Origin of the sequence: Leifsonia sp. Root227 (assembly GCF_001428745.1) — a bacterium.
Taxonomy (GTDB): Bacteria; Actinomycetota; Actinomycetes; order Actinomycetales; family Microbacteriaceae; genus Leifsonia.
In genome coordinates, this window is record NZ_LMIO01000002.1 from 629,768 (window position 1) to 684,856 (window position 55,089).

Sequence of the window (55,089 nt, forward strand, 5' to 3'; positions counted from 1 at the left end):
AGGCGCTGTACGGCGGTGAGCACGTCGTCGTTCATGAACGACTTGATCGCGTTCGCCCCGCCCTTGCTGTCCGCGGCGCGGCTGCCCTCCGGTGCCTCTGCACCCGGCAGGTACTTGCCGGTCAGCACGCCCTGCGCCACAGGCGACCAGACGATCTGCGAGATGCCGAGCTCGGCGGAGGTGGGGACGACCTGGCCCTCGATGACCCGCCACAGCATGGAGTACTGCGGCTGGTTGGAGATGAGCTGGACGTTCAGCTCCTTCGCCAGCGCTGCGCCGGCGCGGAGCTGCTCGGCGTTCCACTCCGAGACGCCGATGTAGAGCGCCTTGCCGGCGCGGACGACGTCGGCGAACGCCTGCATGGTCTCCTCGAGCGGGGTCTCCGAGTCGTAGCGGTGTGCCTGGTAGAGGTCGACGTAGTCGGTGCCGAGGCGCTGGAGCGACCCGTCGATCGACTCGAAGATGTGCTTGCGGGAGAGGCCGACGTCGTTGTGACCCTTGGGGCCTGTCGGCCAGTAGACCTTGGTGAAGATCTCCAGCGACGCGCGCCGTTCGTTCTTCAGGGCGTCGCCGAGCACCTTCTCCGCTGCCGTGTTGGCGTACGCGTCCGCCGTGTCGAAGGTGGTGATGCCCGCATCCAGTGCTGCGCGCACGCTCTGCAGCGCGATGTCGTTCTCCACCTGGGAGCCGTGGGTGAGCCAGTTGCCGTAGATGATCTCGGAGATCTTGAGTCCGCTGTTGCCGAGGTACCTGAATTCCATAGTGTTCACGCTACCCGACCGGCGATCCTGCGCCGCTGTCAGGGGAGCGTGGCAAGCTGGTGGAGTGGGACGAGCGGACGGCAGCGACAGGCGGGTGACCACCGAGCCAATCGACGACTCGTCCGCCACCATCCTGCACGTCGACATGGATGCGTTCTTCGCCTCCGTCGAGTTGCTCGACCGGCCGGATGCGCGCGGCAAACCCGCCATCGTCGGTCAGCCAGGCCCTCGCTCCGTCGTGACGAGCGCCACGTACGAGGCCCGCAAGTTCGGGGTGCGGTCGGCGATGCCGATGTCGCAGGCCATCCGGCTGTGCCCGCAGGCGATCATCCTGCCTCCGCACATGCACAAGTACAAGGAGTACTCGGAGAAGGTCATGGCGATCTTCTCCGAGGTGACTCCGCTGGTCGAGGCGCTGAGCATCGACGAGGCGTTCCTCGACGTCGCGGGAGCCAGGCGGCTACTCGGTTCGCCGAAACGCATCGCGGAGCTGGTGAGAGCGCGCGTGTTCGAGGAGACGGGCCTCACCTGCTCGGTGGGGGCAGCGCCGACCAAGTTCATGGCCAAGCTCGCCTCCGGTCGAGCCAAGCCGGACGGGGTGCTGGTCATCCCGGAGTCCGCGATCATCGACTACCTTCGGCCTCTCCCCGTCGGTGCGCTCTGGGGCGTCGGCGCGAGCACCCAGCAGGCGCTCGAACGACTCGGGATGCGCACCGTCGCCGACCTCGCGGACGCACCGCTCTCCGTGCTGCAGAAGGCGGTGGGCGACGCGTCCGGCAGCAAGCTGCACGAGCTCGCGAACGGCAGAGACCCGCGCTCGGTCGTGACGGAGACGCGCGAGAAGAGCGTCGGGCACGAGATGACCTTCGAGACGGACGTCTCCGATCAGGACCGGCTGCGCCGCGAACTGCTGCGACTGTCCAACCAGGTGGGGGAGCGCCTTCGCAAGAACGGCCTCGAGGGGCGCACGGTCGCCCTGAAGCTCCGGTTCTCCGACTTCCGCACGGTGACGCGGTCGCGCACCCTCGGCGAGGCGACCAATGTCGGACGGCGCATCTTCGAGGAGGTGTGGCAGATCTACGAAGGGCTCGACCTCGGTCGCACGCCCATCCGGCTGATCGGCGTGCGGGCGGAGCAGCTGCTCGAAGCGGGAGGGGACAGCCTCGCCCTCTGGGACCCTGACGACGAGTGGCGGGAGACGGAGCGCACCCTCGACGCGGTCAGCGCGCGCTTCGGCCGCGGGATGATCGGGCCGGCGTCGCTGGTGAAGCGGCAGCGCGACGCGGAGGCGGCGACCGACGACGGGCGCAACCCTCGCTGGCTGAGCGACTGAACGCCGGAGCGACTGAACGCCCGGACGCCGGAGCGACTGAACGCCCGAGCGGACGAACGCCGCTGCGCTGAGCGTGACTCAGCGCACGCCGACGAGAATGCCGCGGTGGTCGCTGCCGTTGTCGGCGAGCACGTCGCTCGTCACATTCGTGAGGCCGCGGACGAGCACGTGATCGAGCCGGGCGACGGGGAACTCCGCCGGCCAGGTGAACCCGAAGCCGAGCGTGTTGTCCGGCGCCTCGGTGAGGGTGGAGAGCAGCGGCTGGAACTTCCGATCCGTGCTGGCCGTGTTGAAGTCGCCCACCACGATCAGCTTCGCCGAGTCATCCGCCTTCACCGTCTCGGCGAGCTGGGCGAGCATCGTGTCCCTCGACTGGTACGCCCCTGGACGCACCGACGCGATGTGCACCGCGTACACCCGCGTCGGCGTCCCAGGAGTGTCGAGGTCGACGCGCACCGCCCTGTCCCAGCCGAGGCCGAGGTCCAATCGCTGCTCGTCACTGATCGGGTACTTGCTCCACAGTCCGACGGTGCCGACGATCGCGCTGTGCGGATACCCGGGATCGAGCACCGCGGACACCGTCTCGCGCGCCGTGGCGTCGAGCTCCTGCAGCGCGATCACGTCCGGGGCGCGGTCGGCGAGGTCTTTGGCGATGCTGCCCGCCGCGCTGTTCTGGGCGTGGATGTTCTCGCTCGCGACCGTGAGCGACGGCGCGCCCGCGTGCATCCCAGGGAGGAACGCCGGCAGGAACAGCGTGCCCCAGACGGCGGCGGCCGCGGCGACGCAGAGCGTCCCGAACACCGACAGCCGAACCAAGGCGGCGACGCCGAGCACCAGGATGAAGACTCCCAGCCAGGGCAGGAAGGTCTCGACGAGCGACGCGGAGCCCCCGATGTTCGGCAGCAGATCGTGCCAGAGCAGCAGGGCCCCGGTCATCAGGGCGAGCAGGCCGACGACGATGCCGCGCGGGCCACGGCTGGAACGGATCATCGACACTCGGACGATTATTCACGGTCGACTCCTGAGAACCCGCCGCAAACGCTGGACGCAGCCTGGGGACTGCCCTGGTGAGGCTGGGAGGGGAAGGGTACGGTGGCTGCATGACGAACATCTCCCTGAAGCTCGCGGAAACGATCAGCTCAAACGGCATCAAGTCGGTCTACGGCGAGCCCGTGGAGATCGACGGGACCACCATCGTGCCCGTCGCCGCCGTGCAGTACGGCTTCGGCGCCGGATCGGCGGGTGAGGGCGAGGACGCAGACGCGCCAGGCGGCGCAGGTGGTGGAGGCGTGAGCATCCCGTTCGGCGCATACATCAACGACGAGACCGGCGTGCACTTCCGGCCGAACATCATCACGCTGCTCGCCGTGGCCATCCCGTTCGTGTGGGTGGCGGGTCACGCGTGGGCGCGCATCATCAAGGCCCTTAAGAAGTAGCAGCGTCGGCAGAGTGCCAGACGCACTAGACTGAACGCGAACACGGGAGTCCGGTGAGCCGGGCTGAGAGGAAACTTCTCAAGTTTCGACCGTTGAACCTGATCTGGATCATGCCAACGCAGGGAGACATTCTCGAATCCCGTGCCTCTTTCCACGAATGAAAGGGCACGAACAGTGCACGCAACCATCTCTCCGAGCACCACCACCGATCGCAGGGCTCGCGTCCTCCGCTGGCGGGTCGTCGACATCGTCGTCGCCAGTGTCGTCGCCGTCGCCGCGGGCGTCGTCTTCTGGGTGTGGGGTCAGCTCGACAACCCCATCTCCGGTCCGGTGAGCGCCGTGCTCCCCGGTTTCCAGGGCATCCTGAACGGCCCGTGGCTGTTCGCGGGCGTCCTCGGCGCGCTCATCGTCCGCAAGCCGGGCGCTGCCGTGTACACCGAGCTGGTGGCTGCGACCGTCTCCGCCCTGATCGGCACGCAGTGGGGCTTCGCCACGCTCATCTCCGGGCTGGTGCAGGGGCTCGGCGTCGAGATCGTCTTCGCCGCGTTCCTCTACGCCAACTGGCGGCTCCCCGTCGCGCTGCTGGCCGGGGCTGGCGCCGGCATCGCCGAGTCGATCCTCGACCTCCTCTACTGGTACCCGGGCTCCAAACTCGGCTTCGTCGTCACATACACGATCACGACCACCATCTCGGGCATCGTCGTCGCCGGACTGCTGTCCTGGCTGCTCGTCCGCGCCATCGCCAAGACAGGCGCGCTCAGCCGGTTCGCGTCCGGACGCGAGGCGACAGGCAGGGTCTGATCATCGGACGCGCCATCGACGATGGTCGGCACGGACCGTCAGCCCCGGCCGCCGTTCGGGTCGACGACTGGGGCTGGCGCTACTCCGGGCGGAACGCCTGGGCCGTCCGCGGGCTGAGCCTGAGCATCCAGTCGGGCGAGCGCGTCCTGCTGCTCGGTGCCTCCGGCGCCGGCAAGAGCACGGTGCTCGCCGGACTGGCCGGTGTGCTCGGCGGCGACGACGACGGAGAGGCGACGGGCTCGCTGACCGTCGGCGGCCGACGCCCGGTGGATGCGCGCGGCGCGAGCGGCCTGCTGCTGCAGGACCCTGACTCGCAGGTGATCCTCGCGCGGGTCGGCGACGATGTGGCGTTCGCCTGCGAGAACCTCGCCGTGCCCCGCGAGCAGATCTGGCCGCGGGTGCTGGACGCCCTCGACGCCGTCCGGTTGCGGGTACCGCTCGACCACCCCACCTGGCAGCTCTCCGGCGGGCAGAAGCAGCGGTTGGCGCTCGCTGGGCTGCTGGCGATGCGTCCAGGGCTGCTGCTGCTCGACGAGCCGACAGCGAACCTCGACCCGGAGGGGGTGATCGAGGTGCGCGAGGCCGTCGCGTCGGTGATCGCGGCCACGGGGGCGACGTTGATCGTGGTGGAGCATCGCGTCTCCGTCTGGCGCGGGCTGGTCGACAGGGTGATCGTGCTCGCCGCCGACGGCGGCGTCCTCGCGGACGGACCCCCGGATGCCGTGCTCGCCGACGCCTCGAACGAGCTGCGCCGAGCGGGCGTCTGGCTCCCGGACGAGCCGGTTCCCGTCGCGAGCGAGGTGGCCGTCGGCGCTCCTCTGCTGACAGCAGAGGCGCTGGCGTTCGGCCGCGGCCCTGCCATCGCCCGCCGCGCGAAGCGGGGGAGCAGGCGGGCCGGTCGCTCCCAGGCACAGGATGCTGCCGCGCTGCCCGACCGGGTGGATGCGCGCATCCACGAGGGCTCTGCGCTCGCGCTGGTCGGTCGCAACGGCGCAGGCAAGTCGACGCTCGCGCTCACGCTCGGCGGGCTGCTTGCACCGCTCGGCGGCGTCCTCCGCGCCGAGCAGGCTCTCGCGGGCGACGCCGCAGCAGAGCCGTCCGCGTGGCGCTCCAGGGATCTGCTCACGCGCGTCGGGAGTGTGTTCCAGAATCCGGAGCACCAGTTCGTCGCCTCGACGGTCAGGGACGAGCTCGCCATCGGGTTGCGCGCGATGCACGAGCGGGACGACGCGATCAGCGCTCGGGTGGATGAGCTGCTCGACCGGCTGGCGCTCGCTCCGTTCGCCGACGCGAACCCGTTCACCCTCTCCGGCGGCCAGAAGCGCCGTCTCTCCGTCGCGACGGCGCTGGCCACCAGGCCGACGCTGCTCGTGCTCGACGAACCGACCTTCGGGCAGGACGCCAACACCTGGGCGGGGCTGGTCGAGATGATCGCGGAGCTGCGTGCGGAAGGGCACGCCGTCGTCGCCGCGACGCACGACGAGGAGTTCGTCACCGCCATCGGCGCAGGGCGCTTGCTGCTCGGCGCGTCGTCGGAGGTGGCGGCATGAGCATCATCGCCCCGGTGCGGCAGGGTCCGCTCGCCGCCCTCAATCCTGTCGCCAAGCTCGGTGCCGCCCTGATCGTGACAGTGGTGCTGCTGCTGTCGATCGACATCGTCTCGGCCGCCGTGGCGCTCGGCATCGAGCTGGTGCTGCTGTGCTTCTCGCGCATCCCGTGGCGGGTGCTGGTCGTGCGCACAGCGCCGATCTGGATCGCCGCTCCGCTCGCCGGGATCACGACGGTGCTGTACGGGCGCACCAGCGGCGTCGTCTACGTGCAGTGGATGTTCGTGGAGGTCAGCGACGGCTCCATCCAGCTCGCCGTCGCCACCACCCTCCGCATCCTGGCCATCGGTCTGCCCGCTGTGCTGCTGTTCATCACGATCGACCCGACCGACCTCGCGGACGGGCTCGCCCAGGTGCTGCGCCTGCCTGCGCGGTTCGTGCTCGGCGGGCTCGCCGGGCTGCGACTGGTCGGCCTGTTCGCCGATGACTGGAGGGCACTCACGCTGGCCCGCAGAGCGCGCGGCATCTCGGAGAGCGGTGCGCTGCGCAGGATGCTCGGTCAGGCGTTCGCCCTGTTCGTGCTGTCCATCCGGCGCGGCACGAAACTCGCCACAGCGATGGAGGCCCGCGGGTTCGGCTCCTCCCGCACGCGCACGTGGGCGCGCCAGAGCGTGTTCAGGGGCAGGGACTGGGCGACGCTCGTGGTCGCGGCGACGGTGGCCGTCACGGCGGCGGGCGCGGCCATCGCAGCAGGGACGTGGCATGTCTTCGGCGCGTGAGGGGGAGCTGCGGCTGCGCGACGCCGTGCAGCGGGCGATCCGGGATGCGGCGGCCAGGCAGGCCGCGCCTGTCGTCCTCATCGACGGTCCGAGTGGGGCGGGCAAGAGCTCGCTCGCCGACGTGCTGGTCGCCGACTGGCCGGGAGACGCGACGCCGCGACTGGTGCGGATGGACGACCTCTACTCCGGCTGGGGAGGGCTGGATGCTGGAAGCGTCGCGGTCGGGCGGGACCTGCTGCGGCCGCTCCGTGCATCCGGTGCAGGACGCTGGCGGCAGTGGGACTGGACGGCCGATGCTCCGGCCGGGTGGCACACCGTCGACGGGCGTGCGCCGCTGATCGTCGAGGGATGCGGCACGCTGGCCATGGCCAATGTCGCGCTGGCCGACCTCGCGCTGTGGCTCGACGCCGACGACGCCCTCCGCAAGGAGCGCGCGCTCGCCCGCGACGGGCTCTCCTTCGCCACGCACTGGGATCAGTGGCAGCACGACTTCGAGCGCTACGTCGAGCGCGAACGGCCGAGGGACAACGCCTCACTGGTGCTCGACGTGACCGACTGGCCGCTCGACACAGCCCGACAGCGCGCTCTGAGGGCTAACGTTGGTACATGACCGCTGCAGAACAGACTGAGACCGAATACATCGTCGAGTACGTCGACGGCCCGCTGGCAGGCACGACGGAGCGGCGCCTCCTGATCGGCGGCAAGGTCGACGAGCGGATCGGCGCTGTCGCGGCGATCGAGGGCCTCGAGTCGCTGTTCTGGTACGTCGCGGGCGCCGAGCGCACGGTCGGCGGCGAGAAGTACGTCTCGTACTCCTTCGACGCCCCGGACAGCGACCCCGTCGAGACCGAGAAAGAGGAAGAGTCCCTCTAAGCCGCGCCGCGGATCCCGCTCGACGCTTGACGCTGGGCGGCTGCGGGGTCTACGCCCAGCCGAGCTCGTGCAGGCGGTCGTCGTCGATGCCGTAGAAGTGCGCGATCTCGTGCACCAGCGTCACGTGGATCTCGTCACGGAGCTCGTCGATGCTCTCGCTGATCGAGAGCAGTGGCTCGCGGTAGAGGATGATGCGGTCCGGCATCTCGCCGAAGCCGTAGCTGTCGCGCTCGGTGAGCGCCACGCCGTCGTAGAGGCCGAGCAGGTCGAGCGAGCCGTCCTCTGGCCGGTCCTCAACCACGAACACCACGTTGTCGAGCCCGTCGACCATCTCGTCCGGCAGTTCGTCGAGTTCGTCGGTGACCAGCGCCTCGAACGCGTCGGTGTCCAGGTGGATGGGCACGGTCACCAGGCCTGTGTCGTCGCGGCGTGCAGGTCGAGCAGCTCGGTGGTGCGCTCACTCGGGCCGCGGCCGAAGCCGCACTCGGTCGCGACGCCGAAGCGCGGCTGAACCGCGGTCGCAGCGGCGATCCTGCGCTCGGCGCCCTCGACGCCGTCCTCGTGGTGCAGCAGCCCGAGGTAGAGCTCCGTCTCCTCAGGAACGTCGAAGGCGGCGAGCGGCGCGAAGAACGCGTCGTCGTCCCGCTCGATCGGCACGGGAAGGTGGAACCAGCTGATCGGGCGGGGCGCGGCGGCGAGGACGCCGGAGACCACGTCGGCCAGGTGGCCTGCGTCTGTCGGCTGCACGAAGTGCGCCTCCTCCACGTCTCCGTAGCAGAGGTGGTAGCCCACCTCGACGTCGGACGGCACAGCGGCCGCCTGTCGCACGGCACGCTCGACAACGCCGCCGAGCACATCGTCGAACCACGGGACGATGGCGTGGTGCGACCGGATGTTCGCGGACTCCAGCAGGGCGAACTCGACGGCCGTGTCCCACTGGATGGCGAGGCTGTCGTGCGGGATGCCGTCCACGATCCGCTGCAGCTCGCCGAACAGGGCGCGCTCGTATGCCGGCTCGAACGCGGCGCGGTGCTCGGCCACGACGAACGCGCCGACGATGGCGGCGGGGGTGGGAAGGGACACCTGGAAACGGGTGCCCTCCGCGATCTCGCCGGCCGCGCGCATCCTGTCGAAGGTGGCGTACGACTCCAGAGCGGCGTCCGCGTAGCCGAGGCTCGGGAAGACGAGGTCGTCGGCGGACACTCCGTCGTCTATCACGAACGGGCGGCCGTCGAAGACGCCGCGGATGTAGAACGGTTCGACCGGGATGCGGGAGAGCCCCGTCATCGTGTCGAAGCGTTTCGTCTGGAACTGGATCCAGTAGAACCGTTCGCCGACCTCGCCATCCGGGATGCGGCGCATCCGGTCGCCGAGGTGGGTGCTGACGGTGCGGAAGACGCTCTCCGCGTCCGGCAGGTTGACGCTGCCGACGAGGTGGGCTCCCTGGATCGCTTGGGTGTTCACCCGCGCGAGTCTACCGGGAGCCCTCCTCGTTGCCGATCAGTACCAGTTGACGGACTGGGAGTGCGACCACGCGCTGCACGGCGTTCCGTACGAGCGGGAGATGTAGTCGAGCCCCCAGGCGATCTGGGTGGCGGCGTTGGACTGCCAGTCGGAACCGGCCGAGGCCATCTTGCTGCCGGGGAGCGCCTGCGGGATGCCCGTGGCGCCGCTGCCGGCGTTGTACGCCTGGTAGTTCCAGCCCGATTCCTTCTGCCACAGGTTGCTGAGGCAGCTGAACTGGTCGTCGCCCCAGCCGTGCTGGGCGAGCTGGGAGCGCGCGACGGACTTGGCGCCGTCGGGGGTGTTCGCGTTGGCGAGTGCTGCCGCCGCGGCCGCTGCGGCCTGACGGTCGGCCTCCGCTGCTGCCGCCGCGAGGGCGTCGGAGGCGGCCTTCGTGCTGTCGATGGTGCTGCGCAGCTTCGAGTCGTCGAGCTTCTGGTAGCTGTCGAGTCCGGCGATGGCGGTCTTCGCGGCGGTCGGGTCCGCTTTGGCTGCGTATGCGGCGACGGTGCGGCTGGCGCCGACGATCGTGGTCTTCGCCTCGTCTTCGAGGCGGTTGCGCACGATGCTCTCGTAGACGCCGAGCTGTTCGTGGTGCATCCCCGTCGATTCGGAGAGTTCGCGGGTCTGCTTCTCGCTCTGCTGCTGGGCGAGCGTCGGGGCGAAGAGCGACGCCGTCATGAGAGCGGCGGTCACCCCGGTGACGATGTGGGTGAGCGAGATCGAGGATTTCTTGAGGGTGAAGAGCATCTGGTTCCTGTGTTCGGGCTTCCCCGACCGCATCCGGGCGCACCTGGGCGCCGGATGCACGGGCCGCGATCTCGGGAGGTCACGGCCCTGGGCGGGCTGACGACCGCGCGTGCACGTGCGTGATCCACCGGTGACCGTGAGGTCCGATGGCGTGCGGCGTGCAGCGCGGGTGTGCCGCACGAAACGAAGGCGGGCATCCGAAACGATGGGGGCGGATGCGCAGCAGGCGTGCGACACGACGGCGTACAGTGCCGTCGACCCGACTACGTTAGGCGCTCAGTCTGGACGATTCAGGCACGGAGCCTGGCAAAGTCGTGTGTGCGGAGGTGCCGGTCAGCGGCCGGCGGGGCCGGACGCGGCCTCCTCCGCCGCCTCCGCGCGGTGCGCTTGCTCGGCCGCCTCGTCCGCCGCATCCATGCGCTTGTCGGTGACCCAGAGCATCCCGAGCAGCAGGCAGACGACCACGACGCCCATCGTGAGGAACACCGCAGGGAGTCCGAAGAACTGCGCGATCACGCCGCCGAGGGCGGCACCGAGCGGCATGGTTCCCCAGGCGACGAGGCGGTATGCGCTGTTGAGCCTGCCGAGCAGGCGGTGCGGGGTGATGCGCTGCCGCAGCGAGACGGTGATCACGTTCCAGATCGACACGGTGATTCCGCCGAGGAAGAACGCGGCGCCGATGATCACCGGGTTCGTCGTGAACGCAGGGGTGGCGACCGTGAGCACGCTGCCGAGGATGGTGAGCGCGAGTGCTTTGGCGCGCCCGAGCCACCGTTCAGCACCCTCCGCGGCGAACGAGCCGAGGACACTGCCGAGGGCGGAGGCGGTGAGCAGGAGGCCGTAGCCGGGGTCGGTGAGCTTCATCGCGGAGTTCGGGCCGACAGCGTAGAGCACCAGGACGGTGAAGGTGGCGCTCGACGCCAGGTTGAACATGCCGACCATGATCGCCAGGACGCGCAGGACCGTGTTGCTCCAGAGGAACCGCAGCCCTTCTGCGATGTCGGCGCGGATGGTCGTGGCTCCGGTGTGGCCGGTGCTGAACCGCCCGCGGACCAGCAGGAGCATCCCGATGGCGAGCACCCAGAGCAGGACGGGCGCACCGAACGCCACGGCGATGCCGGACGCGACCAGGAAGCCGCCGAGGGGAGGGCCGACGAACTGATTGGTGGTGAGCTCGGCCGCGTAGAGGCGGCCGTTGGCGCGGGAGAGCGCATCCCGGTTGACGAGCTGGGGGAGGATCGACTGCGAGGAGGTGTCGTAGATCGTCTCTGCGACGCCGACGAACAGGGCGATGGCGTAGAGCATCCAGATGGACCCCGCCCCGATGATCGCGACCACGACGAGCACGGACAGCAGGGCAGCGCGGGCCGTGTTCGCCCAGAGCATCAGGCGGCGGCGGTCGAATCGGTCGGCGAGCGCGCCTGCGGTGAGCGCGAAGAGCAGCCAGGGCAGGGTGAACGCGAAGCCGAGCCCGGCGATGAGCGCCGGTGACTCCGTGTAGCGGATCGCGACGAGCGGGAGGGCGACCTTCATGACGCCGTCGGCCAGGTTGGAGAGGGCGGACGAAGTCCACAGCTTCCAATACGGAGCGCCGAGCCGGATGGTCATGAATGTACGATCGCACATCGATTGAGAAAACTCAATCGATTCGAGAAAGCTGGATTCAGCGATAGACTGCGGGCATGAGCGAGAGCGAGACCGTACCCGGCGTGCACCCCGTCGACGCCAAGCGCCGCCCGGCGACCGCCAAGGAGGCGAAGGCGTTCGCGCATCCCCTCCGGGTGCGGATGGTGCGCCTCTGCGGGCAGTACGAACTCACGAACAAGCAGCTCGCCGACCGGCTGGGCGTCGACCCAGGCACCGCGCATTACCACGTGCGCCAGTTGGTGGATGCAGGTTTCCTCGAGCCGGCGCCGGTGCGCACGGGGGAGAGCGGGGCGCTGGAGAAGCCGTACCGCTCCACCGGCCGCAGCTGGTGGCTGTCGGATGCGCTCGACGTGTCGGACACGAGCGAGGGCTTCGCGCCCGTCGAGGCGTTCCAGCAGGAGCTCGCGGAGGCCGGCCCATCGTCGATCGCGACCTACGCGCGCTTCTCCCTGCACCTGTCTCCGGAGGACGTGGCGGAGTTGGACCGCCGCATCGTCGCGGTGATCGACGACTACGTCGAGACCGACGACGAGCGACGCGACCTGCCGGTGCACGGCGGGATGTTCCTGCTGCACCGCTCCGCGGACTGAGCGCGCGACGGCGGCCCTGGATGCGCATCCAGGGCCGCCGTCGTCCGTTCGCCCTCCGTCAGCTCCAGGGCGACGGCGCCGGGGGCGCGACCACCGGAGGCCGGTCGTCGCAGGTGATCGTGTTCGGCAGTTCCCACGGCGCCAGCCACGGGCCGGTGGTGCCGCCGCCGTCGTTGCCGCCGAGGTCCGCGATCGAGAACTCCGACCCTGCGGGGGTGAAGTTGAACGACCCGCAGTTGTTCACTCCGACGGCGCCGACGTTTCGCGCATCCACGTTCTGGAACGACGCGCTGCCTGCGCTGCGCGCGCTGAGCACGGAGGTTCCCGTGCCGTCGACGCGGATGTCGCGGAAGTGCACATTCGTGATCGAGTACTGGTCTTTGACGGGGAAGTCGGTGACCAGCATGATCGCGTTGTACGTGTTGTCGAGGAAGTTGTCCCCGACCACCTGGATGTCCGCGTCGATATTGCGTTCGAGCGCGTAGAACCAGATGGCGCCGAGCCCGATGTTCCAGTTGAGCTCAAACGTGCCGGCGCGCACCGTCGTGTTGTTCGTGATCCAGAGGTGTCCGGTGAACGGCTCTGCCCCGAAGCGCGAGCCGACCTGGATCGCGCTTCCCTCGCGGAGCGGGTCGGCGACGAGGTTGTTCGAGACCGTGTTGTCCGCGCCGCCGTAGATCGCGATCCCGTTGGCGAGGGTCGGGGTCTGGACGGTGTTGTGGTCGAACGTGTCGCCCGTGTCCGCCGTCTTCTCCGACCACATGGCGAGCCCGTCGTCCCCGGTGTTGCGGATGAGGTTGTTGCGCACCGTGGATGCGGTCACGCCGGTGTGGAAGTTGATCCCGTCGGCGATCTGGTCGGCGATCACGGAGTTCGTGATGCTGAGGTTGTGCATCGGGCCGTCGAGCCAGATGCCGACCTTGGTGTGGTGCAGGTAGAGACCGTCGATCGTGGAGTCGCTGAGCGCGCCGCCGATGGCGTTTACCTGGTCGATATCGATGCGTTCGCGCACGTCGCCCTGCACGGTGAACCCGGACAGGTGCACGTTCGTCGAGCCGCCGGCCGACGCATCCTTGCCGTAGAAGCCGACGCCGGTGTGGGTGGAGCCGTCCGGCGCGGGCGTGGCGAGGGCGACCTCGTGGCCCGTGATGATCGTGTACCAGCTGCCTGCGCCCTCGATGGTGACGTTGTCCACGATGATGTGCCTGTTCACCTGGTAGGTTCCCGGCGGCACGTACACCTTCAGGTGCGCCTTCTTCGCGAAGGCGATCGCCTTGTCGAACGCGGCGGCGGAGTCGCGGCGGCCGAAAGGGTCTGCGCCGAAGGCGAGCACGTTCGAGGCGATGAGCCTGACGTGCGGGGCTCCGACGAGCTGCGAGTCCAGCAGGTCGATCGTGGTGGTCGCGGCCGGCGTGCCTGCCGGCGCGGTGAGCCTGATCCGGTCGCCCGCCTTGTACGTGCGCCCGAGGAGCAGGCGCTGCTCGTCGTAGAAGTGCATCGGCCGGAACGGCTTCTGGATGACAGGGGCGGGCGTCGTGGCGCTCGGGACGCAGGCGCACTCGGTGATCCACCAGTCCGGATGCAGCAGGTCCGCGTTCGGGTCGTTGGTGAATGAGTACTGGTTGTAGAGCCAGGAGTACTGCGAGGTGAGCGTCATCGTCTGCTTCGCGCCGCCGTTGACGGTGACGGCGAGCGGCGCGGTGATCCCGCCGCCGGTCGGGGAGTCGGGGATGCTGTACCGCACCGTGATCGCGTTGGTCGCGGCGGGGAGGGTGAACTCGACGTACTGGCCGGGGGTGAGCGACACGGCGGAACGGCCGGACGCCTCCGCGGGGAGCGTGTACGCCGCGCGGTCGGGGCCGATGACCGTTCCGGTGGTGGATGCGTTCTCCGCCTCCTGCTCGGAGATGCCGAGATCGGCGCCGCGGCCGGCGCTGAGCGCGGGGGAGAGCGCGGCGCGCGTGACGGGGGTCGGAGCCGCAGGTGCGGCGGGTGCGGTCTGGGCTGCTGCCGGCGCGGTGAAGCCGACCAGGGAGGCGGCGATCGCGACGGCTGCTGCGGAGGCGAGCATGGTGAGTGGTGGGCGCATCCGGTGCGTGCGGGGCGTGCGGGATGCGGTGGAGGTGCTGGTCATCGTCGACGGTCCTCTCGTTGGATCTGCCCGACGATACGACCTGGCCGGTCGCCGTCACAAGAGAAACATGAGAATTGTCTGAGAAAAGTCGAGAACTTGCAGCAAGAGCGCAAACGACCGCAATTCTTGCGTCGTGATGGGCGTAAACACGAAACCTCCGCGCTGAGGCGGAGGTTTGTGTTTGATTTCTATTGGGGTGAGTAACGGGGCTTGAACCCGCGACCTCCTGGACCACAACCAGGCGCTCTACCAACTGAGCTATACCCACCATGTCTTCGTCCGGAATTCGGTCCCGATCAAAGCAACTCGACGATTCTATTACATCTGAGCCGCCCATTTTTCCACTACGCCCGCCGACACGCTTTGGACGTGCTCCGTGGTGGGTCCAGGTTCGCCCACAAAGGCGGCACGGCGGTAGTAATCGAGCTCCCGGATGGATTCGAGAATGTCGGCGAGCGCGCGGTGTCCGCCGTGCTTCTCTGGCGCGTTGAAGTAGATGCGTGGGTACCAGCGGCGGGAGAGCTCCTTGATGGAGGAGACGTCGACGCTGCGGTAGTGCAGGTGGTTGTCGAGGCGCGGCATGAACTTGGCGATGAACATCCGGTCGGTGCCGATCGTGTTCCCGGCGAGCGGTGCCGTGCGCGCGGTCGGTGCGAACTTGAGGACGTACTCCAGCACCTCGTACTCGGCCTCGGCCAGGCTCTTGCCGCCGGGGATCTCCTCCAGCAGGCCGGAGGTGGTGTGCATGTCGCGGACGAAGTCGTTCATGTGTTCGAGCGCGGACGGGTCCGGCTTGATGACGATGCTGAGGCCGGGGTCGAGCACATTCAGTTCGAAATCGGTGATGACCACCGCGATCTCGACGAGTTCGTCGACCTCGAGGTCGAGTCCGGTCATTTCACAGTCGATCCAGACCAGACGATCCGAGGAATTTGCCATGCCGAAAGTCTAGTGCTGGCCTCCGACGGGCCGAGGCACCGGCCGTTTGGCCGGCATCCCGTCTCCGGCGGAGATGCGCCGCATCCGCCTGGCCGCCCAGGGGATGGCGTACACGCGCAGCCAGGTGCGCAGCGGTATCTCCTCCGGCGGAGGCGCCGGTTGCTCCGTCGCGGTGGTCGCCGCGATCTCCGCGTACGGCACGCCGAGCGTGTGCGCGGCGTGCGCGGCGAGCAGGCGGTGGCCGCGCGCGCTGAGGTGCACGCGGTCGCTCGCCCACATGCTGTTGTCCTGGAACTCGCGGACGCCCCAGACGTCGAGCACGATCGCCTGGTGGTCGCGGGCGATGCTCCAGATGTTGGCGTTGAAGACGGCTGCGCGTCCGCGGAACGGCTTGAGGAAGAACGCGAACTGCGGGTCGAACAGGTTCGCGAGCAGCACGGTCGCGCCCGTGGCTCGCAGCGACCGGATGCCGCTGTCGAGCCGGGAGGCGAGCGCATCCGGGTCGGCGGCGGGGCTCATCAGGTCGTTGCCGCCGACCATCACGGAGACGAGGTCGGGGCCGAGGCGCAGCGCATCCGGCACCTGGTCGTCGACCACGTCGGCGATGCGTCGGCCGCGCACGGCGAGGTTGGCGAACTCGAACGGGTGGCCGGCGAGGCGAGCGTCGCCGTCGAGGATGGCGGCGAGGCGGTCCGCCCAGCCGATCCACCCGCTGGTGGGCGCAATGCCCTGCGGCGGCGGGGCGTCGCACAGGCCCTCGGTGATCGAATCCCCGAGGGCGACGTACCGGGTGAAAGCGGTTCGGCTCACCCTTCAGATTCTGCCGACCGTGTCCGGCCGGAACGCGACGACAGCGGTGGATGCGCGCGATGGTCTCCTGATGTTCCCCGGACGTACACTGAGATCGTGGATTCGACATCGCCCGTTGGCCGTCCCGTCATCGACGAGAAGGCCGTCCGGCTCACCCTGTACACCTCGGCGTTCTGCGAACCGTGCATGCAGACGCGTGCGGTGCTCGCCGAGGCGGCGAGGCTGGTGCCGCAGGTGACGGTGACGGAGTTCGACGTCGCCCGCAACATGGAGAGCGCGGAGGCCGATCGCATCCGGGTGACGCCGACCGTGATCGTGAGCACGCCATCCGGGGATGAGGTCTTCCGTGCCGAGGGCGTGCCGACCTTGCAGCAGGTGCTCGTGGCTGCCGCCAAGGCGGTGTGAGCGGAACGGGAGCGCACCAGGCGCGACGAACCGTGAGGCTCCCGGCGGGACGTGCACAGCGGTGCCCCCGGCAGGAATCGAACCTGCGACCAAGAGATTAGAAGGCTCCTGCTCTATCCGCTGAGCTACGGGGGCGTGGTTTCCACGATACCGTAGCTGCCTGGCTCAGAGCGTCGCGCCGCTTTTGCCCGCCCTGTTCACGATGGCGATGGTCGGGCGGCGTCCGCGGAGACCGAAGCGGAGCCGCAGGCTCGCGCTCCTGGCGATCAGCAGCGCGATCACGATGGCCGCGATCGTGGGGACGATACCCGAGATCATCATGGCCGTGTGCGGACCGACCTCTTCCACGACCCACCCCATGAACGGGCCGCCGAGCGCCTGGCCGCCGAGCAGCACCAGGATGTAGAGCGAGATGACCCTGCCCCGGATCTGCACGTTCGACGACATCTGCACGAGCGAGTTCGCGGCCGTGATGAACAGCAGGTTGCCCACGCCGATCCCGATCAGGAGCACGCCGAACGCGATCTCCGACGGCGCGAAGCCCGCGAGCGCCTGCACGATGCCGAGGGCGGCCGCCGTGCCGACCACCATGCTGAGCCGCACGCTGGTGCGACGCGTGGAGGCGAGCGCTCCGACGAGCGCACCGGCGGCGACGAGCGCGTTGAACATCCCGTAGCCCTGCGCGCCGACGTCGAACACGTTGTTCGCGTACGCGGCGAGGAACACCGGCATGTTGAACGCGAACACGGCGAGGATCGCGACCATGACGACCGTCCAGAAGATCACCGGCTTGCGGCGCACGTACCGGATCCCCTCCGCGAGCTGCCCCTTGGCGCGGGGCACGGCGGGGGAGTGGTGGAGCTGGGAGCGGTTGAGCGAGAGGAGCGCTCCGACGACGGCGAGGCAGGCGACGGCGTTGATGACGAACGACCAGCCGCCGCCGACGGCGGTGATGAGGATGCCGCCGACCGCGGGACCGATCAGGCCCCCGAGCTGGAAGATCGAGGAGTTGAGGCTGATCGCGTTGCGGAGGTACATCGGCCCGACCAGCTCGTTCACGAAGACCTGGCGCGTCGGGTTGTCGACGACGGTGACGAGTCCGAGCAGGAACGAGATGAGGTAGACGTGCCACACCTGGGTCACCCCGGTGAGGGTGAGGGTCGCGAGGACTCCGGCGAGGATGGCGGCACAGGACTGGGTGACCACGAGGATCTTCTGCTTGTTGTACCTGTCGGCGATCACTCCGCCGTGCAGGCCGAGCACGAGCATCGGCATGAACTGCATGAACACGGTGACGCCCACCGCGGCGACGCTGCCGGAGAGCTGCAGCACCAGCCAGTCCATCGCGATGCGTTGCATCCACACGGCCGTGTTGGCGACCAGGTTGCTCGCGGCGAACTTGCGATAGTTGGGGACTCTCAGCGAGACGAACGTCTCCCGCCACGGCGGGCGGGTGCTGAGGACGGGCATAGGGCCGGTTGGTGGGGCTGCTGCGGTGGAGTTGGCCACGTGTATTCCTGCGTATCGAGTTTCGTATGAGGTTTCTGCACCTTCGACGTTACGCAATCTGAGCTATTCTTGCTGCGAATTGAAGCTATAACTCCTATTGGATTACCGAATGGATGCGTGATGTTCGACCCCGTGCTCCTCCGCACCTTCCTCGCCGTGGCAGACACGCACAGCTTCACGAAGGCGGCCGCCAGGCTCGGCATCAGCCAGCCGACCGTGAGCCAGCACGTGCGCAGGCTGGAGTCGGCGGCCAAGCGGCAGCTGGTCGCCCGCGACACCCGGGATGTGCGCCTCACCGACAACGGGGATGCGATGGCGGGGTTCGCGCGGACCATCCTCGCCGCCCACGCCGAGGCCGATCGCTACTTCAGCGGCTCCGCGATGCGCGGGCGGCTGCGGTTCGGAGCGGCGGACGACCTGGCGATCACTACGCTCCCGCGCATCCTGCGGCACTTCCGGCAGCAGCACCCGCAGATCAACCTGGAGCTCACCGTCGACCAGTCCGGCCCGCTGCACAGGCGGCTGCAAGCGGGGCACCTCGACCTCATCTTCATCAAACAGAACCCCGGCACGACAGAGGGCACCGTGGTCGCGACGGACGAGCTGGTCTGGATGGGGCAGGAGAAGACGGTGCTCGAACCGGAGCAGCCGGTTCCGCTGATCGCCTATCAGGGGCCGAGCATCAGCCGGCAGATCACCATCGACGCGCTGGAGGCGGCTGGCCGCACCTGGCGGATCACCTGCAACACGCGGGAGGTCAACGGGGTGCTCGCCGCGGTGCGGGCCGGCATCGGGGTCGCGGTGTTCCCGCGCTCGCTCATCCCGACCGACCTCATCAAGGTCACCAACCGCTTCGCGCTGCCCGACCTCGGCCACGTCGACTTCACGCTCCTCTCCAACCCCGCCGCCGCCCGCGAGCCCGTGGATGCGCTCACCACCGCCATCCTCGCCCGCGCCGTCACCCGCATCCCCTGACCCCTGGCCCCCTGACCCCCTGACCCCTGATCATCGAGTCCGGACTTATGCAGGCGACACGCCGGCGCGAGGCGTGAACAACTCCCGGCTCGATTGCTGCGAGAGGCGGAAGGCGGGTCAGCCGACGATGGGGATGCGGTCGGGGTCGGCGGGGCGGATGCCGCCGTCCGTGGAGCGCTTGCGGAGCGCGAGCGCGATGATCGGGAAGGCGAGCACGGAGAGCATCCCCGCCCCGACGAGGGCGGTGGCCGTGCCCTTCTGCAGGTCGCCCTCCGCGAGACCGATGTTGGTCACGGCGACGATGATCGGCAGGCCCGTGGCGCTGAACAGGGTCAGCGCGCTGCGGTCGGCGAACGTCGACCCTGCCGGCGCGGCGAGCGAGCCGGGCAGGCCGCGCACGATCAGCATCAGCAGGAGGAAGATCGGCAGCAGGAGCAGCGCGTGCGGGTCGGTCACGAGCGCCCGCAGGTCGAAGCCGATGCCCGTGTTGATGAAGAACACCGGCACGACGACGCCGAACGCCACCGCCTCCAGCTTCCCCTCCACGAGCTTCGCGTCCTCCTTCTTCGCCCCGGAGAGCAGCACGCGGCAGATCACTCCGGCGGCGAACGCGCCGAGCAGCATGTCGAGCCCGAGGGCGAGGCTCAGCCCCACCAGCGCGGCGATCACCATCACGATGAAGCGCACGGCGAACTGACCGCTGGTGTGCAGCGTCGCCCGCACCAGGCCGTGGAACCGCTCGTGCCCTCCGCGCGACGCGAACCACACCGCCGCCCCCGCGATCACGGCGAAGCCGATCAGCACCAGCGCGGCGGCGAGAGGCTTGCGTCCGCTCAGGAACAGCGAGATCGCCAGCAGCGGCCCGAACTCGCCGACAGCGCCGACCGCGGTCACGGCGCGGCCGAACGGGGTCCGCAGCTCGCCGGCATCCCGCAGCACCGGCATCAGCGTGCCGAGCGCCGTCGAGGTGAGCGCGATCCCGACGTAGACGCCGGCAGGCACAGTCGGCGACAGCACGATCCCGAGCACGACGCCCGCGACGAGCGAGATCAGCCAGCCGAGGGATGCGCGTTTGAGCGGCCGACCCTTGATCGACGCGAAGTCGATCTCGTTCCCCGCCATGAAGAACAGGAAGGCGAGCCCGAAGTTGGCGAACGAGTCCAGCGCATCCGATTTCGGCACCCAGCCGAGCACCGCGGGCCCGATGAGCAATCCGAGGACGATCTCGAACACCACGAGCGGGATCTTCGCGACCCTTCCGACCGCCGTCGCCAGCAACGACGCCAGCACAGCGAGGACCGGAACGAGGACGATGCTTGCGACGGCAGGCTCCATGCGCCGATGCTACTCGCGGCGCACCTTCGGCGGTCGTTCACACGGTCGAAACGCACCGGGGATATGGTGATGACCATGCGTGAACTCCAGGCCAGAATCATCGACGAACTGAACGTGAGCCCCACCATCGACCCAGCGGCCGAGGTCGAGAAACGTGTCGGCTTCCTCGTCGAATACCTGACGACGACCGGTGCGTCCGGTTTCGTCCTCGGCATCTCGGGCGGACAGGACTCGTCGCTCGCCGGACGGTTGAGCCAGCTCGCGGTCGAGCGGCTGGCCGAGCGCGGCGTCGACGCCGAGTTCATCGCCGTCCGCCTTCCGTACGCCGTGCAGCACGACGAGGACGATGCGCAGCTCGCTCTCTCGTTCATCAAGCCGCAGCGCACGGTGACGTTCAACATCCAGCGCGGCGTCGACGGCATCGAGGACGAATACCTGGATGCGATCGGCGACGACATGTCGGACTTCAACAAGGGCAACGTCAAGGCGCGCGCACGGATGGTCGCGCAGTACGCCATCGCGGGGCAGCGCAAACTGCTCGTCGTCGGCACCGATCACGCGGCGGAGGCGGTGACCGGCTTCTTCACCAAGTACGGCGACGGCGGCACGGATGTGCTCCCGCTCTCCGGCCTCAGCAAGCGCCAGGGCCGAGCACTCCTCGAGCACTTGGATGCGCCGGCCCGCCTCTACACCAAGGCCCCCACCGCGGACCTCCTCGACCACAACCCCGGCCAGACCGACGAGGACAACCTCGGGCTCAGCTACGCCGACATCGACGCGTTCCTGGAGGGCGAGGACGTTCCGGACGAGGTCGCATCGGCGATCGAGGCGCGCTATCTCGCGACGGAGCACAAGCGCCGCGTGCCCGCCAGCATGTTCGACGAGTGGTGGCACCGGCGAGGCGACTACTCGCGCTGAGGACCGCTCGACGGCGAATGGTGCCGGATTGCCGCGTGCACAGTGTGCGTACGGCGGTCCGGCACCATTCGTTCGTCTGGATCAGACGCGGTGCTGGGTCAGACGGGCTGGTTGAGCTTCGACGTCGGAGCAGTGTCGGAGCCGACCGTGTCCGTGGCGTCTGTCCTGTATGCCGGGTCCGTCGTGTATGCCGGGACGGGCGTGGCGGCGGGGGACGCATCCACCGTGCCGGTGGCCGACGCGGGAACGAACTGCTCGTGGTGCTGCTGGGCGACCCACGCGTCCTGCTGCGCGATCAGCGTGCGGTCGGTGTCGGTGTTCTCGAACCGCCAGCGCTCCAGGTCGCCCTGGAAGATCTTTCGGGCGCGGCGCGGCTTGTTCTGCCACTCGATGAGGCGGTCGCGGAACTCCGCGATGGCCGGGTCGAGCTGGTAGCCGAACGTCGCAGACGCGCGCTTCATCTCGGCGAGCTGGTGTCCAGCCCAGTTCGCGGCGATGCCTGAGCCCTTGATCGGGAGGAGCCGAACCATGATGTCGGCCTGGCCGACGGCGCGGTCGGAGAGCACCTGCTCGCCCGGGGTGAGCGAGTTCCAGACGGAGGCCTCCGTCGCAGCGTCGACGAGCGCCGCGATGGCGGACGCCTTCTGCTGGCGGTCGGTGCGGGAGAGCAACCCTTTGACCGCGCTGCGCGCGATCCAGGCGCCCAGCAGCCCGGCAATGATCACGGCGACGGCGAGGACCGCCGCGTTGAAGACCACCGGCTGCGCGTCGGACGAAGTGAGCCAAGCCACGAAATCATTCCACCACTGCATGTCGTGATGTTAACCTCGACGGACTCTCATCTCCGGCACGCCGCTCCGGGTGTCGCGGACTCGTGACGAAGCCCGTGACCGCATCCAGCGCCCGCTGCTACTCGAGGTGTTCCGTGCCGTGCACCGCGAACGGTTCGATCCGCTCGATCTCGTCCGCACTGAGGGCGGGCGCTTCGAGTGCTGCCACGTTCTGCTCCAGCTGCCCGACACTGGATGCGCCGATCAGTGCGCTCGTGACGCCCGGCTGCCGCAGCACCCAGCTCAGGGCGAGCTGCGCGAGCGACTGGCCGCGGGAGGCGGCGATGTCGTTGAGCGCGCGGGCGCGTTCGAGGTAGACGGGACTGAGCTGCTTCTCCGAGAGGAAGTGGCTGGTCGCCGCGCGGGAGCCGGCAGGCACGGTGCCGTCCAGGTAGCGGTCGGTGAGCATCCCCTGGGCGAGCGGGGAGAAGACGATGCTGCCGGCGCCGACCTGCTCCAGCACGGGGAACAGGCCGTCCTCGATGTGCCTGTCGAACATCGAGTACCGCGGCTGGTGGATGAGGAGGGGCACGCCGTGGGCTGCGAGGGCGTCTGCCGCAGCGAGGGTCTGCTCCGGCGAGTAGTTGGAGATCCCGGCGTAGAGCGCCTTGCCCTGCTTCACGGCGGTGGCGAGGGCCCCCATCGTCTCCTCGATCGGGGTCTCGGGGTCTGGCCGGTGGGAGTAGAAGATGTCCACGTAGTCGAGGCCGAGGCGGCCGAGGCTCTGGTCGAGCGACGACAGCATGGATTTGCGGGAGCCCCACTCGCCGTACGGGCCGTTCCACATGAAGTACCCGGCCTTGGTGGAGATGACGATCTCGTCGCGGTACGGCGCCAGGTCTTCGCGCAGGATGCGCCCGAAGTTGGTCTCGGCCGAACCGGCTGGCGGACCGTAGTTGTTGGCGAGGTCGAAGTGGGTGATGCCGAGGTCGAACGCGCGCCTGACGATCGCGCGCTGCGTCTCGATCGCGCGCTCGTCGCCGAAGTTGTGCCAGAGCCCGAGGGACAGGGCGGGGAGTTTCAGTCCGCTGCGTCCGCTGCGGTTGTACGTCATCGTCTCGTAGCGGTTCTCCGCTGCTCCATAAACCATGTCTTCATCGTAGGAGAACGCCGGGGTTGCTCCTGCACAGCTCTGCACAGGCGAAGGTGCGCGGGACTTCTCCACAGATTCGGGACGGCCCAGCCAATGGGATCACTCCCCGCCCAGACTCGAACCACCAACCGAGCCACCCTCGTCCATCAGGAGCAGCATGAACGACATCATCACGGTCAGCGGCGTCGTCGCGACCGATCCACGCCACCTCGTCACGGACGAGGGGCTCTCCGTCACGAGTTTCCGTCTCGTCACCTCGAGCATCGCCGACCAGGGGGATGCGCGTGCCAGACCCCGCACGAGTTCCAATTGGTACACGGTCACCACATACCGCCAGCTCGCCTCCAACGTCGCAGGCTGTGTCAGCCGCGGCGATCCGCTCCTGGTGTCCGGCCGTCTGAGAGTGCGCGAATGGTCGGAGGACGAGGAGGAGGGCGATTGCGGGGTCTGCGCGGAGATCGAAGCGGATGCCCTCGGTCACGACCTCGGCTGGGGGAGCGCGGCGTTCGTGCGGACGGTCGACGTTTGCTCAGCCACGGCTGCCTAGAATGAGAGATAACGATTTGAGCGCTGCCGTCAGGCAGCGGCCCGCCAGGGCCGACAGTCCAGCGACGGAGAGCGATGCCCCACCTGACCAGTCCCCACTCGGCCGGTCCTCACGACATCCGGCGCGTCGGCACGCAGAGGCGGCTTCTCGTCTCTGCGGCGGGCGCCCTGCTCGTCGCCGGTGCCCTCGCCGGGTGCGTCGGCGGCACGCCGGCGCCCACCACGGCCGCCCCGTCCGTGTCGCAGACCCCGACCTCCAGCGCACCCCCTGCCGCCGAGCCGGCCCTCGTTCCCGGTGGCACGGCGGAACAGAACCTGCCATTCTTCGACAAGATCAACAAGGCCACCCTCGCGGCCAACCCCGCCGCGAAGGGACGTGACTTCGTCGACGCCCTCGTCGCCGCCGGGTTCGACAAGTCGGCGATGCAGCTCACGGTCGACACCACCACGATCGGCCTGGCCGCCAACTCCATCCAGTTCTCGGTCAAGCTCGGCGACACCTGCCTGATCGGCCAGAACGGCGCGGACGCTGGCGGCTACAGCAGCATGACCACCCCGGTGCTCGGCAACGGCGGCTGCCTGATCGGCCAGACCCGCGCGATCGACTGGTAGCGGCGGGCGCCCTGCCCTCACCCTCGTCATCCTCCGAATAGACTGGACCTCATGGCCGAATACATTTACTCGATGGTGCGCGCCCGCAAAGCGGTCGGCGACAAACTGATCCTGGACGACGTCACGATGGCGTTTCTGCCCGGTGCGAAGATCGGTGTCGTCGGGCCGAACGGCGCCGGTAAGTCGACCATTCTCAAGATCATGGCGGGACTCGACACCCCGAGCAACGGTGAAGCGAAGCTCACCCCCGGTTACAGTGTCGGCATCCTGATGCAGGAACCCGTTCTCGACGAGAGCAAGACCGTGCTCGAGAACGTCCAGGAGGGCGTCGGAGAGATCAAGGCCAGCGTCGACAGGTTCAACGAGATCTCCGCACTGCTTGCCGACCCGGACGCCGACTTCGACACGCTGCTCGCCGAGATGGGCACCCTGCAGGAGCAGATCGACGCCGCGGACGCCTGGGACCTCGACTCGCAGCTCGAGCAGGCGATGGATGCGCTCCGCTGCCCGCCGGGCGACTGGCCGGTCAACACGCTCTCCGGCGGTGAGAAGCGCCGCGTCGCGCTCTGCAAGCTGCTCCTGCAGAAGCCGGACCTCCTGCTCCTCGACGAGCCGACCAACCACCTGGATGCGGAAAGCGTGCTCTGGCTGGAGCAGCACCTGGCGAAGTACCACGGTGCCGTCCTCGCCGTCACGCACGACCGGTACTTCCTCGACCACGTCGCCGAGTGGATCGCCGAGGTCGACCGCGGCCACCTGTACCCGTACGAGGGCAACTACTCCACCTACCTGGAGAAGAAGCGCGAACGTCTCGAGGTCGCAGGAAAGAAGGATGCGAAGCTCGCCAAGCGCCTGTCAGAAGAGCTCGACTGGGTGCGCAGCAACGCCAAGGGCCGTCAGGCCAAGTCCAAGGCCCGTCTCGCCCGTTACGAGGAGATGGCAGCGGAGGCGGAGCGCACCAGGAAGCTCGACTTCGAGGAGATCCAGATTCCACCGGGGCCGCGCCTCGGCCAGGTCGTCATCGACGCGAAGAACCTGGAGAAGGGATTCGGGGAGCGCAAGCTCATCGACGGGCTCACCTTCACGCTCCCGCGCAACGGCATCGTGGGCGTCATCGGCCCGAACGGCGTCGGCAAGACCACGCTGTTCAAGACGATCGTCGGTCTCGAACCGCTCGACGGCGGCGACCTGAAGATCGGCGAGACGGTCCAGATCTCCTACGTCGACCAGTCGCGTGGCGGCATCGACCCGAACAAGACGCTCTGGGAGGTCGTGTCGGACGGGCTCGACTACATCCAGGTCGGCAAGACCGAGGTGCCGTCGCGTGCGTACGTGTCCACCTTCGGTTTCAAGGGTCCTGACCAGCAGAAGAAGGCCGGCGTGCTCTCCGGTGGTGAGCGCAACAGGCTCAACCTGGCGCTCACGCTCAAGCAGGGCGGCAACCTGCTGCTCCTCGACGAGCCGACCAACGACCTCGACGTCGAAACCCTGTCGAGCCTGGAGAACGCGCTGCTCGAATTCCCCGGCTGTGCCGTGGTCATCACGCACGACCGGTGGTTCCTCGACCGCATCGCCACGCACATCCTCGCCTACGAAGGCACGGAGGAGGACCCGGCGAACTGGTACTGGTTCGAGGGCAACTTCGAGGCGTACGAGGAGAACAAGATCCAGCGCCTCGGGCCGGACGCCGCCAAGCCGCACCGTTCCGCGTACCGCAAGCTCACGCGCGACTGACCCGTTCGATCAGCGCCCAGGGCTCGACAAGCGCCCAGGACTCGACCAGTACCCAGGAAAGGCTGCCCGCGATGCGACTGCATGTTCCGATCAAGCTCAGGTGGAGCGACCTGGATGCGTACGGGCACGTCAACAACGCCGAGATGCTGCGGCTCCTCGAAGAGGCGCGCATCGAGGCGTTCTGGATCACGGACGACGCCGAGGAGGCGGTCGGGGGCTCGACCGCCGTCCTCGACGGACGCCCTGGCGCTGACACGCTCACGCTGATCGCGCGGCAGGAGATCGAGTACCTCGCCCCCATCCCGTACCTGAGGCAGCCGCTCGACGTCCAGCTCTGGCTCGGGCGGCTCGGCGGGGCGAGCCTGGAGGTCTGCTACGAGGTCCGGTCGCCGGTGGGCACCGAGCCGGACACGCTGTTCTCGCGGGCGGCGACCACGATCGTGCTGGTGGATGCCGCCAGCCAGCGTCCGCGCCGAATCAACGAGCGCGAGCGGGCGGCCTGGACGCCGTACCTCGACGAGCCGGTGCAGTTCACCAAGCGCGCGTAGCTCGTCCCTCCCGCCCTACTTCGTCACGGTCACCGTTGTGCCGGACAGCGTGGCGGTGAGCTTCGGCAGCGGCTTCTGAGCTGGGCCGCCCAGCACATCGCCGGTGGCGGCGTCGAAGCGGGAGCCGTGGCACGGGCAGTCGAACTCCGTGCCCTGCGGGGCGACCGTGCATCCCTGGTGGGTGCAGACCGCACTGAACGCGACGACCTTCCCCTCCGTCGGCTGGGAGACGACGATCGGCGCCGAGCCCATCTTCGCCGAGACCGCGCCTCCCACCGGGATCGAGGAGAGCGGGACCGTCACCTCGCTGTCCGAGCCGGACGCCACAGGATCGGCGCCTGCGCCGCCCGGGGTGCACGCCGTGAGCAGCAGCGCGCCAGCACCGACGACGGTGGCGCCGCCGATGGAGACGATGGTGCGGCGGGTGAGCGGTGTCGAGTCGTTCATGCGGGGTTCCTCCCGGTCGGCGTAGCTTTCTCTTACGGTATGCACGATTCGGCTGTGCGTTTCGGTTCAGAGGCCAGTGTCGCCGATGAACCTTTTCGCAGCCTGTCCCGTGTCTGTGGTGGAGGTGTTCATGCCGAACGAGGATGCGCGGTTGCTGCGCGAGCTGCACGACCAGCACGCGCAGGCCGTCTGGCGTTACGTCGTCCACCTCACCGGCGACAGGGCCATGGCCGACGACATCGTGCAGGAGACGCTGCTTCGGGCGTGGAAGAAGCCGTCCGTGCTCGACCAGTCGCAGTCGTCCGCACGCGCCTGGCTCTTCACGGTGGCGCGCAACCTGGTCATCGACCAGAAGCGCAGCGCCCACAACCTGCACGAGTACGGCACCGATGTGCTCCCCGAACGGGCGAACGACACCGCGACAAGCGAGTCCGATGCCGTCCTCGACGCCTGGCTGGTGTCCGACGCGCTGGCCGAGCTGTCCGTCGAGCACAGGGCCGTGATCGTGCACGCATACTACGGAGGACGCTCGATCGCCGAGATCTCGCGCGAGCTGGACGTTCCGGAGGGGACGGTCAAGTCGCGCATCCACTATGGTCTGCGAGCGCTTCGTCTCGCCCTGCAGGAAAGGGGAGTGACGGAGCGATGACGAATCACGAGGAGTTCGCCACCTGGGACGGCGCATACGTGCTCGGCGCACTGTCGCCGGCCGACAGGCGCGCGTACGAGGAGCACTTGCGCACCTGCCCGCTCTGCACAGACTCGGTGTCGGAGCTCGCCGGCCTGCCCGGTCTGCTGCGCCAGGTGACGACGGAGGAGGCGTTCGCGCTGCTCGACACGGCCCCGGATGCGCAACGACCGTCAGCGCCCGTGGAGTCGGCACCGGATGTGCTTCCGGCGCTGCTGAGCGCCGCACGCCGTCGTCGCACGCGCACCCGCTGGTGGACGGCCGGTTCCTTCGCGGTCGCCGCCGCGATCGTCGCCGTCGCCGTGTTCGCGCTGCCCGCCGTGTTCGCGCCCGGCGCAGCGGAGAACGGGACGAACGTTGCGATGTCGCAGGTGGAGCCGAGCGCGCTGTCCGCCGACCTCACCCTCGTGACGGAGCCCTGGGGCACACGGATCGAGTCGCGCTGCAGCTACGCCGAGGTGAGCGGCAGCGAGGACAAGACCTGGGCGTACGCGATGGTCGTCACCGACCGCTCCGGCAAGCAGACCCAGGTCGCCACCTGGAACGCCGAGGCGGGAAGCACCGTGAAGCCGACAGGCACGACTAGCGTCGCGAAAGCGGACATCGCATCCATCGACATCCGCTCGGCCACAGACGGCACGGTGCTGCTGAGGAGCACGTTCGGGTAGCTGGCGAACGACGGTCCAGGCGCCCTACGGCGTCGGCACCCGCACCATCGCCTCCTGCGCCACGCTCGCCACCAGGCGGCCGTCGCGGCTGTAGATGCGGCCGAGCGCGAGTCCGCGGCCCCCGCTGGCGCTCGGCGACTCCTGCGCGTACAGCAGCCACTCGTCGACGCGTGCCGGGCGGTGCCACCACATCGCGTGATCGAGGCTGGCGGCCTTGAGCCCTGGCGTCGCCCAGGCGACGCCGTGCCTGCGCATCACGGACTCCATGATCGTGTAGTCGCTCGCGTACGCCAGGGCGGCACGGTGCAGGTCGGGGTCGTCCGGCAGCGAACCGATCGACCGGAACCACACCGCCTGGTGGGCGACGTGCTCGCCTTCCACCTTCAGATAGATCGGAGACGTGATGTGGCGGATGTCGAACGGCCGCTTGCTCGCCCAGTACTGGGCAACAGGATGCTCGACATCCTCCAGAGAATCCGCCGAGTTCGGCAGCGTGTCGGGGTCGGGGATGTCGGACGGCATCTCCACCTGGTGGTCGAGCCCCTCGTCCTCGTCCTGGAAGGACGCGATCATCGACAGGATCGGCTGCCCGCTCTGGTACGCCTGGGTGCGGCGGGTCGAGAACGACCGGCCGTCGTGGATGCGGTCGACAGAGAACGTGATCGGCAGATTCACGTCGCCGGGGCGCAGGAAGTACCCGTGCATCGAGTGGATGGCGCGCTCGTCGGCGACGGTCCTGGATGCGGCCACGATCGACTGCGCGAGCACCTGCCCGCCGAAGACGCGACCGAGGGGCATCCACTGGGAGGGGCCGGTGAAAATGTCCTCACTGGTCCTCGCTCCGGTGTCCGTCAGATCGAGCGCGGTCAAAAGGGATGCCAGGGGCTCGGTCACAGTGCCTCCATCGAGTTCTCTCTTGGTAGTTTAGACAGCAGAATGAGCCAGTCATTTTCTCTCGTGGATTCCCTTGCCGTCGCCGACCTGCAGACATACCTGTCCAGGGCGGCCAGAGTCGAGGAAGGGTCGGTGCGCCTGATCGGTGGGTCGGGGGTGCTCGCCGTCTATTCGGCGATCCTGTATCCGCGCGGTCTGCTCGACCAGACGCCGACGGTCCTCGGCCTGCGCACCTTCGCGATCGTGCAGGGCGCCGACTTCGACGCCGTCGTTCCGATCCGGTCGCTGCTCGACCGGCTGGCGCGTATCTCGGAGGCGATCGAGCCTGCGCCGGGCGTCGGCCCGGTGGAGATCCGGATGCCGCTCGAGGTGTCAACGGTGACCTGGGCAGGCATCTCGCCACCGCGGGGCGGCTGGCGCCCGGTGGGGGAGACGACCGTCGAGCTGCTGCAGCGCACGGCGCGGGACGGCATCGCCGAGGTGGCGGAGTCGATCCCGACGGGCACGGGCGAGCAGCTCGTCCAGCGGGTGAGGGCCGAGGTGTGGGGCAGGCCGATCGACGCGCTGGAGTACGTGCCTGCCGGTGCGGCGTTCGCCGCCGAGAGCCTCGGCTTCCTGGCGGACGGCGAGCCGGTGAGCATCCTCGAGACAGGACCGTGGACACGCCTCACAACGAAGCGCGGCCACACCCTGGTGCGCCGCCAGGCCTGGAGCCTGCGCGCCTGACCCTGCGCGCCGCCCTCCGTGTGGACGGAGGTGGCTAAGCGGACGCCGCCGCGCGCCCGGCCTGACGGCCGCTGAACAGGCAGCCGCCGAGGAACGTGCCCTCCAGAGCGCGGTAGCCGTGCACTCCGCCGCCTCCGAAGCCGCTCGCCTCTCCCGCCGCGTACAGCCCGGGGATGGGGGAGCCGTCCGCGCCGAGGACCCGCGCATCCAGGTCGGTCTCAATACCGCCGAGGCTCTTCCGGGTGAGGATGTGCAGCTTCACTGCGATCAGCGGCCCCGCCTTCGGGTCGAGGAGCTTGTGCGGGCTGGCCACCCGGATGAGCTTGTCGCCCCTGTACTCCCTGGCGCTGCGGATCGCGGCGAGCTGCAGGTCTTTGCCGAAGTCGTTGTCGAGCTCGCGGTCGCGCTCCCGGATGTGCTTGGCCACCAGGTCGACGTCGAGCGGCACGTCGGCGAGCTTCTGCATCCCGGCCAGCAGCTCGTCGATGGTGTCTGCGACGACGAAATCGGCGCCCTTCTCCTTGAACGCCTCCACAGGGCCGGGCGCGCCAGGGCCGACGCGCTTGGCCAGCAGCCGCACATCCTTGCCGGTGAGGTCGGGGTTCTGCTCGCTGCCGGACAGCGCGAACTCCTTTTCGATGATCTTCTGGGTGAGCACGAACCAGCTGTAGTCCGAGCCGACCTTGCGGAGGTGTTCGAGCGTCCCGAGAGTGTCGAACCCGGGGAACAGCGGCACCGGCAGCCGGTCGCCGCGCGCGTCCAGCCACAGCGACGACGGGCCGGGCAGGATGCGGATGCCGTGCTGCGCCCAGACAGGGTCCCAGTTCTGGATGCCCTCGGTGTAGTGCCACATCCTGTCGCCGTTGATGAGGTGGGCGCCGGCCTGCTCCGCGATCCCGAGCATCCGGCCGTCGACGTGCGCAGGCACGCCGGAGAGCATGTGCTCCGGAGGCGTTCCGAGGCGTTCCGGCCAGGCGGCGCGGACGAGGTCGTGGTTGCCGCCGATGCCGCCACTGGTGACGATCACAGCGCCGGCGCGCAGTTCGAAGTCGCCCACCTGGTCGCGGTTGCTTGCTGCGCCCCGCGCCGCGCTGTCCTCCGCGAGCACGGCGCCGCGGACGCCGGTGACCCTGCCGTCCTCGACGATCAGCTCGTCCACCCTGTGGCGGTGCAGCACGGTCGCCGCTCCCGTCGCCACACCGTCCGCCAGGCGGGCGGCGAACGGCGCGACCACGCCAGGGCCGGTTCCCCACGTGATGTGGAAGCGCGGCACCGAGTTTCCGTGGCCGCCTGCGCCTCCGGAGCCGCGCTCCGCCCAGCCGACGATCGGGAAGAAGCGGACGCCCTTCTCGTGCAGCCAGGCCCGCTTCTCTCCCGCGGCGAACTGCAGGTACGCCTCCGCCCAGCGGCGCGGCCAGTGGTCCTCGTCGCGGTCGAAGCCGGCGCTGCCGAACCAGTCCTGCCTGGCGAGGGCGAGCGAGTCGTGCACGCCCATCCTGCGCTGCTCAGGCGAATCGACGAGGAAGAGCCCCCCGAACGACCACCAGGCCTGGCCGCCGAGGGAGGCCGCAGGCTCCTGCTCGACGATCGTGACGGTCTTGCCTGCGTCGAGGAGCTCACCGGCGGCGACGAGCCCGGCGAGGCCGGCTCCGACGATGATGGCGTCCGGCTGCGACGGGGTTCGGGTCATCCTGTGTCTCCTTCGGCACGATTGTTCCGAGAGTACCGAATTCAGTCCTCGAAGGTGTTCACCATCGCGTGTGCGGCGCGCTCCAGATACGACCACAGGGTCTCTTCCGCAAGCGGGGGCAGGGCGAGCTCGTCGACGGCCGCGCGCATGTGCAGCAGCCAGCGGTCGCGCGCATCCGGGTTGACCTTGAACGGCATGTGCCGCATCCGGAGTCTGGGGTGTCCGCGCTGCTCGCTGTATGTGCCTGGGCCGCCCCAGTACTGCTCCAGGAACATCGTGAGCCGTTCAGCGGCAGGGCCGAGGTCGTCCTCCGGGTACATCGGCTTCAGCACGGGGTCGTCGGCGACGCCTCGGTAGAAGGCGTCGACCAGGCGACGGAACGTCTCGCGCCCGCCGATCTGCTCGTAGAACGTGGATGCGGTCTCCGCGCCGGGGTCCGACGTGGGACGCGGGGGAGTCGGCTGGATGGGGATGGTCATGTCACTCCGCCGGTGGCTTGGTCTTGGGGGCGTCGTCGTCTGCGGCTGCCGGCGGCCTGGCGGCCCCCGGTGTCTTGGGCGTCTGGCCAGTGGTGGGCTTGGTGGCACGCGGGGTCGTCGGCGTCTCGACCGTTGCCGGCTTCGCGGTGCCGGACTTGGCGGCGCCAGTGGACTTCGGCGTCTGGCCGGTGGCGGGCTTGGCCGCCTTCGCGTCGCCCGCCGCCTTCGGCTCCGTCGTGGTCTTCACGCCGGCGATCCGCAGCGCGCGCGGATCGGCGGGAGCCACACCGGAGCGCTTCGCCGCCGCGCGCGCCTTGCGGCCCTTGAGCACCGGCGCCTCCGGCACCACCGGAGTCGGTCTGGTGCGCGGCGGGTGGGCTCCCGTGACGCTCGCCGCGCTGTCGAAACCGCTCAGCACGATCGCGTTGAGCGACGGCAGCTTCACGTCCATCTCGTCCAGCGCGTTCTTGAGGCGCACGCGCAGCTCGCGGGACACATCGTCCTTCGCCGTCGTGCGGGTCTTGATGACGATCCGGATCACCATCGCGTCGGCCGAGATCGACTCCAGGCCCCACAGCTCCGGCTTCTCCAGGATGCGCGACCGCCACTTCGGGCTCGTCGCCAGCGCCGTCGCCGTCTCGAGCATCTTCGCCTCGACCGCTTCCACATCCACGTCGTACGGAACGGCCAGGTCGATGATGACGCGCGACCAGCCCTGCGACATGTTGCCGACGCGAAGGATCTCTCCGTTGCGCACGAACCAGAGCGTTCCGTTGACGTCGCGCACCTGAGTGATCCGGATGCCGACCGCCTCCACGACTCCGGTCGCCGACCCGAGGTCCACGACGTCGCCGACGCCGAGCTGGTCCTCCATCACCATGAACAGCCCGTTGAGCACGTCCTTCACGATGTTCTGCGCGCCGAAACCGAGGCCGGCGCCGATCGCCGCGGACAGCAGCGCGAACGACGTGAGCGCGTTGGGGGCGAGCACCCCGATCACCATGACGATCGCGACGATGCCGATGGTCACGTTGACGATGTTGCTCAGCACGGAGCCGAGCGTCCTGGTGCGCTGCACGACGCGCACGGCGGCCAAGGGGGATGCGGGGAGCGCCTGCGTGTCCGTGACGTTTTGGTTCTTCTTGACGCCCGTGACGATCTGCCGCACCACGCGACGGATCACCAGCCGAAGGATCCAGCTCAGCAGGAACGCGCCGACGATGATCGCCGCCACGTTCAGGAGCACCAGCCCGCTCGCGACGGCCCACGTACCGATGTTCGTCCAGAAATCCATCTTCACCATAGGAGTGCAAGCCTACCGAGGCACGCCTTGGCGCCCCCTGGACCCGGACCTGTTCAGCGCTCCACCAGCCCGTTGTCGTAGGCGAAGATCACCGCGTGCACCCTGTCGCGCAGGTGCAGCTTGGCCAGCACCCGGCCGACGTGCGTCTTGACCGTCGACTCGGTGAGGAAGAACTTCGTGCCGATCTCCCCGTTGGAGAGCCCGTCGGCGATGGCGAGCAGGATCTCGCGTTCGCGCGGGGTCAGCGCCGCTGTCGGGTCGACGCCGCCGCTCTGGGCAGTGGATGCGGCCGGCAGCCGGTCCGCGAACAGTTCCAGCATCGACCTGGTCACCCTGCCTGACACCGCGGCGTCTCCGGCGGCGACGGCCCTGATCGCATCCGTCAGCTCGCTCGGTCTCGCGTCTTTGAGCAGGAAGCCGCTCGCGCCTGCGCGGAGGCCGCCGAAGGCGTACTCGTCGAGGTCGAAGGTGGTGAGGATGATGATGCGCGCCTCCGGATTGGCCGCCACGATGCGCCTGGTGGCCTCGATGCCGTCGAGGGAGGGCATCCGCACGTCCATCAGGATGACGTCCGGTCTGGTCTCCACGGCGAGGCGAACGGCTTCGAGTCCGTCCGACGCCTCTCCGACGACGTTCAGGCCGCTGTCCGCTTCGAGCACCATGCGGAAGCCGAGGCGCACGAGCGCCTGGTCGTCGACCAGCAGCACGCGGATCGGGTTGTCGTCGGTCACGGAGTGTTCTCCTCGGTCGGGGCGGTCGGGGTGGTCGGGGTGGTCGGGGTGGCCGGGGTGGCCGGGGCGGTCGGCGTGGTCGGGCTCATCCGTGCGGCCGGCGGGATCGCGTCGAACACCGCCAGCAGGCGCCAGCCGCCTCCCTGCTTCGGTCCTGCCTCCAGTCTGCCGCCGTAGAGCGCAACGCGCTCGCTCAGCCCGAGCAGGCCACGGCCGGAGCCCTGGCCTGTCGCGCCGTGCACGGCCGCGTCATCGTCGACCGTGATCTCGATGGTGTCCGTCCCGAACCGGATGCGCACCTCCACCACCGTCGCGAGTGCTGCGTACCGCAGCGCGTTCGTCAGCGCCTCCTGGACGACACGGAAGATCGTGAGCTGCTGCCCGGTGTCCGTCGGAGGAACGCCGTCGACCGTAACGCGCACGGGCAGCCCTGCTGCGCGGAAACGCTCCACCAGTTCGCTCAGCTCGCTCACGCCCGGCTGCGGGGCGCGCTCGTCGCCGTCGCCGTCCGTCGCACGCAGCACGCCGAGGAGTCTCCGCATGTCGCCGAGCGCCCCTCGCCCCGTTTCTGCGACCATCCGCATCGCCTCCGCAGAGCGCTCGGGCGAGATCGCCGCCAGCCCTGCAGAGCCGTCCGCGAGGGTGATCATCACCGTGAGGCTGTGCGACACGATGTCGTGCATTTCTCTGGCGATCCTGTTGCGCTCGGCCGTCGCCGCGATGACCGCCTGCTGGTCGCGCTCGCGAGCGAGCTGCTGCGCCCTGTCGATGAGCGCCACAAGGTAGCGGCGCCGGTTGCCGATGTTGTTGCCGATCAGCACGAAGAACAGCGCGAACGAGATCACCGTGAACGCCGAGGGCACCACCGCCGTCTCCAGCGGGGAGAACAGGGCGGCGTGGTCGATGACCACCGACAGGCTGAGCGTCGCGATGGCGACGGCGGAGAGTACTCCGAATGCGATCCAGGCCGCGCGGGCGGAGCGGTAGACCGCGAGGGCGTACAGCGCGAAGAGCGCTGGGACCACATCCACGTCGTGGCCGAGGAAGACGCTGATCGCCATCACGGCGGCGCCGACCGCGAAGACGGCGACGGGATTGTGCCTCCGCAGGAACAGCGCTGCGCCGGCGATGGCGGCGAGCCCGACGCGCACGCCGAGCTGCCAGCTCGGCTCGACGACCATCCCCACCACTCCGGCGAGGAGCGTCGGGACGAGGTAGATGCCTGCCACCACCGCATCCACGGCCACGGGATGTGCGGCCATCGTGCGCCGGATGACGCCGGGAGGCCGCGGGAGCTGCAGATCACCCCCGGCCGGAGTCGTCCGGCCGGGGGTGAGCTGTTCGTCTGTCATGTGGTGGCGTTACCTGTGGAGGTTGCGCGGCTACGCGTCGCGGCGCTTCAGGATGATCGCGCCGACAATGAACGCCACCGCGGTCCAGCCGAGCACGATGAGCACGTTCGCCCACGGCTCGAATCCGCCGTTGTCCGACCCGGCCATTCCGGCGCCCGCAGCGCTGATCAGGTAGTTGCTCGCCTTGCCGATCCACTCGATGTTGGTGAGCGAGTGCACCAGGTTGACGATGATCGGCAGCAGGAAGACGACGCCGAGCGCAGCGGCGATTCCGCCGGCCCCCGCCCGGAGGATCGTGCCGAGTCCGAGCGCGAACACAGACACCAGTCCGAGGTATGCGCCTGCGCCGACGATCGCCCAGAGGGTGTCGGCCGACCAGAAGTCGGCCGTGAAGCCCTTGCCGGAGAGCACGGGTGCCGCGATGGCCCAGGAGCCCGCCACGGTCACGACGCCGACGACGAACGAGGCGATGAACAGCACGATCGCCTTGGCCGCGAGCACGGGGAGGCGTTTCGGCACTGCGGCGAACGAGGAGCGGATCATGCCCGTGGAGTACTCGCCGCTGATGGCGAGCACGCCGAGGACGGCGACCGCGAGCTGGCCGAAGGTCACGCCGAACGACGCGGTGTTGACGACGAAGGCGGAATGCTGGGCGGCGGGGATCTGCTTCGCGATCGTGTCAGGGATCGAGAACGCGACCAGGCAGGTCATGCCGAGCCCGAGGACGACGACGATCGCGTACGTCCAGAACGTGGAGCGCAGCGAGCGGAGCTTGATCCACTCCGAGCGGATCACGCGGGCGAAGTTCAGGTGCCCGAGCGAAGTGTGCCTGACGGGCATGGTTGCTGTCGCGGTGCTCATCGGGAGACCTCCGTGCGGTATTCGACCTCGTCCTGCGTCAGTTCGAGGTAGGCCTCCTCCAGGGAGGCGTTGAGGGGGGTGAGCTCGTGGAGGACGATGCCGAACTGTGCGGCGGCCTCTCCGACCTGGGCGCTGGTGAGTCCGGAGACCTCGAGGAGGCTGGCTTCGATGCCGGTGATGGTCACGTCGGCTCCCGCGATGGCGCGGGCGAGCTGCTCGGCCTGCGGGGTGCGGACGCGCACGGCGTTGCGGGTGGCGCCGGCGAGGATGTCGGCAACGGGAGCGTCCGCAAGGACGCGGCCTCTGCCGAGCACGATGATGTGGTCGGCGGTCTGCGCCATCTCGCTCATCAGGTGGGACGACAGGAACACCGTCCTGCCCTCGGAGGCGAGGTGCCTGGCGAACTGACGCACCCAGAGCACGCCCTCCGGGTCGAGGCCGTTGACCGGCTCGTCCAGGATGAGAGTGGCAGGGTCACCGAGCATGGCCGCCGCGATGCCGAGGCGCTGCCCCATGCCGAGCGAGAAGCCGCCGACGCGCTTGCCCGCGACCGCTTCGAGTCCGGCGAGGCCGATGACCTCATGCACGCGGCGCTTGGGGATGCCGTGCGTCGCCGCCATCGCAAGCAGGTGGTTGTATGCGCTGCGGCCGGTGTGCACGGCCTTCGCGTCGAGCAGAGCTCCCACCTCGGTGAGGGGGGACTTGTGGTCGACGTACCGCTTGCCGTTGACGATGGCCGTGCCGTGCGTCGGCCGGTCGAGTCCCATGATCATGCGCATGGTGGTGGACTTGCCCGCGCCGTTCGGGCCGAGGAAGCCGGTGACCTTGCCCGGTTGGATGGTCGCCGAGATGTCGTTGACGGCGGTCTTGGAACCGTACGTCTTTGTGAGGCGCTCGAGTTGGATCATGCTACGACCCTATTGAACCCGCGCCGTTTGCGACATCGGCGCGTGGTCCGGTCTCGCATCCACTGCCTGTCGTACCCCGGTACGAGGCGGATGTGCCCGGACACACGAGTGGTCCCCGACGCCCTGCGCAGAGAGGCGCACGGCGTCGGGGACCACGGGATGAGGTCGGCGCTGTCGTTAGCGGGCGTCGCGCTCCTGGGCCGCGAGCGCGCGCTCGACGCCGGCCAGGTTCTCGACCACCAGGCGGCGAAGCGCGGCCGGCTCCGCGTTGGCGGCGAGCCAGGCCTTCGTCGCGTCCCGCAGTTCGGCGTTCGCGAGCGGCGCCGGGTACATCCCGGCCACCAGGTACTCGGCGATCTTGTAGCTGCGCGACTCCCAGACGCCCTGCAGCGACGCGAAGTACGGCTCCACGAACGTGGCGAGCACACTCTTGTCCGCCGCGCGCTGGAAGCCGAGACCGGTGTAGCGCACGATCGTGTTCGGCGCGGTGTCCGTGGCGAACACCGAGTCCCAGGCGGCCTGCTTGCCCTCCTGCGTCGGGATGCTCGCTGCGGCCTGCGCGGCGAACTGCGCGCCGTTGGCGGTGTTGTCAGCGGCGAGCGCAGCGTCGATCTCCTGCGTGCCGGCCTTGCCTCCGGCGGCGAGGGCGATCAGCAGCTCCCAGGCCAGGTCGGTGTCGACCTCGAGGCCGGGCAGCGTCACGCTGCCGTCGCGCAGTGCTGCGACGGTCGCCAGCTGCTCGTCGGTCGAGGCTGCTGCGGCGAAGAACTTGACGAACTGGAACTGCGCGTCGCTTCCCGTCTCGGCCTGCTGGGCCAGCGTCCACAGGGTGGATGCGACCTCCTCCACCGTCGCCTGCTGGCGCTCCGGCGCGACGTACGAACCGGCGGCGAGGAGCAGCTGGCTGAGCGTCGTGCGGATCGTGGTGGACTCCGTCTCCGGCGCGATGTTGCCGAGGACGAGGCGGACGTAGTCGCCTGCCGGGGTCTCCGCGTCCCGCGTCGCATCCCAAGCTGCACCCCAGACGAGCGAGCGGGCGAGCGGGTTCTCGATGGACGAGAGGTGCTCGATGGCGACCTGGAGGGACTGCTCGTCGAGGCGGATCTTCGCGTACGCGAGGTCGTCGTCGTTCAGCAGCACCAGTGCGGGGCGGGCGAGGCCGACGAGCTCTGCGACGTCGGTGCGCTCACCGTCGACGTCGAGCTCGATGCGGTGGTCGCGCACGAGACGGCCGTCCACCAGGTTGTAGAACCCGATGGCGAGGCGGTGCGGGCGGATGGTGGGGTAGTCCGCCGCCGCGGTCTGCAGCACGGCGAACGACGTGATCGTGCCGTCCGCATCCACCTCGATCTCCGGGCGGAGCGTGTTGACGCCCGCGGTCTCCAGCCACTTCTCCGACCAGTCGGTCAAGTCGCGGCCGCTGGTGGCCTCCAGCTCAACGAGCAGGTCGCGCAGCTCGGTGTTGGAGTGCGCGTGCTTCTTGAAGTACTGGGCGACGCCGGCGAGGAAGTCGTCCTGGCCGACCCACGCCACCAGCTGCTTGAGTACGGATGCGCCCTTGGCGTACGTGATGCCGTCGAAGTTGACCTGCACGTCTTCGAGGTCGTTGATGGTCGCGACGATCGGGTGCGTGGACGGCAGCTGGTCCTGCTTGTACGCCCAGCTCTTCTCCATCGCGGCGAAGGTCGTCCACGCCTCGTGCCACTCGGTGGCCTCCGCGGTGGCGAGGGTGGATGCGTACTCGGCGAACGACTCGTTCAGCCAGAGGTCGTTCCACCACTTCATCGTCACCAGGTCGCCGAACCACATGTGCGCGAGCTCGTGCAGGATCGTGACGACGCGACGCTCCTTGATGGCGTCGGTGACCTTCGAGCGGAACACGTAGGTCTCGGTGAAGGTGATCGCTCCGGCGTTCTCCATCGCGCCGGCGTTGAACTCGGGGACGAAGAGCTGGTCGTACTTCTCGAACGGGTACGCGTAGTCGAACTTCTCCTCGTAGAACGCGAAGCCCTGACGGGTCTTCTCGAAGATGTAGTCCGCATCCAGGTACTCGGCCAGCGACTTGCGCGCATAGACGCCGAGCGGGATGACGCGGCCGTCGCGGCTGGTGAGCTCGCTGTGCACCGACTCGTACGGCCCGGCGATGAGCGCGGTGATGTATGAGGAGATGCGGCTGGTGGGCGCGAACGCCCAGGTGTTCTTGCCATCGCCGGCGTCGGTGGGCTCTGGCGTGGGGGAGTTGCTCACGACGGCCCAGTGCGCGGGAGCCGTGACGGTGAAGGTGAACTCCGCCTTCAGGTCGGGCTGCTCGAACACGGCGAACATGCGGCGGGAGTCCGGGACCTCGAACTGGCTGTAGAGGTACACCTCGCCGTCGACGGGGTCGACGAAGCGGTGCAGGCCCTCTCCGGTGTTGGTGTAGATCGCGTCCGCGACGACGGTCAGCTCGTTCTGGGCCTCGAGGCCGTCGAGCTGGATGCGCACGCCGTCGCTGACCCGCGCGGGGTCGAGCTCGACGCCGTTGAGGGTCACAGAGTGGACCGTGCGGGTGATCGCGTCGATGAACGTCGACGATCCCTCTTCTGCGTCGAAGCGCACGGTGGTGGTGCTGAGGAACGTCTCCGGCCCCGTCGTCAGGTCGAGGACGACCTCATACGAGTTGGTGCTGACGAGCGATGCACGCTCCTGGGCTTCGACGCGGGTGAGGTTTTCTCCTGGCAACGCTGACTCCTTGAAGATTCGACGGATTGTGTCCAATGGACAACCCTAGACGCATCGGCGGCGGAGGGTCAGGTGCTGTGATCCTGGTGTGCTGCAGCTGTGCTGCTGCGTCGGTGGCTCTCCCTAAACTGGGTGCATGCGCATCCACATCGCCACCGACCACGCCGGTCTGGACTTCAGCACCCACCTTCAGGCCCACCTCGCGGAGGCCGGTCACGACGTCGTCGACCACGGCCCGCAGAGCTACGACCCGATCGACGACTACCCGGCGTTCTGCATCAACGCTGCCAAGGCCGTCGTCGCCGACCAGCAGGCGGGCGTCGAGGCGCTCGGCGTCGTCTTCGGCGGCTCGGGCAACGGCGAGCAGATCGCGGCCAACAAGGTGATCGGCGCTCGCGCAGCCCTCGTCTGGAACGAGAGCACGGCGCAGCTCGCCCGGCAGCACAACGACGCCAACGTCATCTCCATCGGGGCCAGGCAGCACACGGTCGAGGAGGCGACGCGCTTCATCGACGTCTTCATCGCAGAGCCGTTCTCGCTGGAGGAGCGGCACGTCCGGCGCATCGCCCAGCTCGCCGAGTTCGAGGCGACGGGAGACATCGCAGGCAAGAACGTGGATCACTGATGCCCGAGGGTCACTCCGTCCACCGCATCGCCCGCCAGTTCGCCACCAACTTCGTCGGGCACCGCATCGCCGTGTCGTCGCCGCAGGGACGGTTCGCCGAGGGAGCGTCCCGCATCGACGGGCACGTGATGACCGACGCCCGCGCGGTGGGCAAGCAGATGTTCCTGGAGTTCGACAACGGGCTCTGGCTGCGCATCCACCTGGGCATCTACGGCGCGTGGGACTTCGCGGGCGACATCAGCGTCGACCCGACCATCGCGGCGGCGAACGGGCGGATGGGGCAGACCAACCAGCGCGGGACGGTGCTGGAGGATGCGGACGGCGCTGATCTCGATGGCGCCGTTCTGGATGGCGCCGTTCTGGACAGTGCTGGGGAGAACTCCCTGCACAGCATCGGCGCGCCGCGGCGCACGCGGCTGCGCATGGCGGAGTCGGAGAAGGTGGAGGACGAGATCACCACGTTCCCGCCGGAACCGATCGGTCAGGTGCGGGTGCGACTGCTGAGCGACACCGCCGTCGCCGACCTCCGCGGACCGACGGCCTGCGAGGTCCTCGATCCCGCCCAGGTGGATGCGGTGATCGCCAAACTCGGACCCGACCCGCTCCTGCAGCACGACCAGGCGGCGGAAGACCGCTTCGTCGCCGCCGTGCGCAAGAAGCAGACGTCGATTGCCCTGTTGCTGATGGATCAGAACGTCGTCGCAGGCATCGGCAACGTCTACCGCGCAGAGCTGCTGTTCCGCGCCCGCCTCAACCCGCACACGCCGGGCAAGCTGGTGCAGGAGGACACGGCGCGAGCGCTCTGGCAGGACTGGGCGAAGCTGCTGCGGATCGGCGTCGAGACCGGCCAGATGATGACCATGGACGACCTCGACCCCGAGAGCTACCGCAAGGCGATGGCGAGCCGCGAGGACAGGCACTGGGTGTACAAGCGCGAGGGCCTGCCGTGCCGGATCTGCGGCACGCACATCGTGATGGAGCTCCTGGGAGGGCGCAAACTGTACTGGTGCCCGAAGGACCAGGCCTGAGCGCTCCGCGTATGGGCGACGATCTGGTGCTGAACACCGCCCGAGCCTGACCAAGCCGACCCCGACCGGAGACAGCCGATGAGACAGAACCCCAGCTTCGCCCTCGCCGACGTGGAGGAGATCAAGCGGCTGATCCGTCTGAACCCGTGGGCGACGATCGTCAGCAGCATCGCGGAGGGGCTGGTCGCCTCGCACTACCCGATCCTGGTCGACGAGTCGCGCGACGAGCTCTCGATCGTCACGCACGTCGGCCGTCCGGACGACCTGGTGCACGAGCTGGGGCAGCACGAGATCCTCGTGGTGGTGCAGGGGCCGCACGGCTACATCTCGCCAGGCTGGTACGACGCCAACCCGGCCGTGCCCACCTGGAACTTCACGGCAGCGCACCTGGGCGGCGTGCCGGAGATCCTCAGCGACGAGGAGAACTTCGAGGTGCTCGGCAAGCTGGTCGACCACTTCGAGGACAGGATGCCAGAACCGCGAAGGATGCTCGGCGCACCCGCGGACGCGGCGTACGCGCAGCGCATCTCCTCCGGCACCGTCGGGATGCGCCTGACGCCCACGAAGATCGTCGCGAAGAGCAAGCTCAGCCAGAACAAGCCGGCAGAGACGGTCGACAGGATCATCGGCGAACTCGAAGGCGACGGCGTGTACGCCAGCCGCGACCTGGCGGCGGAGATGCGCAGGGTGCACGACCGGATGCGCGCGGCGCGGTGACGCAGCAGGGGAGCAGCGCAGAGGCGGTGCTGCTGCGCGGGGCACGCCTGCCCGGCGTGGACGGCGAGCACGATGTGCTGCTGCGCGACGGGGCGATCGTGGCCGTCGGCGATGCCGGGAGCGTGGCTGCACGGGACTTCGGTGCCGTGGGGACCGTTCGGCAGGTGCAGCTCGACGGACGGTGGATCGTTCCAGGGCTGTGGGACCAGCACGTGCATTTCACCCAGTGGGCGCAGACCGCACGGCGGCTCGACCTCTCGCGGGCACGATCGGCGGCGGAGGCGGCCGACCTCGTGCGTGCGCGCATCGCAGCGGAGGACGCGGAGCAGCCGCGGAGCCCGGCAGGCGGGTCGCGCCGGGCAGGGGAGCGGGCGGCGGCGGAGCCGCTGGTCGGCTTCGGGTTCCATGACGCGCTCTGGCCGGACCAGCCCACCCGCGCCCTCCTGGATGCGGCAGCGGACGGCCGCGCTGTCGTCCTGATCGCCGGCGACCTGCACTGCTCCTGGCTGAGCACGGCGGCCGCGCGACGGTTCGCGCCCGAGACGGCAGACGATCCGTCCGCAGCTGTGTTGCGCGAGGACGCGAGCTTCGCCGTCACCAGCCTGCTCGCCGCTGCCGACGACGCCACCCTCGACCGGTGGGCGGCCGAGGCGGCGTCGGCGGCAGCCGCGCGTGGCGTGGTCGGGATCGTCGACCTCGAGTACGGCTGGAACCTGGAGGTGTGGCAGCGCAGGATGGCCGGGGGCGCATCCACCGGCGCCGGTGTGTCCACCGGCTCCGGCGCATCCGGTGGTTCGGCTGCGGCGCTCAGGGTCGAGTTCGGCATCTACCCCGACGACCTGGAGCGCGCCATCGCGGCCGGGCTGCGCACGGGAGACGTCATCGACGGCACGGACGGCCTGCTCACGGTGGGACCGGCGAAGATCATCAGCGACGGCTCCCTCAACACGCGCACCGCACTGTGCGTCAGCGCGTATCCCGACGGAGGGCACGGCGTCGCCAATCTCACGAACGCCGAACTCGTCGAGTGGATGCGGCGCGCAGCCTCCTCCGGCATCGAACCCACCGTGCACGCGATCGGCGACCGCGCGAACACGCTGGCGCTCGACGCGTTCGAGACGGTCGGCTGCCGGGGACGGATCGAGCACGCACAGCTGGTCTCGGCCGTTGACGTGCCGCGCTTCGCCGGGCTCGGCGTCACCGCGAGCGTCCAGCCCGAGCACGCGATGGACGACCGCGACGTCGCAGACGCGCTCTGGGCCGGCCAAACCGACCGTGCGTTCCCTCTTGCGGAACTGCACGCCTCCGGCGCAACCATCGCCTTCGGCTCCGACGCTCCCGTCGCGCCGCTCGATCCGTGGATCGCGCTGTCGGCCGCCGTCACCCGGTCGCGCGACGGCCGGTCGCCGTGGCACCCTGAGCAGGCGCTGTCCAGGGAGGCCGCGCTGCGCGCATCCACCCGGTCGAGCATCCAGGCGGGCCAGCCGGCGGACATCGCGGTGCTCGACGCCGACCCGTTCACCTGCCTGGCCGCCGACCTGCGTGGGATGCCCGTGGCCGCGACGCTGCTGGCCGGCCGCTTCACGCACGACACGCTCGGCTGGGCGTAGCCCGCGCAGTCGAGGAACCGGCGCCCGCCGAGCAGCGCTCGTCTGCGCGAGGGAGGTGCCGTCGCCGGACGCCACCCCACACGCGCATCCACAGGCCACGGCACGCTAATCGACGGGATGCCAGTATCTGCGCGCGATATCCCTGCCCTGAGCGCAGTCACTGTCATCTCGTCGGGCATGCGCCGGCCCCGGGACGGCGAATGGCCCAGGATCGTCGACGATCCAGGGCCATTCGATGCGGGCGTGCCGCGGAAGGCTGCGCTACTTGCTGATGTGCGCGAACAGGAACCAGCGGTCCTTGTCGAGGCCGCGGGCGATCTCGATGGCGATGTCCTGGCTGGTCTGGTCGAGCTCGTCGAGTTCCTTGACGGCGGCGTTCACGTTGGCGAGGGCAGCGTCGATCTGGCCGATGACCTCGGCGATGGTGTCGTTCGACTGGCGGAAGCCTGCGGTGAGCTCGGTCGTGCTGGTCTTGGCTGCGACCGTGCCGAGGCGGGCGTCAACGGGGAGACCGAGGGCGACGATGCGCTCCGCGGCGAGGTCGGCCCACTCCTGGGCGTGGTCGACGATGACGTCGAGCAGCTCGTGCACGCCGATGAAGTTGGCTCCGCGCACGTGCCAGTGGGCCTGCTTGCCGTTGACGACGAGGGCGGTGAGGTCGATGACCACGGGGCTCAGGAACTGGGCGACTCCGGCGGCGACGTCGGGGTTCGAAACACTCTGGGTTGCGGCGATGTCCGTCATGGGTTGGCGTCCTTTCTGCTGACTGAAGACAACGCTACGCGTCCACAGGAATTCCGCAACGAAGCTGAGCCTCCGCTAACTAAGGGTGGGATAACCCCCGCACAGGTCCGGGCGGCCGCCCGATACCAGCGCCGGCGCCGGTTCGGGAGGCTGGAGGAACACGAAGGAGACCACACCATGAGCACAGACACACCTCCCGTCCGCGCCGCCACGACATCTGGCACTCTGGATGCTGTGAGCACCCCCGATATACGGCCAGGCGACGTGCGACCAGGCGACACGCAGCCCGCCGGCGCGCGACCGGCCGACGCGTCCGCCGCATCCACAGCCACCCGGCGGGGTTACGGCGGCCTCTGGCGCGGCGTGCCCCGCGAGCTCGGCTTCCTGCTGCTGACCATGCCCATCGCGATCATCGGCATGTCCGTCGGGCTGACCCTGTTCTGGACGGGCGTCGGCACCATCGTCATCTACGTCGGTCTGTTCGTGCTGATCGCCGCGTTCTACGTCGTCCGTGCGTTCGGGACGCTGGAGATCGTGCGTCTGCGCTGGGCAGGGCGCCCGCCGATCACCGAGCCTCAGTGGTCGGAGCCCGGCACGCCGCAGCCGTTCTGGCGCGCCATGTTCGGGCCGTTCGTCAACGGCCACTACTGGCTGTACCTGCTGCACACGCTGATCATCAACCCGATCGTCAGCATCGTCTCGTGGACGCTCACCATCGTCTGGACCTCGGTCGCCCTCGGCGGCCTGACAGCGTGGTTCTGGGAACGATTCACCCCGGACAACGGCAGGGACATCTACCTCTCGCGTGTGGTCGTCGACTGGGTGTTCGGCATCCACTCGACCTTCGACCCTCGGGCAGGGGATGCGATCCTCGAACTGATCGTCGGCGTCGTCTTCGCCGTCACCCTGCCGTTCATCACCCGCGGCCTCACCTCGCTGCACGGCGTCATCGCGCTCGGGATGCTCGGGGCGTGGCGCTCGGAGGCGCTGCAGCGGGAAGTGGCCGACCTGTCCGCATCCCGTGGTGCAGCGGTGGTGGCGGAGGACCAGGCGCTGCGTCGGCTGGAGCGCGACCTGCACGACGGTCCGCAGCAGCGGCTCGTCCGGTTGCAGATGGACATCGCCGCAGCGGAGCGCAAACTCTCCGACGATCCGGATGCGGCACGCGCCATCCTCGCGGAGGCCGGCCAGCAGGCCCACGACACCCTCGAGGAGCTGCGAGCACTGTCCCGCGGCTTCGCCCCGCCGATCCTGCAGGACAGGGGACTCGTCGCCGCCGTCGACTCGCTCGCCGCGCGCAGCCCCATCCCGTTGCGGGTGGAGTCGTCGCTGCAGCAGGGCACGCGGTTCTCGCCGGAGCTGGAGCGCAGCGTGTACTTCGTGGCCGCAGAGCTGTCCGCGAATCTCGCGAAGCACTCCGGCGCAACGGAGGCGCGGCTGTTCCTCGACCGCACGGTCGATCAGGCGACAGGGGCGGCGTGGCTGAGCGTGTGGCTGACGGACAACGGCACAGGGGGAGCGTCGAAGCTCGCAGGGCACGGGCTCGCCGGGCTGGACGAGCGCGTGCGCGGACTGCGCGGCGAGTTCGTGGTGGACAGCCCGGTGGGCGGTCCCACGCGGATCGGGGCGCGCATCCCGGTGTGACTCGGCCAGGGTGCGCGGACGTGCCCTGGTGGCTGCGGCGCGCATCCACCGGCTGTGCCCCGCCTCTAGGCTGGTGGGGTGACTTCGAGTGACCCCACCAGCCTTCGCCTGGTCATCGCCGACGACTCCGTGCTTCTGCGCGAAGGCCTGGTGCGCCTGTTCGACGAGGCCGGCTTCGAGACCGTCGGCGCCTACGGGGACGCGGATGCGCTCCTCGCCTCGGTCGGCTCGCTCGCCCCGGACGTGGCGGTCCTCGACGTGCGGATGCCGCCGACGTTCCGCGACGAGGGCGTGCGCGCCGCGCTCACGCTGCGGGCGGAGCATCCGGAGATCGGGGTGCTGCTGCTCAGCCAGTACGTCGAAGGCACGTACGCGCAGGAACTCCTCGCGAGTGGTCAGGGTGGCACAGGCTACCTGCTGAAAGACCGCATCGCCTCGCTCGATGAGCTGCGGGATGCGGTCACCCGCGTGGCGGACGGTGGCACCGTCCTCGACCCGCAGGTGGTGCGCGAACTGCTGGTGCGGCGCACGAACCCGCTGGAGTCGCTGACGCCGCGCGAGCGCGAGGTGCTGCAGCTGATGGCGGAGGGCAGGACGAACGCCGGCATCGCACAGCGGCTGGTGATCGGCGTGGGGGCTGTGGAGAAGAACGTGACCTCGATCTTCCAGAAGCTCGCCTTGGAGGACTCCGGCGACGACCACCGCCGGGTGCTAGCGGTGCTGGCGTTCCTGCAGCGCTGACGCGGCGACGACCCTTGCCGTCTGCGAGCGGCGGCACCAGAATGAAGGCACTTCGATCCCTCGGATGAAAGAAGGTGCCCCATGGCCGGACTGGACGACATCACCAACAAGGCGAAAGAGTTCCTCGACAGCGACCAGGTCAAGAACGCTCTGAAGAGCGAGCAGGCCGAAGACATCAGCGACAAGCTCCTCGACGGCGTCGCCGACGCGGCCAACAAGGTCACGGGAGGCAAGTTCGAGTCGCAGATCGACGGCGCCCGCGACGCGGCCGACAAGGCGGTCGGGACGGAGTAGTCCCCGCGCGCTGTGCACGTGCGAAGCGGTCGGTTCCCGGTGTGGGGACCGGCCGCTTCGTGTTTCGCCGTGCGTACAGTGGCTGGATGCACGCCGACGTCGATATCAAGCCAGCCTCAGTGTCCGACCTCATCGCGGTCGGCGGACTGCGCTGGGACTCGCTCGAGGAGAACGGTGGGAAGCCGGACGACACGCGCGAGTCCTTCGCAGCGCGATTCGCTGCCTGGGCCGCCGGCCACGACTCGACGCACACCTGTTTCGTCGCGGTGACGACCGCCGACCGGGAGGTGGTCGGGATGGCGTGGCTCGCCGTCACCCTCCGCGTTCCGAGCGCACGCGCGTTCGACCGCGCCTCCGGCGACCTGCAGTGCGCGTACGTCGTCCCGCGGCTTCGCGACGCGGGGATCGGCGCTCGGCTCGTGCTGGCCGTCCTGGAACGCGCATCCGAGCTGGGGCTGGAACGCGTGACCGTGCATTCGAGCCCGGGTGCTGTGCGCTTCTACGAGCGCGCGGGCTTCGCCTCGGAGGACGTGCTGCTGCACGCCAAGGTCACCAGCCAACCGCATGCCTGACGAGTTGCCAGTATCCGGGCGGAAATCCGTGCATCGTCTCGCAGCTACTGGCATCTCGTCGATGTAGCGGATGCGGGTCGATGTAGCGAATGCGGATTTGGAGACCGCTGTGGAGAGACAACAATCAGGGCTCACGCGCACTCAACGGAGGGGATGACGGGAATCGAACCCGCGCAATCAGTTTGGAAGCCTTATTCCTGCTGGCCCTGACCCCTGGAAACTCCGCTGAATTCCGCCATTTTCTCGAAAATGAGGAGCGTCTTGCTGGTGCTCACTGTAGTTCCTTGTGGGCACGGAATGGGCACGCCGTGGGCACGGCATCACCCGTCCATCGGTCACCGCCGTGGGTCGTCGGGTGCTTGCTGCTCACTAGCCTCGTGCCTGCCCGGCTTCTCACTTATCGCGAAGCCCCACCAGATGAAACGCACGACGGGCAGGAAAAGCAGACCAGCTCCCGCGATGACCACGCCTAGTGTGAAGATCTCCGGATGTGCGTCCGTCCACTCCCAAGGCGCACTGAGCTACATGATTGCAACGAACCACGACACAAGAAGAAGCAGCCCGACGGTGCAGAACATGATCGAGTCCACAATGGTCCGGGAGATCTGCGAAGAGATGTGCAGGAACTACCGCGGACGGCCCCAGCGGACGCGAGCTAGATCCTCTCTTCGACGCTCTGGCCCTAATCGCTGCGAGCGTGCTCCGGATAGGACTGGAGGTATTCAACCTCTTGGAGAACGGCTATCCAGCCGGAGCACTGGCCCGCTGCCGGACTCTCCACGAGCTGAGCGTTTCCGCTTGGGTCCTCTCGGAGTACGGCCGCCGCCCCGGCCTGGAGAGTCTTGGACCGCGCTACATGGCCCACGCGGACGCTCGGGGGTGCGACAAGGCTCAGACTTGGGTGAAAGCCGGTTCAGGTTCACATTTTGACGATGCGGAACTTGCTCGACTCTATGAACGTCAGAACGCTGCTGTTCGGGCCTTCGGAGGCTCGCTGAAGCGTGATTGGGGGTGGGCGATTCCCCTTTTCGACAATGTCAACGACTGTACGTTTGCGGCTCTGGAACAACTTGCCGACCTGTCCCAGCTGCGAGGGCACTTCTCCTACGCCAGCAACCACGTACACGGAGGAACAGAGGCCGTACTTCTGAACTTGGCTGACGAAGGGTCGGGCGAGTACATGGTGGTTAACGCGACGCTGGAGGGCTTCGGGCTGCCTCTTGATATGGCCCGCTTTGCGATGGCCAGCACCACAGCCGCCCTCATCGCGGGTACTGCCACGGACGACAGTCCTAAGCCCAGCGCAACCGTGCTGCTCTACGCCCTGGATGCTCTGCTAGACGACTCCGATGAACCTGGCGGCGGGGTCTGACGCTCAGGACCTCTCTCGACGGCGCGGCAGCCGCTAGAGGGCGGTTCCTTGTCACTGGTGTCGACGGGAGCTTGAGTATCCGCTCAGCTCATCTCGAACACCGTTGATGGTGACGTACGAGCTGTAGAGCCTAGGAACGGCCACAAGGAAAACCAGTATTACGTGAGATGCGGCAACGACGGCGAGCGCTGCCCATACGCCTGATATCGCTCCGTGTTTGTCGGCGCTGAAGTTCATTCCCAGAACCAAGAACAAGGCCGCTGTCGCTGAGCTATACGACGCGACCAGGAGCTGCGCCGCCGTCTCGTCCAGGTGATCGCGGTCTATGCGCTCGGAGTTCTTATGGGCCTCCTCCCTCTCCGTCAGGCGGAGCCGCCACGTGGCGAGCTGAGCGAAAGCAGCGAGCAGCGCCCCAGCAAGCAGGCCGAGCGCAGCCAGCATCGCTGAAGGGTCAGCCAGTTTGCCGTGTGCGAAGAAGATCCAGAGGCCTAGCGCCACTGGAACGACGAGCACGATGACACGAATCCAGAATTGCCCTCGAACCCGACCTGCGCGGTAGTCCCCGAGCGACTTCCAGTGGCCCCGGAACAGGAAAAAGGGGTTCAACCTGTTCATGCCGCCTGCCCTCCAACGAATCTATGCGTCGGTGTTTATCTCAATTTTGAGGTCCTCGGCAATGGGGCCGAGCGTCTCTAGCGCCGTCGCCAACAGTTCCTTGTCGGACGGTGACCGTTCGCCTAGCGGGTATACGAATAGGCGCTCGATCGTGTTCGGCGAGATCGTCTGGGTCTTGTTCTTCTCCAGGAAGGTGATCTCACCATCGTTGAACTCCAGCTTATCCGTAGCGTCCGACGCTCCGATGAGAGTCCCTAAGTCCCGCGCAGCCGCCCGGGTCTTGTCCAGCGACTTGGCGTTGCGGTCCTCCCACCACTGCCGGATGATCCCCTTCAGATCGTCCACGCGGCTGACTGGTACTCCTTGCTGAGTGAGTTTAAGTTCGCCACGGTGGCGGTTGGCTCCGGAGTCGCTTGAACGCCTGCGCAGAGTGATCGAGTGGTCCTTGCTGTCGTTCAAGATGTCGTCAACTCGGTGACCGTCGAACGCTTCCACCAAATGCCAACGCACGAACGGGTCTTCTTCTCTGTCGCCCGCCTCGTTGAAGGACACCGACTCCCGCTGGTTTAGGACGCGCAACCAGTGCACGAGAACCTGGGCCGCGTACGTGCGCCCTAACGTCTCGGACACCACGAAGCCATCCGAGCCTGTCTCGGGTGCGATGAACCATATGCGGAAGGTGCGGGCGGTTGCCTTGCCCTTTAACTGGATGTCCTGACTGCCGTCGCTGCTCAGTAGGACTTCGTAGTCACCCTCACGCCCATACTCCACGCGCACCATCACGCGCTCACCGTCCCGGGCAACGGTTTTGACGCGCACGTATGGGTACTTCTTGGTCACATCTTCTGGCAGGTCGAGATCATCCGGGGAGTTCTGGTAGACAGCAGCCCCGAAAAGCAGTTTGTCCTGGAGCGTTCGAAGGTGTCGAGCGATCTCATCTGCGGCTGTGGAGTCTCTTCCACCCGCGCTCAAGTCATCGAACGGAAGCTGCTTGCGGCTCCTACCGACATATGCAGACAAAACGAAGAGCCTGAAACCGTATGCCGTCAATGTGCCCCCACGTCGCCCCTCTGGATACCTTCGTGGACATTAGCACCTCGTCGGTTCTGCCCCTCGTAACCTCGCCACCCCCTCTTTTAGGGGGGGGCTGGGGCCGCTAGCGGGCCTTGGCCTCCAGCGCCTGCATCACAGCCACGTCCAGCTCATCGCTGATGTCCTGATAGCCCTGGGCTGCCACGTCCGTTATGTGCCGTCCGCGCATCTTCACGCCCTTCCAGTTCCCGGTGGCATCCATGACCGTCGTGAGGCCCGTACGGCGGTTGTCGTGCACGTGGAAGTCAGTCATGCCCTCGTCAGCGCACGCGCGGTTCCAGAGCTTCCGGATGTAGCCAGAGGTCAGCCGTCCTCCCATGGGTCCGTAGAACATTGGATCGGAAGGGAGTGCCGGGTGCGCCTCGATGTAGCGCTCCAGCGCCTCCTCACCCCCATGCATGAGCCGGATCTTGCCGTGCTGTCCGGTCTTGGTGTCCTCCAGCTTCCCGGTCACATGAGAGAACTGCCGTTCGATGTTGAGTCTCTTGGTGAACGGGTCCCAGTCGCCACGGTTGAGACCGGCTGCCTCCGAGATCCTGAGGTGAGCTGTATAGATGACCCAGAAGACCGGCTGGAATTCTTCCGCCATGTGAGCCAAAACCTTTTTGAATTCTTCTTCCGTATGCCGTGGGCGCTTCCTGGTGGTGCCCCTGCCGGGGTTCTCCACGATGCACGGAGAGGCCTGGATGTAGCGCCAGCGGACGGCGGTCTTCATCGCGCCGCTCATGAGCCGGTAGATGTTGAGGCTGTTGGTCCCCTTCGGCAGCTTGGCGTATCAGTGGTCCACCATGTCCACGCGGATGTCCTTGACCATGTAGTGGCCGAACTTCGGGATGAGGTGCTTCTTGGCGTAGCTCCGGTTGTTCCGCATGGTGCCCGCTGACCAGTCGTTGGAGCGGTGGTCCATATACAGCTCCAGGAAGTCCCGGAAGGGCATGTTGCCCTTGCGGTCATCGAAGTAGTGGCCGGAGTCGATCTCCGCCTTGCGCTGCCAGTAGGCGTTGCTGGCCTCACGCTTCGTCTTGAACGTCCTGGACTCACGGCTCTTGTCCGGGAGCACCAGCCGGTACTGCCGGTTGCCACTGTCGAGCTGCCGCACAGCGGCGCTGAATTTAGTAGTCAGGTCGTCCTCCTCAGTATTTGATACGGAGGACGGCCTCACCGAGTCTCGCCATTATCGAGAAACGCTTGTGGGCACGGCGTGGGCACGAGACCTAAGGCCGTCCGGCAGGACGACCCTCAGAGCCGAGAAGATTCGCGTGAACTAGCGGGAGTAACTGGAGGGGATGACGGGAATCGAACCCGCGTAATCAGTTTGGAAGACTGAGGCTCTACCATTGAGCTACATCCCCGTTCCCATCTCGCGATGGGCACCAGGACATCGTAGTACAGGTTCAGGCCCGGTTCCGACCGCCACGCCAGCGTAACGGGGTGACCGCGTTGGCGGCGCGCGGCGACGTACGCGCGTGCAGTAGACTCGTGCGTGGTCTTTCGCCCCCGACGGGTTTGCTCGTGTCGGGGTAGCGGACCGGGCGGGTTGTGGTTAGTAACCCGGGGCGTAGCTCAGCTTGGCTAGAGCGCCCGCTTTGGGAGCGGGAGGTCGCAGGTTCGAATCCTGTCGCCCCGACCAGTCATGTACGACGAGACCATCGTTTCAATAATCAGGAGAAGCCAACAACGTGAAGACCACGGTCGAAAAGCTGAGCCCCACTCGCACCAAGCTCACCATCTCGGTGACGCCGGAGGAGCTCAAGCCGTCTATCAAGCACGCTTACGAGCACATCGCTGAGCAGGTCAACATCCCGGGCTTCCGCAAGGGCAAGGTTCCGCCGGCGATCATCGACCAGCGGGTCGGCAAGGCCGCCGTCCTGGAGCACGCCGTCAACGAGGGGCTCGACGGGTTCTACCGCCAGGCCGTCGACGAGAACGACGTCCGTCCGCTCGGACGCCCGGAGGCCGACATCACCGAGTGGCCCAACGAGAAGGACTTCTCCGGCGACCTGCTGCTCACCATCGAGGTGGATGTGCGCCCCGAGATCGAGCTGCCGCCGTACAACGACCTGAATATCACGGTCGACGCCGCAGACATCTCCGACGCGGACGTCGACCAGGAGCTCGACAGCCTGCGCAGCCGCTTCGGCACGCTCGTCACCGTCGACCGCCCGGCCAAGAAGGGCGACTTCGCGCAGATCGACCTCGTCGCCGTGATCGGTGACGAAGAGGTCGACACCGCCAACAGCATCTCCTACGAGATCGGTTCCGGCGAGCTCATCGAGGGCATCGACGAGGCGCTCGACACGCTCACCGCCGGTGAGACCACCACGTTCGAGGCTCCGCTCATGGGCGGAGACCACGAGGGCGAGAACGCGCAGATCACCGTGACGCTCACCGCCGTCAAGGAGCGCGAGCTTCCCGAGGCGGACGACGACTTCGCGCAGATCGCCAGCGAGTTCGACACGATCGCCGAGCTGCGCGAGAGCGTGCGCGAGCAGGTCGAGCGCTCGAAGACCTTCGGTCAGGGCACCGCGGCACGCGACCAGCTGCTCGAGCAGCTGCTCGGCTCCGTCGAGATCCCCGTCCCGACCCAGCTCGTCGAGGACGAGGTGCACCGTCACCTCGAGCAGGAGAACCGCCTCGAGGACGACGTGCACCGCGCAGAGGTCGCCGAGTCCAGCGAGAAGACCTTCCGCACGCAGATCCTCCTCGACGAGATCGCCCGCGTCGAAGACGTCAAGGTCAACCAGGACGAGCTGAGCCAGTACCTCATCCAGGGTGCCGCCCAGTACGGCATGGACCCGAACGAGTTCGTGAAGATCCTCAGCGAGAACGGCCAGATCCCGTCGATGGTCGGAGAGGTCGCCCGCAACAAGGCCCTCACGATCGTCCTCAGCCGCGCCGAGGTCGTCGACTCCAACGGCAAGAAGGTCGACCTCAGCGAGTTCACCATCACGCCGGACGACGACGAGGCAGAGGGCGAAACCCCTGCGGCTGACGAGACCGCAGACGAGGCTCCCGCCGCCGACGAGGCGCCGGCCGAAGAGAAGCCCAAGAAGAAGGCCGCTCCCAAGAAGAAGGCCGCTTCCGAGAAGAAGTAGCACCACACGCGAAGGCCGGGCACGCACAGCGCCCGGCCTTTCGCGTACCCGCGACCGCGCGACCGCGCGACCGAGCGCGGCCGTGACGACGCCACGGCGGACGGAGGACGAGCGATGGACGACTGGCAGCAGAGGATCGACGCCGTGTGGGATGCGGCGGCCGCCACCTCCGAGGAGGAGACCGTCGCGCGCATCGACGCACTCGTCTCCGAGCGTCCGGCTGACGACCCCTCCGCGCTCTTCGAAGCGGCAGGCGCACGCGACTACGCAGGCCGCGAGGCCGACGCGGAGCCGCTCTACCGCGCAGCCATCGCCGGGGGCCTCGCAGACCCGCAGCGGGCGCAGGCGGTCATCCAGCTCGCCAGCACCCTCCGCAACCTCGGCCGGCCGGGGGAGAGCGTGGAGCTGCTGCATGCGGAACTGACCGCGCACCCGGAGCACGAACTGGCGGATGCGGCACGCGCGTTCCTCGCGCTCGCTCTGCACGACCTCGGCAGGCACGCCGCTGCCGTGGCGACCGCGGTCGGTGCCCTCGCGCCGCACCTCCCGTTGTACCGACGCGCGGTCGCGAACTATGCGCACGACCTCACCACCCGATAGCGTTGACCTCGACAGTGCCTAGGGTTCCGTTCCCCGGAAGAGTTCGCGGGAGGTCTGGTCCGAGCGGCACCACGGCGGCGCACAGCGTCGCCGTCATCTGACAGGACAAAAGCCCGGAGGATCCCTTCGCCGTGCCATCGCGGCGAACGAAAGGATCCTCGTGTCACCCGTCGCCCTGTCCCTCGTCGTGATCGCCGCGTTCGCGCACGCGACCTGGAATCTCGCCTCCAAACGGGCGAGCGCCATCGGGCTGCCGTTCATCCTGCTCGGCGCCATCGCATCCACGGTGCTGTGGCTGCCGATCGCGGGCGTCGACCTCGCGATCAACGGCGCCGACCTCCGCTGGATGCTGCTCGGCTCCGGCGTGTCGGCGGTCATCCACGTGGGGTACATGTGGGTGCTGCAGCGCGGGTACGCGCACGGCGACATCTCCGTGGTGTACCCGATGGCGCGGGGAACGGGGC

The 55,089-nt window shown here is 68.4% G+C and carries 58 protein-coding genes, 4 tRNA genes and 1 riboswitch (2 of these 63 only partly in view); of the genes, 31 read left to right on the forward strand and 31 right to left on the reverse strand.

The annotated features are described in order from the left end of the window. On the reverse strand, positions 1 to 761 hold the 5' portion of the coding sequence (locus ASE16_RS07830) for an aldo/keto reductase family protein (RefSeq protein WP_055893261.1). The gene continues 244 nt to the left of window position 1, outside the view; 761 of the gene's 1,005 nt are visible here — the first part of the coding sequence; the start codon lies at positions 759 to 761; its stop codon lies beyond the left edge, outside the window. Positions 762 to 825: 64 nt separating this feature from the next. On the opposite strand from ASE16_RS07830, the gene dinB reads away from it, so the two are divergent. Further along, positions 826 to 2,094, forward strand: coding sequence for a DNA polymerase IV (gene dinB / locus ASE16_RS07835; RefSeq protein ID WP_055893264.1), 1,269 nt, complete (start codon positions 826 to 828; stop codon positions 2,092 to 2,094). Between the two features lie 78 nt (positions 2,095 to 2,172). Here the strand turns inward: dinB and ASE16_RS07840 are convergent, their stop codons facing one another. Further along, the gene (locus tag ASE16_RS07840; RefSeq protein WP_055893268.1) at positions 2,173 to 3,084 is read right to left on the reverse strand and encodes an endonuclease/exonuclease/phosphatase family protein; all 912 of its coding nucleotides are present in this window, start codon (positions 3,082 to 3,084) and stop codon (positions 2,173 to 2,175) included. Between the two features lie 110 nt (positions 3,085 to 3,194). Here ASE16_RS07840 and ASE16_RS07845 point away from each other — a divergent pair, with 110 nt between their 5' ends. From ASE16_RS07845 to ASE16_RS07870, 6 genes are all read left to right on the forward strand, one after another. Beyond that, positions 3,195 to 3,530, forward strand: coding sequence for a spore germination protein GerW family protein (locus tag ASE16_RS07845; protein WP_055893271.1), 336 nt, complete (start codon positions 3,195 to 3,197; stop codon positions 3,528 to 3,530). Positions 3,531 to 3,571: 41 nt separating this feature from the next. Next, positions 3,572 to 3,672, forward strand: a riboswitch (TPP riboswitch). A 32-nt stretch (positions 3,673 to 3,704) separates the two neighbouring features. After that, positions 3,705 to 4,331: an ECF transporter S component gene (locus ASE16_RS07850; RefSeq protein WP_055893274.1), complete on the forward strand. Its 627-nt coding sequence runs from the start codon at positions 3,705 to 3,707 to the stop codon at positions 4,329 to 4,331. Between the two features lie 14 nt (positions 4,332 to 4,345). Then, positions 4,346 to 5,881 (forward strand): ABC transporter ATP-binding protein, encoded by a 1,536-nt coding sequence (locus ASE16_RS07855; RefSeq protein WP_235500450.1) that lies wholly within the window; start codon positions 4,346 to 4,348, stop codon positions 5,879 to 5,881. Next, positions 5,878 to 6,657: an energy-coupling factor transporter transmembrane component T family protein gene (locus ASE16_RS07860; protein ID WP_055893277.1), complete on the forward strand. Its 780-nt coding sequence runs from the start codon at positions 5,878 to 5,880 to the stop codon at positions 6,655 to 6,657. The genes ASE16_RS07855 and ASE16_RS07860 overlap by 4 nt, the downstream gene beginning before the upstream one ends. After that, positions 6,641 to 7,267 (forward strand): ATP-binding protein, encoded by a 627-nt coding sequence (locus ASE16_RS07865; protein WP_082581307.1) that lies wholly within the window; start codon positions 6,641 to 6,643, stop codon positions 7,265 to 7,267. Before ASE16_RS07860 ends, ASE16_RS07865 begins: the two co-directional genes overlap by 17 nt. Then, entirely contained in the window at positions 7,264 to 7,530 is a 267-nt protein-coding gene (locus ASE16_RS07870) for a hypothetical protein (RefSeq protein WP_055893279.1), read from the forward strand. Before ASE16_RS07865 ends, ASE16_RS07870 begins: the two co-directional genes overlap by 4 nt. Before the next feature lie 49 nt (positions 7,531 to 7,579). Here the strand turns inward: ASE16_RS07870 and ASE16_RS07875 are convergent, their stop codons facing one another. The 4 genes from ASE16_RS07875 to ASE16_RS07890 all read right to left on the reverse strand — a co-directional run bounded on the left by ASE16_RS07875 (position 7,580) and on the right by ASE16_RS07890 (position 11,391). Next, positions 7,580 to 7,939 carry a metallopeptidase family protein gene (locus ASE16_RS07875; protein WP_414843026.1) on the reverse strand — a complete coding sequence of 120 codons (360 nt, stop codon included), beginning with the start codon at positions 7,937 to 7,939 and terminating at the stop codon, positions 7,580 to 7,582. Continuing rightward, a complete protein-coding gene (locus tag ASE16_RS07880) occupies positions 7,936 to 8,994 on the reverse strand; it encodes a hypothetical protein (protein WP_055893282.1) in 1,059 nt (352 codons plus the stop codon). The genes ASE16_RS07875 and ASE16_RS07880 overlap by 4 nt, the downstream gene beginning before the upstream one ends. 36 nt (positions 8,995 to 9,030) lie before the next feature. Then, positions 9,031 to 9,783: a hypothetical protein gene (locus ASE16_RS07885; RefSeq protein ID WP_157480206.1), complete on the reverse strand. Its 753-nt coding sequence runs from the start codon at positions 9,781 to 9,783 to the stop codon at positions 9,031 to 9,033. Between the two features lie 333 nt (positions 9,784 to 10,116). Beyond that, a complete protein-coding gene (locus ASE16_RS07890; RefSeq protein WP_055893290.1) occupies positions 10,117 to 11,391 on the reverse strand; it encodes an MFS transporter in 1,275 nt (424 codons plus the stop codon). 74 nt (positions 11,392 to 11,465) lie between these two features. On the opposite strand from ASE16_RS07890, the gene ASE16_RS07895 reads away from it, so the two are divergent. Then, on the forward strand, positions 11,466 to 12,020 hold the full coding sequence (locus ASE16_RS07895) for an ArsR/SmtB family transcription factor (RefSeq protein ID WP_055893294.1): 555 nt from the start codon (positions 11,466 to 11,468) through the stop codon (positions 12,018 to 12,020). A gap of 58 nt (positions 12,021 to 12,078) precedes the next feature. On the opposite strand, the gene ASE16_RS07900 is transcribed toward ASE16_RS07895, so the two are convergent. The 4 genes from ASE16_RS07900 to ASE16_RS07915 all read right to left on the reverse strand — a co-directional run bounded on the left by ASE16_RS07900 (position 12,079) and on the right by ASE16_RS07915 (position 15,903). Beyond that, positions 12,079 to 14,154 carry a glycosyl hydrolase family 28-related protein gene (locus ASE16_RS07900; protein WP_235500416.1) on the reverse strand — a complete coding sequence of 692 codons (2,076 nt, stop codon included), beginning with the start codon at positions 14,152 to 14,154 and terminating at the stop codon, positions 12,079 to 12,081. Positions 14,155 to 14,346: 192 nt separating this feature from the next. Then, positions 14,347 to 14,422: transfer RNA gene (locus ASE16_RS07905), tRNA-His, on the reverse strand. A gap of 50 nt (positions 14,423 to 14,472) precedes the next feature. After that, positions 14,473 to 15,093 carry an oligoribonuclease gene (gene orn, locus ASE16_RS07910; RefSeq protein WP_055893298.1) on the reverse strand — a complete coding sequence of 207 codons (621 nt, stop codon included), beginning with the start codon at positions 15,091 to 15,093 and terminating at the stop codon, positions 14,473 to 14,475. Positions 15,094 to 15,102: 9 nt separating this feature from the next. Continuing rightward, positions 15,103 to 15,903 carry an SGNH/GDSL hydrolase family protein gene (locus tag ASE16_RS07915; protein ID WP_055893301.1) on the reverse strand — a complete coding sequence of 267 codons (801 nt, stop codon included), beginning with the start codon at positions 15,901 to 15,903 and terminating at the stop codon, positions 15,103 to 15,105. A gap of 96 nt (positions 15,904 to 15,999) precedes the next feature. On the opposite strand from ASE16_RS07915, the gene ASE16_RS07920 reads away from it, so the two are divergent. Further along, complete coding sequence (locus tag ASE16_RS07920) at positions 16,000 to 16,308, forward strand: thioredoxin domain-containing protein (protein WP_055893304.1); 309 nt, start codon at positions 16,000 to 16,002, stop codon at positions 16,306 to 16,308. A 62-nt stretch (positions 16,309 to 16,370) separates the two neighbouring features. Here the strand turns inward: ASE16_RS07920 and ASE16_RS07925 are convergent. Both ASE16_RS07925 and ASE16_RS07930 read right to left on the reverse strand, forming a co-directional pair. After that, positions 16,371 to 16,443, reverse strand: a tRNA-Arg gene (locus tag ASE16_RS07925). Positions 16,444 to 16,473: 30 nt separating this feature from the next. Further along, on the reverse strand, positions 16,474 to 17,778 hold the full coding sequence (locus ASE16_RS07930; RefSeq protein ID WP_055893307.1) for an MFS transporter: 1,305 nt from the start codon (positions 17,776 to 17,778) through the stop codon (positions 16,474 to 16,476). A gap of 159 nt (positions 17,779 to 17,937) precedes the next feature. Here ASE16_RS07930 and ASE16_RS07935 point away from each other — a divergent pair, with 159 nt between their 5' ends. Beyond that, complete coding sequence (locus ASE16_RS07935) at positions 17,938 to 18,792, forward strand: LysR substrate-binding domain-containing protein (protein ID WP_055893310.1); 855 nt, start codon at positions 17,938 to 17,940, stop codon at positions 18,790 to 18,792. Between the two features lie 117 nt (positions 18,793 to 18,909). Here ASE16_RS07935 and ASE16_RS07940 read toward each other — a convergent pair whose 3' ends face one another. Continuing rightward, entirely contained in the window at positions 18,910 to 20,127 is a 1,218-nt protein-coding gene (locus ASE16_RS07940; RefSeq protein WP_055893313.1) for a cation:proton antiporter, read from the reverse strand. A gap of 75 nt (positions 20,128 to 20,202) precedes the next feature. On the opposite strand from ASE16_RS07940, the gene nadE reads away from it, so the two are divergent. Further along, positions 20,203 to 21,045, forward strand: coding sequence for an ammonia-dependent NAD(+) synthetase (gene nadE, locus ASE16_RS07945; protein ID WP_055894419.1), 843 nt, complete (start codon positions 20,203 to 20,205; stop codon positions 21,043 to 21,045). A 98-nt stretch (positions 21,046 to 21,143) separates the two neighbouring features. On the opposite strand, the gene ASE16_RS07950 is transcribed toward nadE, so the two are convergent. Then, entirely contained in the window at positions 21,144 to 21,836 is a 693-nt protein-coding gene (locus ASE16_RS07950; RefSeq protein ID WP_235500418.1) for a hypothetical protein, read from the reverse strand. Between the two features lie 118 nt (positions 21,837 to 21,954). Then, positions 21,955 to 22,965, reverse strand: a complete 1,011-nt coding sequence (locus ASE16_RS07955; RefSeq protein ID WP_055893318.1) for an aldo/keto reductase — start codon at positions 22,963 to 22,965, stop codon at positions 21,955 to 21,957. A 160-nt stretch (positions 22,966 to 23,125) separates the two neighbouring features. On the opposite strand from ASE16_RS07955, the gene ASE16_RS07960 reads away from it, so the two are divergent. The 4 genes from ASE16_RS07960 (at position 23,126) to ASE16_RS07975 (ending at position 26,408) form a co-directional block, all read left to right on the forward strand. Continuing rightward, positions 23,126 to 23,515, forward strand: a complete 390-nt coding sequence (locus ASE16_RS07960; protein WP_055893322.1) for a single-stranded DNA-binding protein — start codon at positions 23,126 to 23,128, stop codon at positions 23,513 to 23,515. 74 nt (positions 23,516 to 23,589) lie between these two features. After that, positions 23,590 to 24,126: a DUF6993 domain-containing protein gene (locus tag ASE16_RS07965; RefSeq protein WP_055893325.1), complete on the forward strand. Its 537-nt coding sequence runs from the start codon at positions 23,590 to 23,592 to the stop codon at positions 24,124 to 24,126. 51 nt (positions 24,127 to 24,177) lie between these two features. Continuing rightward, positions 24,178 to 25,860, forward strand: coding sequence for an energy-dependent translational throttle protein EttA (gene ettA, locus ASE16_RS07970; protein WP_055893330.1), 1,683 nt, complete (start codon positions 24,178 to 24,180; stop codon positions 25,858 to 25,860). Positions 25,861 to 25,931: 71 nt separating this feature from the next. Then, the gene (locus ASE16_RS07975; protein WP_055893335.1) at positions 25,932 to 26,408 is read left to right on the forward strand and encodes an acyl-CoA thioesterase; all 477 of its coding nucleotides are present in this window, start codon (positions 25,932 to 25,934) and stop codon (positions 26,406 to 26,408) included. Between the two features lie 15 nt (positions 26,409 to 26,423). Here the strand turns inward: ASE16_RS07975 and ASE16_RS07980 are convergent, their stop codons facing one another. After that, on the reverse strand, positions 26,424 to 26,855 hold the full coding sequence (locus ASE16_RS07980; protein WP_055893337.1) for a ubiquinol-cytochrome c reductase iron-sulfur subunit: 432 nt from the start codon (positions 26,853 to 26,855) through the stop codon (positions 26,424 to 26,426). A gap of 130 nt (positions 26,856 to 26,985) precedes the next feature. On the opposite strand from ASE16_RS07980, the gene ASE16_RS07985 reads away from it, so the two are divergent. Next, positions 26,986 to 27,504 carry a sigma-70 family RNA polymerase sigma factor gene (locus ASE16_RS07985; protein WP_200949590.1) on the forward strand — a complete coding sequence of 173 codons (519 nt, stop codon included), beginning with the start codon at positions 26,986 to 26,988 and terminating at the stop codon, positions 27,502 to 27,504. Further along, positions 27,501 to 28,211: an anti-sigma factor family protein gene (locus ASE16_RS07990; RefSeq protein ID WP_055893340.1), complete on the forward strand. Its 711-nt coding sequence runs from the start codon at positions 27,501 to 27,503 to the stop codon at positions 28,209 to 28,211. The genes ASE16_RS07985 and ASE16_RS07990 overlap by 4 nt, the downstream gene beginning before the upstream one ends. Before the next feature lie 24 nt (positions 28,212 to 28,235). Here ASE16_RS07990 and ASE16_RS07995 read toward each other — a convergent pair whose 3' ends face one another. Next, entirely contained in the window at positions 28,236 to 29,105 is an 870-nt protein-coding gene (locus ASE16_RS07995) for an acyl-CoA thioesterase (protein WP_200949591.1), read from the reverse strand. 42 nt (positions 29,106 to 29,147) lie between these two features. On the opposite strand from ASE16_RS07995, the gene ASE16_RS08000 reads away from it, so the two are divergent. After that, positions 29,148 to 29,831: a hypothetical protein gene (locus ASE16_RS08000; RefSeq protein ID WP_055893343.1), complete on the forward strand. Its 684-nt coding sequence runs from the start codon at positions 29,148 to 29,150 to the stop codon at positions 29,829 to 29,831. A 34-nt stretch (positions 29,832 to 29,865) separates the two neighbouring features. Here ASE16_RS08000 and ASE16_RS08005 read toward each other — a convergent pair whose 3' ends face one another. From ASE16_RS08005 to pepN, 8 genes are all read right to left on the reverse strand, one after another. Then, a complete protein-coding gene (locus tag ASE16_RS08005; protein ID WP_055893345.1) occupies positions 29,866 to 31,521 on the reverse strand; it encodes an FAD-binding dehydrogenase in 1,656 nt (551 codons plus the stop codon). A 41-nt stretch (positions 31,522 to 31,562) separates the two neighbouring features. Next, positions 31,563 to 32,000, reverse strand: coding sequence for a globin (locus ASE16_RS08010; protein WP_082581308.1), 438 nt, complete (start codon positions 31,998 to 32,000; stop codon positions 31,563 to 31,565). Between the two features lies 1 nt (position 32,001). Further along, positions 32,002 to 33,303, reverse strand: a complete 1,302-nt coding sequence (locus ASE16_RS08015) for a mechanosensitive ion channel family protein (protein WP_157480208.1) — start codon at positions 33,301 to 33,303, stop codon at positions 32,002 to 32,004. A gap of 53 nt (positions 33,304 to 33,356) precedes the next feature. Next, on the reverse strand, positions 33,357 to 34,034 hold the full coding sequence (locus ASE16_RS08020) for a response regulator (protein WP_055893349.1): 678 nt from the start codon (positions 34,032 to 34,034) through the stop codon (positions 33,357 to 33,359). Then, positions 34,031 to 35,386 carry a sensor histidine kinase gene (locus tag ASE16_RS08025; protein ID WP_082581309.1) on the reverse strand — a complete coding sequence of 452 codons (1,356 nt, stop codon included), beginning with the start codon at positions 35,384 to 35,386 and terminating at the stop codon, positions 34,031 to 34,033. The genes ASE16_RS08020 and ASE16_RS08025 overlap by 4 nt, the downstream gene beginning before the upstream one ends. 30 nt (positions 35,387 to 35,416) lie before the next feature. Next, positions 35,417 to 36,247, reverse strand: a complete 831-nt coding sequence (locus ASE16_RS08030) for an ABC transporter permease subunit (protein WP_055893353.1) — start codon at positions 36,245 to 36,247, stop codon at positions 35,417 to 35,419. Continuing rightward, positions 36,244 to 37,155 carry an ATP-binding cassette domain-containing protein gene (locus ASE16_RS08035; RefSeq protein WP_055893356.1) on the reverse strand — a complete coding sequence of 304 codons (912 nt, stop codon included), beginning with the start codon at positions 37,153 to 37,155 and terminating at the stop codon, positions 36,244 to 36,246. Before ASE16_RS08035 ends, ASE16_RS08030 begins: the two co-directional genes overlap by 4 nt. 177 nt (positions 37,156 to 37,332) lie before the next feature. Further along, positions 37,333 to 39,876: an aminopeptidase N gene (pepN, locus tag ASE16_RS08040; protein ID WP_055893359.1), complete on the reverse strand. Its 2,544-nt coding sequence runs from the start codon at positions 39,874 to 39,876 to the stop codon at positions 37,333 to 37,335. Between the two features lie 136 nt (positions 39,877 to 40,012). On the opposite strand from pepN, the gene ASE16_RS08045 reads away from it, so the two are divergent. The 4 genes from ASE16_RS08045 to ASE16_RS08060 all read left to right on the forward strand — a co-directional run bounded on the left by ASE16_RS08045 (position 40,013) and on the right by ASE16_RS08060 (position 43,856). Then, a complete protein-coding gene (locus tag ASE16_RS08045) occupies positions 40,013 to 40,501 on the forward strand; it encodes a ribose-5-phosphate isomerase (protein ID WP_055893362.1) in 489 nt (162 codons plus the stop codon). Continuing rightward, complete coding sequence (locus tag ASE16_RS08050) at positions 40,501 to 41,529, forward strand: Fpg/Nei family DNA glycosylase (protein WP_055893365.1); 1,029 nt, start codon at positions 40,501 to 40,503, stop codon at positions 41,527 to 41,529. The genes ASE16_RS08045 and ASE16_RS08050 overlap by 1 nt, the downstream gene beginning before the upstream one ends. 78 nt (positions 41,530 to 41,607) lie before the next feature. Then, a complete protein-coding gene (locus ASE16_RS08055; protein ID WP_055893370.1) occupies positions 41,608 to 42,246 on the forward strand; it encodes an FMN-binding negative transcriptional regulator in 639 nt (212 codons plus the stop codon). Beyond that, on the forward strand, positions 42,243 to 43,856 hold the full coding sequence (locus ASE16_RS08060) for an amidohydrolase (RefSeq protein ID WP_055893375.1): 1,614 nt from the start codon (positions 42,243 to 42,245) through the stop codon (positions 43,854 to 43,856). The genes ASE16_RS08055 and ASE16_RS08060 overlap by 4 nt, the downstream gene beginning before the upstream one ends. A gap of 261 nt (positions 43,857 to 44,117) precedes the next feature. Here the strand turns inward: ASE16_RS08060 and ASE16_RS08065 are convergent, their stop codons facing one another. Next, positions 44,118 to 44,600, reverse strand: coding sequence for a Dps family protein (locus tag ASE16_RS08065; RefSeq protein WP_055893379.1), 483 nt, complete (start codon positions 44,598 to 44,600; stop codon positions 44,118 to 44,120). 177 nt (positions 44,601 to 44,777) lie between these two features. On the opposite strand from ASE16_RS08065, the gene ASE16_RS08070 reads away from it, so the two are divergent. From ASE16_RS08070 to ASE16_RS19750, 5 genes are all read left to right on the forward strand, one after another. Beyond that, entirely contained in the window at positions 44,778 to 46,244 is a 1,467-nt protein-coding gene (locus tag ASE16_RS08070; RefSeq protein WP_082581310.1) for a sensor histidine kinase, read from the forward strand. Positions 46,245 to 46,322: 78 nt separating this feature from the next. Then, on the forward strand, positions 46,323 to 46,985 hold the full coding sequence (locus ASE16_RS08075; RefSeq protein ID WP_055893382.1) for a response regulator transcription factor: 663 nt from the start codon (positions 46,323 to 46,325) through the stop codon (positions 46,983 to 46,985). 81 nt (positions 46,986 to 47,066) lie between these two features. Beyond that, complete coding sequence (locus tag ASE16_RS08080) at positions 47,067 to 47,279, forward strand: antitoxin (RefSeq protein WP_055893386.1); 213 nt, start codon at positions 47,067 to 47,069, stop codon at positions 47,277 to 47,279. A gap of 86 nt (positions 47,280 to 47,365) precedes the next feature. Beyond that, on the forward strand, positions 47,366 to 47,851 hold the full coding sequence (locus tag ASE16_RS08085) for a GNAT family N-acetyltransferase (RefSeq protein WP_055894425.1): 486 nt from the start codon (positions 47,366 to 47,368) through the stop codon (positions 47,849 to 47,851). Between the two features lie 685 nt (positions 47,852 to 48,536). After that, a complete protein-coding gene (locus tag ASE16_RS19750; protein ID WP_268765805.1) occupies positions 48,537 to 49,223 on the forward strand; it encodes a DUF5677 domain-containing protein in 687 nt (228 codons plus the stop codon). 51 nt (positions 49,224 to 49,274) lie between these two features. Here ASE16_RS19750 and ASE16_RS08095 read toward each other — a convergent pair whose 3' ends face one another. From ASE16_RS08095 to ASE16_RS08115, 5 genes are all read right to left on the reverse strand, one after another. Further along, positions 49,275 to 49,838: a hypothetical protein gene (locus ASE16_RS08095; RefSeq protein WP_055893393.1), complete on the reverse strand. Its 564-nt coding sequence runs from the start codon at positions 49,836 to 49,838 to the stop codon at positions 49,275 to 49,277. A gap of 21 nt (positions 49,839 to 49,859) precedes the next feature. Continuing rightward, on the reverse strand, positions 49,860 to 50,858 hold the full coding sequence (locus tag ASE16_RS08100; protein ID WP_157480212.1) for a hypothetical protein: 999 nt from the start codon (positions 50,856 to 50,858) through the stop codon (positions 49,860 to 49,862). A gap of 136 nt (positions 50,859 to 50,994) precedes the next feature. After that, on the reverse strand, positions 50,995 to 51,645 hold the full coding sequence (locus ASE16_RS08105; RefSeq protein WP_162255971.1) for a tyrosine-type recombinase/integrase: 651 nt from the start codon (positions 51,643 to 51,645) through the stop codon (positions 50,995 to 50,997). Between the two features lie 60 nt (positions 51,646 to 51,705). After that, positions 51,706 to 52,092, reverse strand: a complete 387-nt coding sequence (locus tag ASE16_RS08110) for an N-terminal phage integrase SAM-like domain-containing protein (protein ID WP_157480214.1) — start codon at positions 52,090 to 52,092, stop codon at positions 51,706 to 51,708. Between the two features lie 116 nt (positions 52,093 to 52,208). Next, positions 52,209 to 52,282 (reverse strand) — tRNA-Gly (locus tag ASE16_RS08115). A 200-nt stretch (positions 52,283 to 52,482) separates the two neighbouring features. Between ASE16_RS08115 and ASE16_RS08120 the strand changes: the two genes are divergently transcribed. The 4 genes from ASE16_RS08120 to ASE16_RS08135 all read left to right on the forward strand — a co-directional run. After that, a tRNA-Pro gene (locus tag ASE16_RS08120) sits at positions 52,483 to 52,560 on the forward strand. A gap of 49 nt (positions 52,561 to 52,609) precedes the next feature. After that, positions 52,610 to 54,025, forward strand: coding sequence for a trigger factor (gene tig, locus ASE16_RS08125; protein ID WP_055893408.1), 1,416 nt, complete (start codon positions 52,610 to 52,612; stop codon positions 54,023 to 54,025). A gap of 114 nt (positions 54,026 to 54,139) precedes the next feature. After that, positions 54,140 to 54,625, forward strand: a complete 486-nt coding sequence (locus tag ASE16_RS08130) for a tetratricopeptide repeat protein (RefSeq protein ID WP_055893413.1) — start codon at positions 54,140 to 54,142, stop codon at positions 54,623 to 54,625. A 160-nt stretch (positions 54,626 to 54,785) separates the two neighbouring features. Then, positions 54,786 to 55,089, forward strand: partial view of a DMT family transporter gene (locus tag ASE16_RS08135; RefSeq protein WP_055893421.1) — the start only. Its footprint extends 608 nt past the window's final position; only the first 304 of its 912 coding nucleotides appear in the window; the start codon lies at positions 54,786 to 54,788; its stop codon lies off the right edge, out of view.

Coding starts and splice junctions, on each gene's coding strand:
- ASE16_RS07840 (WP_055893268.1), bottom strand. CDS start 3,084: ATGATCCGTTCCAGCCGTGGCCCGCGCGGCATCGTCGTCGGCCTGCTC.
- ASE16_RS07845 (WP_055893271.1), top strand. CDS start 3,195: ATGACGAACATCTCCCTGAAGCTCGCGGAAACGATCAGCTCAAACGGC.
- ASE16_RS07860 (WP_055893277.1), top strand. CDS start 5,878: ATGAGCATCATCGCCCCGGTGCGGCAGGGTCCGCTCGCCGCCCTCAAT.
- ASE16_RS07865 (WP_082581307.1), top strand. CDS start 6,641: ATGTCTTCGGCGCGTGAGGGGGAGCTGCGGCTGCGCGACGCCGTGCAG.
- ASE16_RS07870 (WP_055893279.1), top strand. CDS start 7,264: ATGACCGCTGCAGAACAGACTGAGACCGAATACATCGTCGAGTACGTC.
- ASE16_RS07885 (WP_157480206.1), bottom strand. CDS start 9,783: ATGCTCTTCACCCTCAAGAAATCCTCGATCTCGCTCACCCACATCGTC.
- ASE16_RS07890 (WP_055893290.1), bottom strand. CDS start 11,391: ATGACCATCCGGCTCGGCGCTCCGTATTGGAAGCTGTGGACTTCGTCC.
- ASE16_RS07895 (WP_055893294.1), top strand. CDS start 11,466: ATGAGCGAGAGCGAGACCGTACCCGGCGTGCACCCCGTCGACGCCAAG.
- ASE16_RS07900 (WP_235500416.1), bottom strand. CDS start 14,154: ATGACCAGCACCTCCACCGCATCCCGCACGCCCCGCACGCACCGGATG.
- orn (WP_055893298.1), bottom strand. CDS start 15,093: ATGGCAAATTCCTCGGATCGTCTGGTCTGGATCGACTGTGAAATGACC.
- ASE16_RS07930 (WP_055893307.1), bottom strand. CDS start 17,778: ATGCCCGTCCTCAGCACCCGCCCGCCGTGGCGGGAGACGTTCGTCTCG.
- ASE16_RS07935 (WP_055893310.1), top strand. CDS start 17,938: ATGTTCGACCCCGTGCTCCTCCGCACCTTCCTCGCCGTGGCAGACACG.
- ASE16_RS07940 (WP_055893313.1), bottom strand. CDS start 20,127: ATGGAGCCTGCCGTCGCAAGCATCGTCCTCGTTCCGGTCCTCGCTGTG.
- nadE (WP_055894419.1), top strand. CDS start 20,203: ATGCGTGAACTCCAGGCCAGAATCATCGACGAACTGAACGTGAGCCCC.
- ASE16_RS07955 (WP_055893318.1), bottom strand. CDS start 22,965: ATGGTTTATGGAGCAGCGGAGAACCGCTACGAGACGATGACGTACAAC.
- ASE16_RS07960 (WP_055893322.1), top strand. CDS start 23,126: ATGAACGACATCATCACGGTCAGCGGCGTCGTCGCGACCGATCCACGC.
- ASE16_RS07965 (WP_055893325.1), top strand. CDS start 23,590: ATGCCCCACCTGACCAGTCCCCACTCGGCCGGTCCTCACGACATCCGG.
- ettA (WP_055893330.1), top strand. CDS start 24,178: ATGGCCGAATACATTTACTCGATGGTGCGCGCCCGCAAAGCGGTCGGC.
- ASE16_RS07975 (WP_055893335.1), top strand. CDS start 25,932: ATGCGACTGCATGTTCCGATCAAGCTCAGGTGGAGCGACCTGGATGCG.
- ASE16_RS07980 (WP_055893337.1), bottom strand. CDS start 26,855: ATGAACGACTCGACACCGCTCACCCGCCGCACCATCGTCTCCATCGGC.
- ASE16_RS07985 (WP_200949590.1), top strand. CDS start 26,986: ATGCCGAACGAGGATGCGCGGTTGCTGCGCGAGCTGCACGACCAGCAC.
- ASE16_RS07990 (WP_055893340.1), top strand. CDS start 27,501: ATGACGAATCACGAGGAGTTCGCCACCTGGGACGGCGCATACGTGCTC.
- ASE16_RS08000 (WP_055893343.1), top strand. CDS start 29,148: ATGAGCCAGTCATTTTCTCTCGTGGATTCCCTTGCCGTCGCCGACCTG.
- ASE16_RS08005 (WP_055893345.1), bottom strand. CDS start 31,521: ATGACCCGAACCCCGTCGCAGCCGGACGCCATCATCGTCGGAGCCGGC.
- ASE16_RS08010 (WP_082581308.1), bottom strand. CDS start 32,000: ATGACCATCCCCATCCAGCCGACTCCCCCGCGTCCCACGTCGGACCCC.
- ASE16_RS08015 (WP_157480208.1), bottom strand. CDS start 33,303: ATGGTGAAGATGGATTTCTGGACGAACATCGGTACGTGGGCCGTCGCG.
- ASE16_RS08025 (WP_082581309.1), bottom strand. CDS start 35,386: ATGACAGACGAACAGCTCACCCCCGGCCGGACGACTCCGGCCGGGGGT.
- ASE16_RS08030 (WP_055893353.1), bottom strand. CDS start 36,247: ATGAGCACCGCGACAGCAACCATGCCCGTCAGGCACACTTCGCTCGGG.
- ASE16_RS08035 (WP_055893356.1), bottom strand. CDS start 37,155: ATGATCCAACTCGAGCGCCTCACAAAGACGTACGGTTCCAAGACCGCC.
- ASE16_RS08045 (WP_055893362.1), top strand. CDS start 40,013: ATGCGCATCCACATCGCCACCGACCACGCCGGTCTGGACTTCAGCACC.
- ASE16_RS08050 (WP_055893365.1), top strand. CDS start 40,501: ATGCCCGAGGGTCACTCCGTCCACCGCATCGCCCGCCAGTTCGCCACC.
- ASE16_RS08055 (WP_055893370.1), top strand. CDS start 41,608: ATGAGACAGAACCCCAGCTTCGCCCTCGCCGACGTGGAGGAGATCAAG.
- ASE16_RS08065 (WP_055893379.1), bottom strand. CDS start 44,600: ATGACGGACATCGCCGCAACCCAGAGTGTTTCGAACCCCGACGTCGCC.
- ASE16_RS08070 (WP_082581310.1), top strand. CDS start 44,778: ATGAGCACAGACACACCTCCCGTCCGCGCCGCCACGACATCTGGCACT.
- ASE16_RS08080 (WP_055893386.1), top strand. CDS start 47,067: ATGGCCGGACTGGACGACATCACCAACAAGGCGAAAGAGTTCCTCGAC.
- ASE16_RS08085 (WP_055894425.1), top strand. CDS start 47,366: ATGCACGCCGACGTCGATATCAAGCCAGCCTCAGTGTCCGACCTCATC.
- ASE16_RS08095 (WP_055893393.1), bottom strand. CDS start 49,838: ATGAACAGGTTGAACCCCTTTTTCCTGTTCCGGGGCCACTGGAAGTCG.
- ASE16_RS08105 (WP_162255971.1), bottom strand. CDS start 51,645: ATGAAGACCGCCGTCCGCTGGCGCTACATCCAGGCCTCTCCGTGCATC.
- ASE16_RS08130 (WP_055893413.1), top strand. CDS start 54,140: ATGGACGACTGGCAGCAGAGGATCGACGCCGTGTGGGATGCGGCGGCC.